This window comes from Mesorhizobium sp. M1403, assembly GCF_040317695.1.
In the GTDB taxonomy this organism is placed as follows: Bacteria; Pseudomonadota; Alphaproteobacteria; order Rhizobiales; family Rhizobiaceae; genus Mesorhizobium.
Genome location: NZ_JAMYKY010000008.1, coordinates 171,545 through 226,101 on the forward strand (window position 1 = coordinate 171,545; position 54,557 = coordinate 226,101).

A 54,557-nucleotide genomic window follows, 5' to 3' on the forward strand; every position below is an offset into this window, starting at 1 on the left:
CCGGCCGGTCGTCCAGCTCTATGGTGCCGCCGCGCAGGAAGTCGCGCTTGTAGATGCCGGAAACGATCTTGAACGTCTCGGTGCGACCCGAGCCGATCAGCCCGAACACCCCGGTGATCTGGCCCTCGAAGATCGAGAAGGAATTGTTGCGCACGACATTGCTCATCGAGATGTCCTGCACCGACAGCACCTTCTTGCCGGCCTTGCGCAGCTTGGCCTCGTCGCGCTGGCTGTAGAGCTGCCCCGACAGCGTGCGCCCGACCATGGCGGCGACGATCCTGTCGCGATCGAAGGCGGCTGTGTCGTCGGTGATCACCAGTTCGCCGTCGCGCAGAATGGTGATGCGGTCGGCGACATCAAGCGCCTCTTCGAGCGCATGGCTGATGAAGACGATCGACACACCCCTTGCCTTGAGCCGGCGGATCAGCGCGAAGAAGTGCCGCTTCTCCTCCGGCGTCAGCGTCGCCGTCGGCTCGTCGAAGATGATGATCTCGGCATTGTGGTGGACGGCGCGCGCGATCTCGACCATCTGCCGTTTGGCCGCGCCCAGCGTCGCCACCATGGCGTTCGGGTCGACGGGAAAGTTCAACGACTGCAGGAATTGCTGCGCTGAAATGTAGGTGCCGCGCAGCCGGTTGAGAAAGCTTTCCGTGCCGAGATAAAGGTTCTGCGCCACCGTCATCGACGGCACCAGGCTGGTCTCCTGGAACACCATGGCGATACCGGCTTGAAGGGCCGCATGCGGCGAGGCGTAGGCGATCTCCTGCCCGTTGTGGAACATCTTTCCCGAGGTCGCGTCGACGACGCCGGCGATGATCTTGGTCAGCGTCGATTTTCCCGCGCCATTCTCGCCGAGCAGCGCGTGGATCTCGCCCTTGCGCAGCTCGAAGCTGACATTCTTCACCGCGGGCACGCCGCGATAGGTCTTGGTCACGTTCTCCAGGCGGACGATCGGTTCCATCAGCGATGTCCTCCTGGACCCAAGTCGATGGCCAGCAGGCAATCGCCGCCTTTCGAGGCAATGAACAGGCGACCGTCTTTCTCCGCCACGCTGCAGATGCCGTGGCGCGTGCCGTTGGCGCGGCTGTGCAGGCTGAATTGCGGCCGCATCTCCCGGTCGAGCCTGACCACCAGGCCGTAGGAGCGGCTCGGCGACCATGGCTTGTGAATGCCCATGGTGCGAATGCCGCCGCATTGCAGCGGCTCGAGGAAGCTGCGGTTGGAGGCAAGTGCCGGCGCGATCCAGTGTTGGGGTGACACTTGCGCCAGCATGTCGTTTCGATAGTGCGTTTCCTGCAGCACGAATTCGATCAGCCGGTTGCGGGGCGCAAACAGCGCCAGCCAGGCACCGCCACCGGCGGCAGGCGACAGGCGCGAGGGATAGCCAGGCAGATGCGCCAGCACCGTCGAGCGGCTGCCTGTCGCGCTATCGAAGCGGACGAGTTGGTGCCGCCAGCTCTCGCTGACCAACACATCCTTGCCGGTTGGATACAGCCCATAGGGAAAGGCGATGTCACCGGCGAGCTTGCGGAATTCGCTGCCTGCCGGATCGCGCTTCCACAGCGAACCGGAAGCGCCCTTCTTCATCAGATCCGCGGCCCATTGCGACGGCGCGTGGTGGGCCGAGCCATTGGCCAGCCAAAGCGTGCCATCTTCTGCGTAGGCGAGCGCTGTGATGCAGCGGATCTCGGCCGGCAGGGCGGCCTCCTTGCGTGCGATCAACAGCCTGCCGCTTTCGAGCCCGACCGTCAGTTCGCCGGCGGGCGAGCGCGCGAGCGCGATGACCGGGGACGGAAATGTCTCGACTATCGTCGGCGCGGCACCGGCGGTGACCGCGTAGACGGCATTGGCACTGGAAACCAGCAGCCGGCCGTCGGCGACCAGCAGATTATCGGGCTCGGGCAGTTCGGCGAAGGCCGCAACATCGTCCAGCAGCGTATTCGGCCTGAAGGCGCCATCGAGCGGCGGGATGGTCACCGCCTTGCCGCGAAAGATGTCGAGGATCGGGTCCAGCATCATGGCTTCGCTCCCCAATAGGAAGCGGGGCTGGTCCAGTTCGGATCGGCAGCGGCAATCCGGTAGCGGCCGATGCGGTTGTTGAGGATACCGCCGACGAACAGAAAACCCTTGTGCTCGCGCATCGAAGTGACCATCGGATGCACGGCGCCCGACAGGTCGCCCATCGCTTCGACGATGCCGCCCTTCTCGTTGAATTTCACCACACCGCCGGTGTTGATGTTGGGGAACAGCCATTCGTCCTGCGGCAGCCGGCGCGTCATGCGCTTGCGCATGTCGGGATGCCGCAGCGACAGGTCGAAGCTCGGCGTGCGCATGCCAAGCCAGGCCATCCAGTAGTTGCCGTCGGAGGCGCGGTTGATGTTGTCGGGGTAGCCCGGCATGTCGCGGATGACGCATTCTGCGGTGCCTGCTTTCGGCCCTTCCAGCCAGTAGCGGTGCACGCGGCAGGCCCAGCTTTCGGCAAAGAACAGCGACTTGCCGTCATGCGCCATGCACACGCCGTTGGTGTAGCGGTAGCCGTCCAGCAACGTCTTCGTCGAACCGTCCTTCGGGTCATAGACGAGCAGCCGCCCGGTGGCGCGGTTCTCGATCGAGTCCAGCGCCCAGTCGTGCGCGTCATAGCGCTTGGTGGAATCGGTGAAGTAGATGCGGCCGTCCGGCGCGATATCGCAGTCATTGGGGTCTCGCAGCCGCGCATCGTCGACGATCGAAGTCCAGGAGCGCGACGTTTCCGCCGATAGCCGCTTTACCTCGCGCTCCGGCGAGACCGAATAAAGGCCCATGGCGCCGACGCAGCTGATCAGATTGCCTGTTTTGTCGAAGGCCAGGCCGAGCGGAAAGCCGCCAATATGGGCAAAGACCTCCGAGTGTTTGTAGTCCGGCGCAAAGAAACGGACGATCTCGCCATGCCTGGTGCCGCAATAGAGATGGTCGTCGCGGTCGAGGATGACGTCTTCCGGCCCTTCCAGCTCGCCGAGCCCGATATGGTCAGCCTCCGACAGCCGGTTGTCGAGCTCGTAAGGGGTGCCGGAGCCCGGTGCCGCCGACTGCGTTGCCCCCATCTTCAAATAGACCGGTGCCACATAGACCTCGTCCAGCACCTTGTGGCGGTTCTTTAGCCAGCGAATGTCGATGGTGACGGCAACTGCCAGCATGATGCCCAGCACCATCTGGTTGGTGCCGGTGCCATAGCCCAGCCGGATCAGCCCGTTGGTCATCGTCAGCACGATGATCGCGCCCATCAGCCCCTTGATCACCGAGCCGCGGCCGCCGCCCAGGCTGACGCCGCCGACGACCGCTGCCGTCAAAGCCATGACCTCGAGATTGAGGCCTGTGCCCGGCCCTGCCCCGCTCAGCCGGCAGGCGATGAGAAAGCCGCCGAGCGAGGCGCAGAAGCCGGAGAACACATAAGTCATGAACACGGTGCGGCGCACGCGGATGCCGGCATTGTGGGCCGATCGCCGCGACCCGCCCACCGCCTGCACATGCCAGCCGGGCCGCGAGCGCGTCAGCGCGACATGGGTAATGATCGCCAGGATAATCGCTGCCCACACCGCAACCGAAAGGCCCCAGAAGGTGTCGTCGCCGATGAAGTCCAGCACATCCGATGTGGCATCGGAAAGCTGGACGTCGGCGGCATAGGTGGTGACCAGTATGTCGAACAGCGCCCGCCCGAAAATGAAGGTGACCAGTGTCGTCAGGAAAGCGCGCAGCCTGAAATAGCCGATCAGGTAGCCGTTGATCGCGCCGAACAGCAGGCCGGTGGCGATCGAGGCGGCCAGCGCCAGCCACACCGACTGTTCGAGGATGAAGAAGACGAACACGGCGGAAAAGCAGGACAGCGCGAAGATCGAGCCGACCGAAAGGTCGATGCCGCCGCCGAGCATGACCACCGTCATGCCGGTGACGACCAGCGAAAATTCGCCGAGCTGGCGGGTCGATTCCTGCAGCGACATCGGCTTGAAGAAGCCGGGAATGATCGAACCGAACACGCTGAGCGTCGCCACCAGCGCCAGGAACGGAATGGCGTTATCAGTCCAGCGTTTGCTTAGGATCTCGCCGACGAGGTGGTCGGGCACGAGATTGTAGCGCCAGGATTGAAGGCGTTCGCGAAAGGACATCGGTTGCTGCTGCCACTCAAGAGAGAAAGAGGCGGCCGAACCAGGTCCGGCCACCTCATCGATGCTTGCAACGGACCCGCGGTTTACTTGGCCGCAGCTTGGGCTTGCAGTGCTTTCAAGTCCCAGCAGCTGTCTGGCTTGAGGTCGGCCTTGGTTGTCGCTTTCTCCAGCGTATAGATGTAGGTGTGCGAGGTGCCGGCCGGCTGGCCACTCTGCAGCAGGAACTTGATGACGGCGTTCATGTCGCCCGACTGGCGGGCAAGGTCGGTCATCACCACCGCGCCATAGGTGCCGTCCTGCAGCTTGTCGCAATCGGCAGTCTTTTCGCCACCGCCAGTGGTGACCAGAAAGACTTTGCCCTCGAGCTTGGCATCGCGGATCGCAGCAGATGCGCCCGTCGCGTCGCCGTCCCAAAAATCGATGATGGCGCAGATGTCGGGGTTCTGCTGCAGCATCGTCGTCGTCACGTTGCGCGAGGTCGTCGCATCCCAGTTGGAGTCAGGCTTGGCCACCACCTTGAAGTCGGGGTTCTTGTCCAGCACCTTCATGATGCCGGCATACTGGTACAAGCTCGACGAGTTGGCCTGGTCGCCCTGCACCAGCCCGATCTTCTTGGAGGAGTTCGGCCCACAACCCTTGATCGCCGCTTCGGCTTCCAGCTGGCCGAGCCGATCCCAGTCGCTGCCGACAAAGGCATCGGCCGGGAAGTTCGCCGGATTGTCGACCAGCAGGACATAGGTGCCGGCGGCCTGCGCCTTCTTCATCAGCTTGGCATAGGAGTTGAGGTCGGGCGAGTGGATGATCAGCACGTCCGGCCTGGTGTCCGACGAGATCGCGTCGGTTATCGCCTGCGCGCCGGCATCGACCACCCAGTTCGGGTCACGCGTCTCGAACACGCCGCCCCAGGCCTCGACCTCCGTCTTCAGGTAATGCGCCCAGCCCTGTGCCAGGTCGAAGCCCATCGCCATCGGCACCAGCATCACGCGCTTGCCCTTGAGCGCTTGCGAATAGGCGCCCGGACCCGGATCTTCGGCGGCAAAGCTTGGCGCCAGGAATGCGGAGACGGCAAGCGCTGCCGCGGCGGCCATAAATGTCCTGATGATTTTCATGTCACATCCTCTGGTTTGGTCGTTGTCGTTCGCGGTCGGCCCCAACCGTACGCGTCAGTCTAGATGTCGCCTTGCTGCGCGGTCTGCTCGTCGCGCGGATTGATGAACCCATCGACGATGATCGCCGCCAGCAGGATCGCCGCCTTGATCAGGTTCTGATAGAGCAGCGGAATGTCGATGATGGTCATGGCGTTGAGCAGGATGCCGATCAGCGCGGCCCCCACTAGCACGTTGCGCACCCCGCCCCGCCCGCCCGATAGGCCGATGCCGCCGATCACCGCCACCAGCACGATGTCGTAGAGCAGCGTGGAATTGACGATGCGGGTGTTGATCGAATGCAGGCTGGCGGCGGTGAGCAAGCCGGCAATCAGCGAGACCAAGGCCGACAACACGTAGCGCAGCACCAGCATCGGGCGCACTGGAATGCCGATATTGCGCGCCGCAACCGGGTTGTCGCCGGCGAAATAGACGTAGCGGCCCCATTTGGTGTAGCGCAGGAACAGGAAAAAGGCGAAAGCCAGCCCGGCGAAGACAAAAACCTCGACCGGGATGTCGAGGAACCGAAGCCCGCCCAGAAGCTCGACCCAATGGCCGGGCGGCACCGGCACGGCGTCCTGTGTGATCAATTGTGAGCGCACATAGCCGAAGACCAAGGACGCGGTCGCCAGCGTCACGAAGATCGCCGGAACCTCGGCGTAGGCGACCAAAATGCCGTTCAAAAGCCCGATGGCGAGAACGCCGGCTAGCACATAGGCGAAGGCCAGCCCGTCGGACATCCCCGAATTCAGCAATTGCAGATACCAGGCGACCGACATCGCCATGATCGCCACCGCCGACAGGTCGATGCCCCTGCCGATAATGACGACCGCCATGCCGAGCGCCAATATGCCCAGCACCGAGACCGAGCGCACGATGGCAACGAGATTGTTCGAATTGATAAACCCGGGCAGTCCGATCGCGGCGGCAATGAACAGCACGACCGCGATGGCAAAGACAATGCCCTCCTGGTTCAGGCTTCTCCAGTTTAGCCAGCCGGTCGCGTTCATTGCCCGCTTTCACCCGCGATGGCTACGCCCTGCTCCCTCTGCGGCCATCGGAACGAAAGCTAATCGGCTCAAGACCAATTCGTCAAATGAATCCGCGCATTGCAGGCCGGCTTGCGAGGAAATTCCGCGGTTGGACGCACCGATTGCGAGGCTGGCGCAATGCCTGGAACTCAAGCACTTTTGCAATTGATCGCGCTGATCGAACCGCTGGCGAAGGTTCGCTCCAGGACGAGCGGAGCAGGCAGAATTTATGTCCGCGCTCGCCGCGCAGCTTGCGTCAAATCCGCAAAACATGGCCCGAGACCTCGGCGCCGGCGGCCTTCGGCAACGCCAGAAAGCGGAACGAGGCGACGAGCCCGATTGCGCCGATCGCCAGGAAGGCAAGTCGGAAGTCGACGAGATCGAGCGCCGCAGCGCCCCTGGCGATCTGCGACAGGTTGAGCAGCGCCGCCGCGACCGCCACGCCGAACAGCATCGCCACCTGCTGCAGCATGCTGGACAACGTCGCCGCCGAGCTACGCTGCGGTGAGGCCACATCGGCGAAGGCCAGTGTGTTGAGCGCGGTGAACTGCATCGAACGCGACAGTCCGGCGATCAGCATCAGCACCACCACCAACGCTTTCGGCGTCTGCGGCGTAAGCGCCGCGCAGGCCATGATCGACAAAGAGGCGATCACTCCGTTGACGATCAGCACCGAACGGAAGCCGAACCGCCTCAGCGTCGGCGTCGTCACCGCCTTCATACCGAGATTGCCGAGGAAATAGGCCAGGACCATCATGCCAGCATCGACCGGGCTCAGGCCGAAGCCAACCTGGAACAAAAGCGGCAGCAGGAACGGCGTGGCGTTGATGGCGATGCGGAAAATCGTGCCGGCCGACAGCGTCGATAGGGCAAAGGTCTGCACCTTGAACGCTGTGAGATCGAGCAGCGGATGGTTGGCGCGTCGCAGGTGCCGCACCGCCAGCCAGCTGACCAAAATGCCCGTGCCGAGCACTACCACGGTCGGCAAGGCACCCTCTTCCGGATGCGCGATGCGCTCGAGGCCATAGAGCATCGCGGCGAGCCCCACCGAGGTCAGCAGGAAGCCCGGCCAGTCGAGCGGCTTGGCCCCAGCTTCGCGGTCGCTGGGAATGAAGCGGGCAACCAGCGCCAAACCGGCAACCCCGAGCGGAATGTTGATGAAGAAATTCCAGTGCCAGGAGAGATAGGTGGTGATGAAGCCGCCAAGCACCGGCCCGACCACCGGCGCAAACAGCGCCGGCCAGGTGATCAGCGCCGTGGCGTTGAGAAGCTCGGATTTCGGCGCATTGCGCAGCACCAGGATGCGGCCGACCGGTGTCATCAGCGCACTACCCAGGCCCTGCACCGCGCGCGCGGCAACGAACTCGGCCAGGTTCTGCGAGACGCCGCAAATGATTGAGGCCAGCGTGAACAGGGCGATCGCCACGAGGAAGATGTTGCGCGCGCCGAAGCGGTCCGCGAGCCAGCCGGACAGTGGCACGAACACCGCCATGGTCAGCATATAGACGGTTATGCCGATGCTCATCGCCACCGCCGGCACGCCGAAGGATTCTCCCATCTGCGGCAGCGAGGTCGAGATGATGGTCGAATCCAGAAGCTGCATGAAGAAGGCGACGGCGACGATCAGCGCCACCCGCCGGGCTTGCCGCGCCGCCGGCGCGGTTTCGGGTAAGGCTTTGTCTTCGGGAATGGCGGTCATGCGTAGAACTGTCCGAAGGGGAATCTTCTCCCGCCCCATCGGCAGCCGCACAAATGTCCGGCAAACCGATGACGCACCGGTTTCAACAGCATTTGGCCGGTGCCGTCCAGACATGGACCAACAAACTTTCGTGTGGCATCGCAGCCCGGCTATGCGATGACCTGGCCCTGCCGCCGAACCGGCGTTTTTACGATCCGCGATGGCGCTTCGCGCCACTGCCGGCGTGTCTCATGCGGCTTCGATCTTCTCCAGGAACAGGCTGAGCTGGTCCGGGTCCATGTGCACGACGTGCCTGTCTTCGGGATACGCCAGGCTGTTCACATCGGCGACATATTCGGAAAAGGCAGCGATGCGTTCGGCCTGCAGCCGATCGTATTCGGCGGCGAAATTGCGATAGACCTTGGAATGGCGCGGCATGTGGCCACGGTTCTGGCCGAGGATATCGTCTGCGAACAGGTATTGCGCATCGCAGCCGGTGCCCGCCCCCATAGACAACATGATCAGCGATGTGCGTTCCGAAATCGCCTTGGCCACCTCGACTGGCACCACCTCGATCTCGGCGCCGATCGCGCCGGCGGCCTCCAGTTGCTTCACCGCCTCGAACACCTGCATGGCGGTATCGGCGGTCTTGCCGACGGCCTTGAAGCCGCCGGTCCAGGTGGCGCGTGACGGGATGAGGCCGACATGCCCGATCACCGGAATTGCATCGTCGGCCATCCGTTTGATGGTGGCGTAGCCGGCGCTGCAATAGACCGCATCGGCGCTGGCCTTGTAGAGCCGGAACGCCCAGCGGACAAAATCATCCGCGGTGCCGATCTCGAAGAAATTCTCGCCCGGCATGGTGAACAGGCTGGGTGCCGCATCGCGGTATTGCGGATTGAGCACCAGCTCCGGCGGCACCGAGACGATATCGACGCCGGCGCGTTCGGCGGCCTCGGCCTCGTCCATCGTCAGCACGCGCAGCATGGTCAGCTGCCGCTTGCCCTTCATGGCGCGCAGGTCGGCGACGGTCGGTCTTTTCCGGCTCATGGATTTTGGTCCCCTTTGCTACGTGACAGAAGGCCGGTCAGGCGATCTGGATCATCACCTTGCCAGCTTCGACCTTGACTGGATAGGTCGCGAGATTGACGCAAACGGGAGCGCCCTTCGCCTGGCCGGTCTTGTAATTGAAGCGGCCATTGTGCTTGGGGCATTCGATGATGTCGTCCATGACAAGCCCGTCGGCCAGATGCGCCTGTTCATGCGTACAAAACCCGTCGGTGGCGAAGAATTCATCGTCCGGCGAACGGTAGATCGCGAAGGTGCGGCCGGCATGGTCGAAGCGGATGACATCTTCCTCTTCGACATCGTCCACGGCGCACGCCTCGACCCAATCGGCCATTTCCATCTCTCCTGAAATTCCTGCGTTGCGCTGGTGCGGTGCCTACTCAGCCGCTGCCGACATGTTCACTTCGTGGAACTCGCCACGATAGGGCCGTGCCGTCGGCGGCAATTCGCGCTTGAGGAAATAGTCCTCGTATTTGAGCTGCCTGAGCAGGACCGGCCAGACCTCGCGATAGGCATGCCATATCGACGGGTTCGGCTCCGGCAGATCGTGTTTGATCAGTTCATGCAGCCTGGGCAGCGCGTGATAGGGTACCATCGGGAACATGTGATGCTCGACGTGGTAGTTCATGTTCCAGTAGATGAACCGGCTGATCGGATTCATGTACACGGTCCTGGTGTTGAGCCGGTGGTCGACGACGTTGTCGGCCAGACCGATATGCTGCAGCAGGCCGGTTAGCACCATGTGCCAGGTGCCGTAGAGGCGCGGCACGCCGATGAGCACCACCGGTATCCACGACCGCATGAACACGGCGAGCGCGATCGTCGCGATGTAGATCGCGATATGCCAGCGCGCCGCGATGACGGCCTTGTGCTGTTCCATCTCGGGAACGTAGCTTTTCTCGTCGGGCGTCAGCTTGCCGAACGCCTGGCGTACCAGCGCCGGAAGCGAATAGCGAAAATCGAGGATGCCGGTGAAAGCCAGCGCGGCACGCAGCAGGTCCGGCGGGCGCATCACGGCGATCTCGGCGTCGCGGCCGACGATGATCGTGTCTGTATGGTGCCGGGCATGGCTCCAGCGCCAGGTCACCGGATTGCGCATCAGCATGAAGCTGGCGATCTGGTAGACGACATCGTTCATCCAGCGCGTGCGGAAAGCCGTGCCGTGGCCGCATTCGTGCCAACGCGAGTCGCTGGAGGAGCCGTAGAGCACGCCGTAGACGAAGAAGAACGGCACGCACCACCAGGTGCCCCAGAAATAGATGGCGCCGGCGGCGGAGCCGAGGATGGCGATGATCCAGATGATCGTGTCGCGGATCGCCGGGCCGTCTGAGCGCTGCATCAACTCCTTGATCGCCTTGCGGGGGACATCGGTGTGGTACCACTCCGCCGAGGCCAGTCCCGTCTCGATCGCCCTGCGCGTGCTTTCGCCGACCAGGCTGTAATCGCGCTTTACCGTGCCAGCCATTGTGACCTCCAATTCCAGCTCGGCCGCGAACCCTCCCCGCTCCGGCCGGGACCAGCCTCCCAACTGGTGTCTCGTATCGTCCTAGCCATTATCACGACCTGCCTCCAAGAACAGGAAAACGGCCCGACGGCTGGGGATAATCCTGCTGCGGCTGCCTGGCGATTGCCGCGATCCGGCTCTCGGCGGCGGCGATCTCGCCGGCGCCGTCGAGAACCCGGAACACCGCATCGTACGAGCGGCTCTCGCCGTGCTCCAGCCAGATCATCTCGCCGCGTTCGCGCGCCGCCAGATTTCCCAGCACATGATGCGTCGACGGCTCGATGCCAAGCGCGTACTGTCCAGCCTGGAAATTCTGCCATTGGTAGGTGCAGGGCAATTGGTCCTTGCGCGTGACCACCTCGAACCCGAGGCCGAGCCTATCGTTGACCACCGCCACCGGGACTTCGCCGGTGCTGCCAGCGCCGAGCTCGTGCTGCCAGACCTGTTCGCTGAAACGCGGCTGCGGCGCCGGGACCGTGCGATAGCCGACCTTTTGCGCCTCATAACGCTCGCCGGCATGCCCGGCCCAAACGACATCCCTTATCGGCGCCAGATAGCGCGCGCCCTCGTCAAGCACCGGATGGCTGACATTGATGTGGTAGAAAAACATATGCGGTGTTCGGTTGAAACCGTGATTGACGACACGGTCCGAAAGCCGGATCTCGTTGCCGCCGACATCGGCCTCGATCCGCCGCAATAGATGCAGATCCTCGCCGAATACAGTCGATTGCTGGACGATGCCTTCGGCCCACAACACGCAGCGGTCGCCGTCCCAGGTCTCGCCGTAGCCACTCAGCCGCGCCGGGATGGTGCTGATGCGGCCATGCAGCGAATGGCGCACCGTCTTCTTCGGCGGATAGTTGTAGGTGTCGGCGGGTACCTCGTTCATGAACAATATATGGTCGAGGCCGCAGGTCAGTAGAAGGCCGGAAAACGACCGCGCCCAGGCCAGCCCGTCCTCGCCTTCATACTCGTGCAGGCCGGGATTGCGAAAGCCGCTCGGCGAATGCCAGCCGATCGCCTGGCCCTTGAAGTCGCAATCGGCGATATCGAGCGCCCGGTCGACCAGCGCGGTGAAGCGCAGGCCCGAGCCGGTGCGGAATTCGAGCATGCGGATGCCGCGCTCGACGCCGTCGCCAAGCGTCATCAGTCGCACGCCGGCGAACTGCGACAGCATGCCCGAGCGTTCCGAGACCTGCCGGCGCGACAGCGTCTTGCCGTAAAGCTCTACCATGTGACGGCCAGTTCCTTCACTTTGCTCCCGTCCTTCACTTGGCTCTCGTCTCCTTGAGCAGGGCCGACATGTCGGCGCCGGTGATGATACTTTCCACGGTCAGCAGGTCGGTGTCGGCGACCGTCTGCTCGGCGACGATCTCGCCGCGCCGCATGACGATGATGCGGTCGGCGACCTGGAAGACGTGATGGATGTTGTGGGTGATCAAAAGCACCGAGTGACCGGCGTCGCGCACTTCCTTGACGAAGCGCAGCACGCCGTGCGTTTCCTCGACGCCGAGATTGTTGGTCGGCTCGTCGAGGATGATGACCTTGGCGGCGAATTGCATGGCGCGCGAGATGGCGATCGACTGGCGTTCGCCGCCCGACAGCGTGCTGACCAGCGCATCGGCGTCGAGCTTCTTCGAGATGCCGACGCGCTTCAAAAGAGCCGAGGCGGCATCGCGCAATTGCGCGAGATCGAGCGGCGCGAACACACCCAGCCATTTGAGGTTGACCGGCTCGCGGCCGAGGAAAAGATTGCGCGCGATGCTGAGGTCCGGTGCCAGCGAGGTGTCCTGGTGGATGGTCTCGATGCCGAGATCCATCGCATCGCGCGTCGAGCGGATGGAGACCTTCTGGCCGCGCACATAGATGTCGCCGCGGTCGACCGGAAACACCCCGGAGATCGCCTTGATCAACGTCGATTTGCCGGCGCCGTTGTCGCCGAGCAAGGCCACCACTTCGCCCTCGTTGAGCGTGAAGGAGGCGCTCTTCAGGGCGCGGACGCTGCCGAAGGACTTTTGCAGGTTGTGCAGCCGAAGCACTTCCATGGTCAGCTCCTGGCGGCGTTCTTCTGCAGCAAAGCGTGCAGAATGAGCATGGCAAGGATGATGACGCCGACGAAGATGTTGTAGGCGAGCCCAGGCACGCCGATCAGCACGATGCCGTTGCGGATGCTGCGCAGCATCAGCGCGCCGACGATGGTACCTAAAATGGTGCCGCGCCCACCGGTCAGCGCCGTGCCGCCGACCACCACCATGGCGATCACTTCGAGTTCGTAGCCGGTGCCGGCCACCGGCGAGGCGGCAGAGATGCGGAAGGCGCTGATCATGCCGGCGAGACCGGCCAGCACCGAGGTCAGGATGAACAGCCAGATCTTGACCGCATCGGCCGGCACACCGCGCGCTACGGCAGCGTTACGGTTCGAGCCGATGGCGCTGATCCAGTTGCCGAGCTTGGCGTAGCGCAGCACATAGATTGCCAGCAGCGACAGGCCGATAAACCACCACAGCGAGGTATAGAAACGGAACGTTCCGATATTGAAGCTGCCGGCCAGCAGCGTCACGAAGAAGCCGGGCTGGTCCCAGGACTTCAGCGGAAAGCCTTGGGTGATGTAAAGCGCTGCCCCACGCACAACCAGCAGCATCGACAGCGTCACCAGGAAGGAGGAGATGCCGATCTTGGTGACGATCAGCCCGTTGATAGCACCGATCGCTATGCAGAGCAGCAGGCCGGCCAGCAGCGCCACGCCAATATCCACCCCGCCGTTCTGCACCAGAAGCATGACGACAACCGGCGCCAGTCCGAACACAGCACCAACCGAAAGGTCGAACTCGCCCGCCGTCAGAAGCAGCGTCATGCCGAGCGCTATGATGCCGAGCTCGGGCAGGAACGCCATCATGTTGGAGATGTTGAGCGGCGACAGGAAGTTCGCATCGGCGATCGCGAACACCGCCAGCAGGACGATCAGGATGACGAGCGACGAGAACTGCGGCGAGCGGATCAGGCTCGACCTGCGTTTGGCACGCGGCATTTCCTCTTCTGCGGCAATTGTCATGACAGCTCGAACCATACGCCAGGGTGAGGCCCGCCGCCTGCGCGGCGAGCGTCAGTTCCAATCACTTGTTGTAGAGTTTCAGGATCGGTTCGACGCTTGAGGCGTCGTAGAGGCTGAAAGTGTGGATGTCGTAGCCGATCGGTTCGCCGGCGGCGGCCAACCCGAGCAGCGCCACCGGCATGAAGCCCTGCGCCGACGGGAACTGCCAGGCAGCCGCGTTGACGAAACCGGCCTTGACGGACTCGGCCGTTTCCTTCGAATTGCCCCAGCCGACGACCGGAATCTTGCCGGCCGGCACGCCGGCGCCGTCGAACACCCGCTTGACGCTGGCCGCTACGGAATCGCCGAGCGCGATGATTGCCGGCGGGTTGTTGGCGACCATGTAGTCGGTCATCTTGGCGATGATGCCGGCCGGATCGGTGCCGCAATCGACCACGTCATATTTGATGCCGAGCGGATCGAAGACGCTGGCAATGCCTTCGGTCTCGAGCTGCTGGTAGCTGGCGCCCGGCACTTCGACCGGCAGGAACACCTTGTCGCCCTGATTCACCATTTTGTGGTCGACCAGATATTTCGCCCAGATGACACCGGCTTCCTTGAGATCGGCGCCGACATAGGCTTGCCGGCCGGTTGCCGGATCGTCGGTATTGAAGAACACGATCGGGATGCCGGCCGCCTTCGCTGCCTTGACCTCCTCGGTCCATAGGCCGGGCTGCGCCGAGGTGGTGGCGATGCCGTCCGGCTTAGCGGCAAGGGCCGAATTGAAGGCCTCCTTCTGCGCCGCCATGTCGCCGCCGCTGAACGAGATCTTGCAGGTCACCTTGAGCTGGTCGCAGGCCTTGGTCGCGCCGGCATTCCAGTCGATCCAGAAGGCGTCCGACGGGCCGCCATGCGACAACAGGTAAAACGTCTTCTGAGCGTCCTGCGCCAGCGCCGGCGTACCCAGCGCCACACCGGCAAGAACCGTCGCCGCAGCCGCGATTTTCAACGCGAGTTTCAACATTTCTCTTCCTCCCTTGTTTCTTAACCGAACCGCGCCATCACAGTCCGTTGGCGCGGAATTTCCCGTCGACGAATTTCTTAGCGCGCGGCACGTCGTCTTCCGAAAGATGCTCGATGATGACCGGGATGTTCGGGTGCTTTTCGGCCAGCCGCTTGAGATAGAGGTCGTAATTCAGCGAACCGAGGCCGGGCGCCGGCAGTTCGATCTCGCCGACGCCGCGGAAGGTGTGGCTCTCCAGCGCGTCCTCGTCGCCGATGTCAGCGTGCTTCTCCGATTTGTCGCCGCCGGAGCGTTTGACGTCCTTGGCGTGGGCGATCTTGATCTTGTCGGTCAGCGTGTCGAACACCTGGTTCAGGATCTGGTCCATCCGGTCGATGTTGTGGGTTTCGAAATAGTTGGTCGGGTCCATCAACAGGCCGAGGCCTGGGTGGTCGACCTGCGCGAACATCCTCACCGTCTCTTCGACCGAGCCGACGACATTGTTGACATAGGTTTCGAGCAGGAAGACCGCACCGTGGTCATAGGCGGTCTGGGCAAGGTCGGCGATGACCTTGCGGCATTCCTCAAAACCTTCCTCGGTCTTGTTCTTCGGGTGATGCACCCAGTCGGACTCGGTGTTGTAGGTACCGGTTTCCGAGATCACGTAAGGGGTGCCGAAATGGCGTGCGTTGCGGATGATCTCCTTCAAATAGCCGACGCGCTTCTCGCGCTCGCCCATATCCGGATGGATGATGTTGGTGTAGCCCGACACACAGCAGATCGGCAGATTGTGGTCGCGGAACGTATCGCGGACGGTCTTGGCCTTGTCCTTGGTGATCTGCCCGGACGACAGGTCGATATCCCTGAAATGCAGGTCGAGCTGCACGGTGTTGAAATCGAGCGCACGGATCTTCTGCGCGGTTTCCTTGAGGCCATACGGGAAATAACCCGTGAAAATACCTGCCTGCATCATGGTGTGAATTCCTCCCTGTAAGTGATTCAGTCAGTTGATATTTCGGAAAGCTTGACCGTCCGGCCTTTGTCGATCGAGCGGTAGCCGGCTTCGACCAGCGCCATGGTCTTGACATTGTCCGCGACGGACAGCGCTGGCGGCTCGCCCGTCTTAACCGCGTGCTGAAGCTGCTCCATGACGCCGATGAAAGCATGCGGGAACCACATCGTGTCCCAGCTGGGTGTCACCCATTGACCATCGGTGGTCTCGGTCGAGGCGTAGGTCAGCGTCGACGCAGCGCCCGTCGGCCAGCCGATGGTGCCTTTGGCGACACCCTTGGTGCCGTCGACGCGCCAGTTGATGTGCTGGTCGTCCTGGTAGCCCTCCTGGCGCGGACCGGACCAGACATCCTCCAGCGATACGGCGAGCACGCCGGACGGGAACCGCAGCGTCGACACGATGATGCCGTCCGAATGATCAAAGCGGGTGCGCGGATCCTTGCGGGTCAGGGTGGTGATCTCCAGGGGATCGCCGAACAGGAAGCGCAGTACGTCGAGATGGTGGACGCTCATATTGGCGAGCGTCAGCCGGTCATAGTCCTCGAGGAAGGTCTGCCAGTGCGGCATCGCATGCATGTCGATCTGGGCGAAGACGATGTCGCCGAGCGCGCCGCTGTCGATGATCTGCTTCAAGACGCGCATCGACTGGTCGTAACGCATGTTCTGGTTGACCGAGAGGATCTTGCCGGCCTTGGCCGCCTCGTCGCGCAGTTTGACGGCTTCATCGAGCGACAGCGCCAGTGGCTTCTGCGCCAGGATCGCCTTGATATGTGCTTGGTTCAGCGCATGGCGGATCAGCGCCGGCTGCTGGTCCGGCGGAAAGGCAAGATCGATGATCTCGACGTTCTTGTCCTCGATGAGTTGTTCCGGCGTGTTATGGACGGTCGGGATATCCCAGCGCTTGGCGACCTTCTCGGCGCTGGCCTTGGTGCGCGAGGCGATCGCCACCACCGGAAAACCGGCTTCCTTGTAGGCGGCAAGGTGACATTCGGCCATGATCATACCGGCGCCGACGCAGCCGATCCTGTATTCCCTGGTGCGGACTTTAACGTCCGGCTCGAAGCCGTTGCCCGCTATTTCTTCGCTTGCCATATGTTCCTCCCGAAGCTCGTTTCTTGCAGCCGCCGTCATCTTGCCAGCGCTTCCCCGCTTTGCCCGAAATAATGCACCCTGCCCGGCTCGCAGGATATCGCCACCATCGCGTCCGGCCTGATGTCCGGCTGGCCGCGCAACAGCGCCCGCAGGCGCGCCTGCCCGGCGGCGAGCGTCACCACGGTGTAGCCGCCGAGCGGCTCGACCTCGAACACTCGCGCCGGGCGGCCCGCGCCCCCGTCCGAGATTCCATCCGACCAGGCCTTGACCTTGATGTCTTCCGGCCTGAGCCCGATCTCGACGGCATCGGCCGGCGCCGCCTTGTCCGCGATGCGGATCGTGCCTTCGGCCGCCTCCACGCCTTCCGCGCCGTGCACCGACTTCAATATGTTCATCATCGGCGAGCCGAGCAGCCGCGCCACATAGGTGCTGGCCGGCCGGTCATAGATCTCGGCCGGCGCGCCGATCTGCCTGATCTTGCCGCTCTCCAGTATGGCCATGCGGTCGGCGACCGACATCGCCTCTTCCTGGTCGTGCGTGACATAGATCAGCGTCTTGCCGAGCTCGCGCTGGATGCGCTTGAGCTCGACGCGCGTCTCCTCGCGCAGCCGGGCGTCGAGCGCCGAGATCGGATCGTCCATCAAATAGGCAGCCGGATCACGCACCAGCGCGCGGGCGATCGCGACGCGCTGCCGCTCACCGCCGGAAAGCTGCGCCGGCGGTTTGTGCAGGATATGTCTGATATGCAGCTTGGCCGCGACATCGGCGACGCGTTTTTCGATCTCGGCCTCTGCCACCTTCCGCTCGACCAAAGGAAAACGGATGTTGTCGCGCGCGCTCATATGCGGGAACAGCGCCAGATTCTGGAACACCATGGCGACATTGCGCTCCGCCGGCGACACCGTGTTGACCGGCTTGCCGCCAATCAGGATCTCGCCCGTGTCCGGGGTTTCCAGCCCGAGCACCAGACGGAGTATCGTCGACTTGCCCGACAGCGGCGGCCCGAAGAAGCAGAAGAACTCGTTGTCGTTGACCGTGAACGAGGCATCGTCGACGGCCAGCGTGTTGCCGTAGCGCTTTGTTACATTGCGGAAAACGATATCGGCCATCTCAACCTGCTTTCAACGCAAGGCCGGTGGCGGCGTCGAAGACACGCACCGCCTCCGTCGCAGGCGCGACGATGGCTGTCTGCCCGATCGCCAGCCCGACATCATTGTCGAACACCGCCTTCACCGCAGTCTCGCCGTCGCCAAGGTGGATGATGGTGCGCGCGCCGATCCGCTCGACGAAACTCACCGGAATGGACAGGCCACGGCCGCCTTCAGCCAGCGTCACCAGCTCCGGTCGAAAGCCATAAAACACCTCGCCGCGCATCCGGCGTGCGGCATCGGCGATCTCGACCGGCAGCGGCGGTGTTACGCCGAGCGGCCCGAGGTCGACGACCAGGCCACGGTCACTTTCCGCCAACCAGCCCTTGAGCAGGTTCATGCCCGGCGCGCCGATGAAGCGGGCAACGAAGACATTGGCCGGATTGTTGTAGACCTCCAGCGGCGTACCGACCTGCTGCAGCACGCCATGGTCCATCACCGCGATGCGGTCGGCCATGGTCATCGCCTCGAGCTGGTCGTGGGTGACATAGACCATGGTTTGCCGGAACTGGCGCTGCAGTTGCTTCAGTTCGGTCCGCATCACCGCCCGGAAGGCGGCGTCGACATTAGACAGCGGCTCGTCGAGCAGGAAGATCGCCGGCTCCATGATCGCCGAACGGCCGATCGCGACCCTCTGCAATATGTTGACCGACAGCCTGTCCGCCTTGCGGTCGAGCAGCGGCGTCAGCTGCAGCATCTCGGCAATGGCGCCGACGCGGCGGTCGATCTCGGCCTTTGGTGCGCCGCGCATTTTCGGGCCGTAGGCGAGGTTCTGCCGCACGGTCATATGAGTGAAGATCGCATAGTTCTGGAAGACGAAGCCGACGCCGCGCCGCCCCATCGGCACGCCGGCCATGTCGCGTTCGCCGAACAGGATCTTGCCGCTGGTCGGCTCTTCCATGCCGGCGATCATGTTCATCGTCGTCGACTTGCCGCAGCCGGACGGCCCGAGCAGCGCCATGAACTCGCCGTCGGCAATGGCCAGATCCATCGTCTGCAGCGCAGTGAAGTCGCCAAATTTCTTGACAAGGTTTTGCAGATGGATCGTGCTCATGCCGCCACCTCGCGTACCCGGGCCATGCGTTTCATGGCAAACACAGCGGCGATGGACAGCACGATCAATATGGCCAGCGCGATTGCCGCCACATAGCCCCAGATCAGGTCCTGCGTGGTGAGCTTGTAGATGTAAACGGAGATGGTTTCGGTAGCGACCCCGGGACCGCCGCCGGTCATGATGTAGAGGGTGTCGAATATTTTGAAGTTCTCGATCACCCGGATCGCCAGCGCAATGATGATGATCGTCTTCATCTTCGGCAGCACGATGGTGACGAAGCGCTGCCAGGGGTTGGCGCCGAGCAGCGTCGCCGCCTTGATCTGGTCCTCCGGCACGCCGACCAGGCCGGCAAGCAGGATCAGGAACATCAGCGGCGTCCACTGCCAGATGTCGGCGACCATCACCGCGATCAGCGCCAGCGTCGGATCCGAGAGCCAGGCGATGGTGACGGGAAAGCCTGACATCGCCGACAGGATGTCGTTGACCGGGCCGCCCGACTGAAACAGCATGAAGAACATGTAGCCGGCCACCGCCGGCACCACCATCATCGGCATCAAGAGGATCGAATAGAAGATCCGCTTGCCGGGAAACTCGTCGGCAAACAGCGTCGCCAGCGCGAGGCCGAGCAGGAACTCCGCCGGCACGCAGACGATCATGACGATGGCCGTGCGCTTCAGCGCGCTCCAGAAGCGCGCGTCCGCGGCAAGGTCGGTGTAATTGGCGAAACTGTTCCACATCGACCAGGCATTCCACCAGCCGGTGCCCGACAGCGGCGACCAGTCGGTCAGGCTGATGTAGAGCTGCATCAGCAGCGGGAAGACGGCGATGAACAGCACCAGGATCTGCGCCGGCAGGGTCAGCCGGAATCCGAGCCGCGCGCCCTCGTCCGGCAACACCGACGCCGCCTTGGAGGCTTGCATGTCGCCCTCCGAAATCGTGGCTGTCACCGAGCTCATTGCTTGAGCGCCCCGAAGGTCAGCCCGCGCACCAGATGACGCTGGATGGCGATGCCCATGATCACCGGCGGCACCGCGGCGATCAGGCCGAGAGCTGCCTTGGCGCCGTAGAGCTGTCCGGTCATCGAGGAGGACAGCGAGGCCATGTAGACCGGGACCGTGACCCATTCGCGCGTCGTCAGAAGCAGCGCAATCAGATAGTCCGACCAGTTGAGGATGAAGACGAACAGCGCGGCACTGGCCAGCGGCGCCCGCATCATCGGCAGCGTGATGCGGGTGAAGACGCGCCACCGCGAACAGCCCTCGACCAGTGCCGCCTCCTCGATCTCGCGCGGCATGTCGTCGAAGAAGGTCTTCATCAGCCAGAAGGCGAAAGGCAGCGTGACGATGCCGTAGATCAGCGACAGCCCCCACCAGCTGTCGGTGAAGTTGAGGAAGGCCCACATGATCATCACCGGGGTCATGACCGCCATCGGCGGAAACAGGCGAAGCTGGATCAGCGCCAGCGGCAGGTTTTGGCCCGAGTTGAAGCGCGACAGCCCGTAGGCCGCCGCTGTGCCCGCCGACATGGCGATCGCCGTGCCGAACGTGGCCGACAGCAGCGACGACAGGATCGGCTTCAAAGCTGTGCGGTCGAGCGCGACGATAAGATTGTTGGTCGATTCACCGAAGACGAAGCGGAAATTGCTGAGTGTCGGGTTCTTCGGCCACCAGGTCAGGTCGACGCCGGTCGCCGACCATTCGGCGATCGGCTTGAACGCCATCGACATCATCCACAGGATCGGCACCAGCGTCACCGCCATTGCCGCAAAGATCGCGGCATAGCGGAATATCTCGAAAGGAACTGAACGCTTCATCTTGCGGCTTTGCTGGGTCCTTCGTTATCGAGGGGAAGAGCAATCACTCCTCCCCTCTTTGGTCCGGGAGGATCAGGCGATCGGATCGAGAACGGTGGGCCAGGCCTCCTTGTTGGTCTTGATGGCTTCGAGAAGCTTCTCCTCGCCGGTGCGGCGGGCAATCTTCTTCCACTCGGCCTCGGTGTCGGCCATCGCCTGCTCTGCTGTCTTGGCCTTGGTCAGCGCGGCGACGAGGTTCTCGTCCAGCGCATTGTGGAAGGCGGTGGCGCCGGGATAGTTGATGGTGGGCACGGTGCGGGCGACCGTCTCGCGCACCACGTCCATGTGGTAAGCATGATAGGTCTGGCGGACCAGCGGATCGGAGAAATCCGACAGCCGGAAGGGATCGAAGTAACCGCCCGGGTTGGCGGTCATCCACGCATAGATGCGACTAGATCCCAGCCATTGCAGGAACAGGTAGCAGGCCTCCGGGTTCTTGGCCTGCGAAGACACCGACGCCGACAGATTGAGCCACAGCACCGAACGGCTGACCAGCTTGCCGTCGATCTCGCGGCCGGGCGGCAGCATCGAGCCGATCTTGCCGGTGACAGCTGAATCCTTGTTGCCGGCATTATCGAGGAATTTCGGCAGATTGGAGAAGGCGCAGGTCATGGCCGCACCGCCCTTTGCGAAATTGCCGTACTGCTCCGGCCAGCCCCAGGAGATCGCATCCGGCGAATGGTGCGCAAGCGACGCGATGTACTCGCTGGTCGCCGCAATACCTTGCTCCGAATTGATCAGCGGCTTGCCGGTATCGTCGAACAAGAACTGATTGGGCGAAGCCATTGAGACATAACGCTGATACCAGTTGGTATAGCCCCAGCCCTGGTTGCGCAGATCGGTCGAGCCGAACAGGCCCTTGTCCGGGCGCTGGAAGAAGGCTGCGATCTCGTCATGCTGCTTCCAGGTCTTCGGCGCCGCCAGTTCATAGTCGTATTTGTCGGAGAAGGCCTTCTTCTCGGCTGCGTCGCCGAACAGATCGGTGCGGTAGACCCAGGTCTGGAAGTCGCCATCCAGCGACACGCCATAGGTCGAGCCGCGATACTGATTGAGCAGCGAGACGCCCTTGGCGCCATTGACATAGCCGCGCTCGGGATCGTCCCATTCCGGCTTGTACTGCGCGACGAAGTCGTCGAGCTTGAGGATGCCCCCGGTTTCGGCGAGGTCGCCAAGACGGTTCCATTCGACCGCGTAGATGTCATACGCCCCACCCTTGGTGGAGATGTCCTGCATCGTCTTGGTGAATTCCTGGCCATTCGGCACACCGACGATCTCGAGCGGAATACCGGTTTCCTTCTCCCAGAGATCCTTGATCGACGGCGCACCGGCCGGAAACGGCTGTGTCAATTGGCCGATCGAACCATCGGACAGGCCAAGCACGATCTTGGCCGGCGCCTTGCCGGCGCCCTTCATCGCCTTGGCCGCCTCAATGGCGCGGCCCTCGGGCGTGTCGGCGCCATATTGATAGCGCTCCGAGCCGTCGAAGCCCGTCGGGCCACCGATCATGCCGGGCGCCAGGGCATCGGCCGCATAGGCACGGCTTGGGCGAATGAATTTCGGTGCGATACCTGCGGCAGCAACAAGGACTGCCGCCTTTCCACCGGACGCCAGCAAACGGCGCCGCGACACGCGGATCAAATTCGACATTGGAACTCCTCCCTCAGGGCCTTGTTCCTCCACGGCCCTTATGATGGATATTGACGGCACTATACGAAGCCTGTCAACATCATAAATAATCAAGACACCTCATAACATCTCATGGGAGGGGGCGAATGGCGTGTATCAAGGCACTCACACTGAAGCCAGTGCTTGAATTTGAGGGAGCGAGGCTGCCCACCTCCCCGCTTTGGTCCGCTTCGGCATTTTGGTGTAGCGCGGCAGCTTGCGCATCGGCCAAGGCTGGTTACATCATTTCCCATCAGAATCGCGGCTGGCGATGAAGCCGCCGCTTCGACAGCGGACCCATGAAATGCGTAATCTCGATGCGCCCTTGGCGCATTTTGGAATGAGGTGATCGACAGTGCGGTCCACCCTGACAGACATAGCCCGGGAAGCCGGCGTTTCCGCCGCTACGGTCGACCGTGTGCTCAACAACCGCGCCGGGGTCAGGGCGCGCACCCGCGAGGTCGTGCTCGAAACGGCGCAACGGCTTGGCTATATCGCTGAAAATTCGAATAATCCGAACTCGCGCAACGCGATACCTGGTGAGGTTATACGGCTCGATTTCGCCCTGCCCGCCGGCACCAATTCCTTCATCAAGATGCTGCACCGCCAGATCGAGGCGCAGGCGCAGTCGCGGCCGGACCTCGACGTCCGCGTCGCCACTATCGAAGGCTTCAATCCGGACCGGCTTGCCCGTCTGCTGCAGGAACTGCACGGGCAGACGCAAGGCGTCGGTGTGATCGCGCTCGACCATCCGACGGTCCGCGAGGCGATCCGCTCGCTTTCGGCCAGCGGCGTCAAGGTCGTCACCATCGCTTCCGACATCCTGCATGTGCCGAGGGTTGCCTATATCGGCATCGACAACCGCGCCGCCGGCCGGCTCGCCGGCTACCTGCTCAACCGCTTCATGGGCGCCGGACGTCCGGGCAAGGTCGCGCTGTTCGCCGGTTCGCTCTCCTACCGCGGCCACGAAGAGCGCGAGATGGGCTTCCGCCACATACTGACGGAAGAATCGCCCAATCTGCAGATCGTCGAGATGCGCGAAATGCTCGATGATCGGGAAAAGGCCTATTCGGAGGCTTCCGCCCTGCTGGATCGGCACCCGGACCTGGCCGCCATCTACAATGTCGGCGCCGGCAACACCGGCATCGCCCGCGCGCTACGGGAACGCGGGCGGGCACTGTCGACGGTCTTTCTCGGCCATGAGGTAACGGAAGGCACCAAGGAGCTTTTGCTCGACGGCACGCTCGACGCGGTCATCGACCAGAACCCGCGCGTCGAGGCCCGTGAAGCGCTCAACACCTTGACCCATGCGGTCAGGGGATTGCCTTACGAGCTGCACCAGCCAAGACTGCAGGTGATCTTCAGGGAAAGCATCCCGGAGATCTGAACGGAAGCTTGGGGCAGATGGGGCGCGAGTACCCACTGAACATGACGTCATAAAGTTCATGACTTAGTCGGCGCCTGCTGTCTCCGAATACAGCGCCTGCGCCAGGTCGCGGACCGCATCGGCGGTGCGCGGGCCAAAGCCGACCATATAGGCGCCGTCCAATACGATCAGCGCCTTTGCCTTCGCCGCCGGCGTGGCGCTCAGCGCGCGCGTGGCGAACACCTGCTCGGCGGTGGGTCCGCCCTTGCCGTCGCTCATCATCAGGATGACGTCGGGCGCCATTTCGATCAGCTTCTCCTCCGACGCTGCCTTGTAACCCTGCATTACGGCCATCGATTGATGCCGCCGGCATAGCGGATGATCGCGTCGGCCGCAGTGCCCGCACCGGCAGCACTCAGCCGCACGAGGCCGTGGAAGAACACCACCTTCTTGCGGCGCTCGGCCGGCATTTTCGCGGCCAGGTCGGCAGCGGCCTGGAAGGCGTCGAGCACTTGCCTTGAAACCTTCCTGCCCTTGTCCTCGAGGTGGAGCGAGGCAGCGATCAACGTAATCTTGTGGTCGATGCCTTGAGGACTGTTGTCTTCCGGGACAAGAACAATCGGGATCGCCAGCGATTTGAGCACTTCGATCGCCTCCGGCGGCCCGCTGTCTTCGGCCGCCAGGATCAGGTCCGGGCGAAGCGCGACCAAGCCTTCGGCGGACAACTGGCGCCGGTAGCCGACATTGGGCTTTTGCGCGACGGAAGCGGGATATTTGCTGCCGCGATCGACGGCGATGATCCGCTCGCCGGCACCCAGCGCATCGACGATCTCGGTTACATCGGAACCGAGTGTCAGGATCCTGGTCCCTGGACCGGTCGCGACGGTGCGCCCCGATGCATCGACAATCGTCTCGGCGGCCAGCGCCTTGAAGCCGCAAGACGGCGCAAGAGCAGAAAGCGCCAGCATCAGCACCGTCACCATCCCGCCCAATTGAAACCAGCGCGTCTGCCTCCACCGTCTACCGCTGCAGACCCCGCCGTTTCGCTGCTCCATTTTAGATAATTCGGTCATGGTCGTGGTCGATGAAGGCTTCGACCTGGTCAACGTCTTTGCCAACTGGCGCATCAACGACCATGCCAAACTCGATTTCGGCGTCGATAACGTCTTAAACACCGCCTACACCGACCCGCAAAGCGCCTGGTCGACGACGGCGGCGACGGAACAGGGCAAGGGCCGCACCTTCAAGGTGGCGCTCACTGGCAGGATCGGAGGTTGAGAATGAGGGAAGCATCCGCGAGCGGACTGGCCTGCGAAGCGCGCTTGAAGCTGCGTAACCTGCCGCATTACATCGACCGCATCAGCGACAGGCTGCAAAGCTTCGATGCCGATGCCTCGCGCGAGGGGCAGCGGCTCGACTTCCGCTTCGCCTTCGGCGACGCGTCCCTTGACATGGAGCGGCTGGTGATGCGGGCCAACGCCGCCGACCGCGATGGGCTGGCCCGCATCAAGGACCTGCTGGCTACCGCTGTCGAAGTCTATGCCAAGGAAGAAAAACCCGAGATCGTCTGGACCGGCGATCTCGCCGAAGAAACCCGCCTTGCGCAGTTCCGTGAGATGGTCGTCACCCAGGTCGGCGACCTGACCCCGCACATGCGCCGCATCCGCTTCGCCGGCGACGATCTGGCGCGCTTTGCGAAATTCGGCGCCATGCATATCCGCGTGCTGTTTCCGACCCGCGACGTGCCCGATCCGCTCTGGCCCGTGCTCGGCAGCAATGGCCTCCCGGTCTGGCCCTCGGACGACAGGCGCCCAGTAGCGCGCGTCTATACCATCCGAGCCCTCGACGTCGAAAACGGCATCATGGACGTGGACTTCCTCATCCATCCCGGCGACAGCGTCGGCGCCCGCTGGGCCATGCAGGCGGCGCCTGGCATGAAGATCGGCATCATGGGGCCGGTCGGCCGTCCGGTACGACCGGCGTCATGGTATCTCATGGGCGCCGACGAAACCGGCCTGCCGGCGCTGGCCCGCATGCTGGAGACGCTGCCCGCCGAGACCAAAGGCGTGGCCTTCATAGAGATCGCCGACGACGGCGAACGGCAGGCCATCGACAACGAGACCGGTATCGAGCTGCATTGGCTGCCGAGAAATAGCGTGCCGGCCGGGCTCGACGACAGGCTGGCGCGCGCCATCCGGTCGGTCGCATGGCCGACCGGTTCGGCATTCGGCTGGTTCGCGGCCGAAGCAGCCGCCGCCAGGACGGTGCGCGAACACTGGCGCGGCACGCTGACGCTCGACCGCAACGAAACACTGGCGGCGGCCTATTGGCGGCGGGGCGCGGCGGGACTAATGGCCGGCTAGATCTTGCTCACCATTGCTTGGGCATCTTCGCCCAGATCGATTGCGATCCGGTCGCCGGAGACAATGCCTGATATCTCGCAGACGACCAGCGGCATGCTGATTTCATAGAGGAATTCGGCAACGATGGCGCCGACGGCAAGGATCGGATCCGGCCGTTCCAGGATAATGCCGGCCGGCGCCGTGCCCCTGCGGATCGCTTCGGCCAGAACCGAAGACGAGGACGACGACCCCCGCCCGCTCGGCATCACCAGGATCTTGCCGGCGATGTTGCCGCCGAGGTTCGGGTGCGAATGGTCGATGATGTCGCCCGTTTCGACGTCGATCCCGCCCCAGAAGCTGAGCGCCTGCGAAAGCACCAGCGCCGGGCCTTGCGCCGAGCCGGCAAGGTGGAATGTACCTGTTCTGTCCGGCCCCCTCATGGCGCGCCTCGCACGACGCGGCCGGCAGCAGCCGAGCGGATGCAGTCCTCCATGTCACCGAAGGCCACCGAGACACCGATATTGCCAGGTGCGTAATGCGCCCATTTGCCCGAATTGGTCATCACCACACCGTCGAGCCGCTCGATGATCGTGGTGACGTAAGTGCAGGTGTCGGCGACCGGAACGAGGCCGAATGCTTCCATGCCGGCCAGTGCGCCTTCGTCCTGCAGCCGCGCCAGGGTGGCACGCCCTGTGTTGACATAGATCGGAACGCCTCTGCCCGGCGCGACCTCGCGCAGCAACGGCAACAGGCGCATCCATTCCTCATGGGAGAAATGCGGCGTGCCTAACGAAACGGCGGCAAGCAGCACACCGTCGGGGACGCTCGACAGCTTGGCCAGAGCATGGTCGATGTCGGCGCGGCTGATGCGGATTTTTTCCTCCGGCACCAGGCCGTGCAACGCCTCATCGAGGGTCTTCGCCTCCGGTGTGATGCCGACGGCATGAAATAGCGCCACCGCGCCCATCGTTGCCGCCGCCGCCCCCAGTGCCTTCAGTTGGTCCTCGTCGCGCGGCGGCGGCAGGCCCGATATCACCGGAATGCGGTCGCCACTCCTTTGCCCGACGATCAGCCCGACGCCGACAAACAGGGCGTCGGTAGGCTCGAGACCGCCAGTCAGCTCGAACAGAACCTGGCCACGCCGGTTTTCGATCAGGTGCAACCCCCAGGCTGGCGCGCGCCCGGTGATTGCGCAGCACAAATCGATAAAATCGCCATAGCGGTTGGTCCGTGCCCCGATCACCGAATTGGCGAAGACGATGGCGTTGGATTCACCCCAGGCGATCTGCTCGCCAAACCCTGGCCGAAACCGCGTCTGATAGGGCGCGCAGGTGAAGGTCGCCTGGCAGCCGAGTTCCAGATGCGCCTTCATCAGACGGCGCGCCGGCACTTCTTCCGCGGCTGTCATCTTCACCAGTCCGGGATGGATCAGATCGAACGAGCCGACATTCAGCGTCGTTGGCACCCGAACGCGGCCGCCACCCTCGATCAGCCTTTCGACGAAATCGAGGCTGGCCTGGCCGTGATAGAGGCAGCCGTCGATATGGGCACCGGCAATGTCCAGCAATTTGCGCGCGTCGACCGCCTTCGCGAAGGCGACCAGGATCTCCATGGCGGCAGCCGCTGCCGAGCCTTGCTCGCCATGCAGCATCGACTGGTCGCCCGCATTCAATTCAAGCGACATCGAGTATTCCGCTTCACACTTTGCCCGACCATGCTTTCCCCGATTGCGGACCGCCTGGCAAGACTGAAGGATTGGATCTGCTAGCTCGCGTCGATCAGCACCGTACTCTCCGACGACCAGCGCAGCACCACCTGTTGTCCTTCCGCCAGCTTTTCGATGCCGGTGTTCTGCACGATGACCTTGATTGTCTGGCCATCGCGATCGACAAAATACGTGCTGTTGTTGCCGGCGAAGATGCGCTTGGAAACCCGCCCCGTGAGCATGTTGGCATGGGCTCGGTCCGGAACGCCGGCATTGGTGGCGATGCGGATTCGTTCGGGCCGCACGGCGCAGCTCGCCTTCATGCCGGCGACAAGCGTAACCCCCGCGCCTGCGGCAATCCCCGTTCCGTCAGGCAGCCGGATGCCCGTACCAGTGGCGTTGCCGCGAAGGATGTTGGCGTCGCCCAGGAAGGTGGCGGCAAACTCACTCTTCGGCCGATCGTAGATCTCCTCGGGCGGGCCTTCCTGCACCAGCTTGCCATCGCGCAGAATGCCGATGCGGTCGCTCATCGTCAGCGCTTCTTCCTGGTCGTGGGTGACGAAGATCGTGGTGATGCCGATCTCGCGCTGAATACGCTTCAATTCGATTTGCATGTCCACGCGCAGCGCCTTGTCGAGCGCGCCGAGCGGCTCGTCGAGGAGAAGCACGCGCGGCGTGGTGACGATCGCGCGAGCGAGCGCCACCCGTTGGCGCTGGCCGCCGGAGAGCTGGTGCGGCCGGCGACCACCGAGCGTGCCGAGTTGCACGAGGTCGAGTGCGCGCTGCACCTCGCTGGCAATCACCGCCTTGGGCTCGCCGCGCACCGACAGTCCGAAGGCGACATTGTCGGAGACGCTCATATTGGGAAAGAGCGCGTAGTTCTGGAACACCATGCCGATGCGCCGCTTCTCCACCGGCACCCGCTCAACACTTTCGCCGCCTATGGAGATGCGACCAGAGTCGGGAAAGTCGAAGCCTGCGATCTGGCGCAGCAGCGTGGTCTTGCCGCTGCCGGAGGGACCGAGCAGGGCGTAGAAGCCGCCGTCGGCGAAATCGATCGAGACATCGTCCAGCGCCTTGTGCGCGCCAAAACTGCGCGACACATTCGATACCTGCACGCCCGCCATTATTTCTCTCCGCCGAATTTGAAGAAGCGCGCCGTCAGCAGCATCAGCGCCATCGACACAACAATGATGATCGTCGAGACAGCATTGATCTCGGGCGTGAAACCCTTGCGGATCGCCGCGTAGATTTCGACCGGCAGCGTCGTTTGGCCGGGCGTCGACAGAAAGTAGGAGACGACGAACTGGTCGAAGGACACGGCGAAGGCGAACAGCCCGCCGGCAATGACGCCCGGCATGATCCAGGGCAGCGTGACGCGGTTCGTCACCTGCCATTGATTGGCGCCGAGCGAGCGCGCCGCCTCTTCGAGCTCCGGCGCAAATGTCTGCAGCCGGGCCGAGACGACGACGATGACATAGGGCAGCGCCAACGCCACGTGGCCGAGCAGGATGGCATGCAGCCCGCGGCCGATGCCAACGCCGAAAAAGAAAATCAGCATCGCCGTGCCAGTGATCAGCCACGGTATGGCGATCGGCGGAAACAGCAGCGCCTGCAGGAATTTCTTACCGCGGAAGTCGTAGCGATAGAGCCCTAGCGACGCCGCGGTGCCGAGCGCGGTGCAGATGATGGTAGTGATGACGGCGATCTCGACGCTGTTTCGCGTGGCCGCGATCAGCTGATTGTTCTGCCAGAGCGAGGCATACCATTCCGTCGTCCACTCGAACGGCAGTTGGTAAAAGGGCGAGACGTTGAATGACATCAGCGCCATGATGATGATGGGCAGGTACAGGAAGGCGAGCAGCATCAGAATGTAGACCCGGCCGAGCCATTCCAGGATTCGGGTCGTCGCCACTAAGCGGCCCTCCGCAGCACCGGCGAAGTAACCGCCAGGATGACCAGCACCACAGCCAGCAGGATGAAGGACAGTGCGGCACCCAGCGGCCAGTTGAACACGGCGACGAACTGGTCCTCGATGACAGTGCCATAAAAGGTGCCGGTACGGCCGCCAAGGATGCGCGGCTCCATGAACGAGCCAACGACCGGGACGAAGATGAGGGCTGCGCCCGCCACCAGCCCCGGCATCGACAGCGGAATGATGACCCGCTTCAGCACCTGCAGCCGCGAGGCGCCGAGCGAGCGCCCAGCCTCGATCAGCGAGTCATCGATGGCCTGCAGGGTCAGATAGCAGGTCAGCACCATGTAAGGCACGTAGGAGTGCACCAGCCCGATGATGACGGCCGGATAGGAATACATGAGATCAATGTTGATCTTGAACGGCAGCACGGCGTTGAGCGCTGTGTCGAGAATGCCCCCTTCACGCAGCACCATCGCCCACGAGAAGATGCGCACCAGCCCGTTCGACCAGAACGGCAGGATGACGAGCAGGAAAATCGCCTCGCGGCTGCGGCCTTTCAGCACCTTGGCCAGCACGTAAGCGGCGGGATAACCGATGACGATGCACCACAGCGTCACCTCGAGGCCGAGGCGCAGCGAGGCCACCAGCAATGTCAGGTAAAGGCTTTGTGAAAAGAAGGCGGCATAGTGTTCGAGCGTGAATGCCCACGGCTTTCCCGATAGCGGCAGATCGATCATGAAGGAGAAGAAGACCATGGCCGAGAGCGGCAGGAAAATTGCAACCGTCAGCCAGAGATAGGCAGGCGCCAGTAGCGGCAAGGCCGATCTCAGCCCGCTGCGCGACGCGGCTGCGATCTGTACTGCCATGACATCTCCTCCCAGGATAGGAAGGATCAGCCGACGTTGATGGTCGGCTGATCGCGGCTTCTGCTGTTACTTCACGTCGACCTTGAGCTGCTGCCAGAGCGCCAGATAGGTCTCGCGCTGCGCGTCAGTAATCGGCGCCTGGAACTGGATGCGCTTGGCGACAGCCGGGTCGCCCATCACCTTGCGGTTGAAGGAACTCTCTGGCAGCGCTTCGACCGCCTTGGTGTTGGCCGACACCGGCGCGCCGACCTTGGTGACCCATTCGACATAGAACTTCGGGTCGATCATGTAGTTGATGAAGGCTTGCGCCCCGGCGACGTTCTTGGAACCGACCGGAATGGAAAAGGCGTCAAGCCAGGCGACGGCACCCTCCTGGGGAATGACCAGCGAGACCGGCAGCTTGAAATGCGTCTTGGCGCGGTCGGCCGAGCCGCTCCAATAGGTGCCGATGTCGATCTGGTTGGAGGCAACCATCTGGTTCCAGTCGTTCTCCGAGCTCCAGAACGTCTTGATCTGCGGCATCAGCGAGGTCAGCTTCGCCTTGACCGCCTCCATGTCCTTGACGTCGTTGATGTTCTGGCCGGTAGCGATGGCGCCGAACTGCACGGCCTCGACGGCATCGTCACGGATGGTAACGCGGCCCTTGTGGGCGGGATCCCACATTTCGGCGATGCTGGTCGGCGGCTTGTCGAATGACTTGTCGTTGATGGCGAGCGCCGTCAGCCCCCAAACCCACGGCACCCCATAGACCTTGCCGTCATGGACAAGCATCGATGATCCGGCCTTGTCCTTGCTGATGTCGGCATAGTTCGCCAGCTTGGACGTGTCGATCGGCTGAATGAGCTTTTCCGCCATCGCCTGATCGTTGAAGGCGGCATTGATCATGACGACATCGTAAAGGCCGGGATTGGTCCTGAGCTTGGTCAGCATTTCCTGTTCGGAATTGAAGAAGTCGTTGACGACCTTGTTGCCGGTTGCCTTTTCGAAGGCGGCTATGGCCCAGGGCTCGTCGGCGCCATAGCCCTTCCAGTTGAGTACGTGCACCTCGTCGGCCCTGGCGGCCAGCGTAAGCGCCGAAGCGAAGACAGCGGTTGCCGTCAGAAAAGCAGTCAGTTTGGGCATGCGCATGTTCGTTCCTCTCATTATTGCCCGGTTGGCGGGCTTGTTATCCCATAGGCTGTCAGAAATGGGCCTCTTGCTTCCGGCCATGCACGGTCGTCGGTCGATCGTCATGGCTGAGGAATCGCTGGATCTCCTGGTCGTTCGGCGCCGTCGACCCGCCATGGCGGGTGACCGAGAGCGCCGCCGCCGCATTGGCGTAACGCGCCGCTTCGAACGGCGACACGCCGTGCGAGAGCGCGCTGACGAAGGCGCCGATATGAGTGTCGCCGGCGCCGTTGGTGTCTACCGCCGCGACCTTGAACCCGGGCACATCTTGGGCGGTGCCGTCGGCCAGCCGCACGAAGCAGCCTTTTGCGCCAGCGCGGACGACCACGCCTGCCGCGTTGGGGCAGTGGCCGGCCAGCAGCCGGGCAGCAATAGCCTCGACATCGCCGGTGCCGGCGATCTCAGCCGCTTCGGCGGCGTTGGAGCTCAGCCAGCTCGTGCGCGCCAGCACCCGGTCGAGAATGGTGCGCGGAATGTCTGAGATGATCGGCGTCGGATCGAAGACCAAAGGAATTTCCGCCGGCAGCACCTCGATCCAGTCGACAAGCGCCTCTCGGCTTCCCGGATAGCTAAGCGTATAGCCGGAGGTGAACACCCAGTCGCCCGGCGCGACCGAAATGAGCGCCATCATGTCAAGGCTGAGCAAACTCTCTGCACCAGGCCACGAGACGAAGGTGCGCTCGGCATCGCTCGAGATCATGGCGACGCAATTGCCACTGTCCAGAACCGGCGACGCCGGCGTCAGTGTCTCGATCCCCTCCGTGGCTAAGGCCGCGCGCAGGAAGTCGCCATTGGGTCCGCTGCCGAGCTGGCCGCCGAACACCACCTTCATGCCGGTGCGGCTGGCCGCGACCATCATGTTGAAGCCGCCGCCGGCGACTTGTGCAAAGCTCGATGCGGTCTTCTCCGTGCCCGGTGCCGGCAAGGCATCGATGCGGTAGACATAGTCGACTACCGCGCTGCCGATGTGGACGAGACGCCCGCTCATGCTGCCGCATCCTTGCCGGACCTGCTCTTCGCCGTCCGCAGGGCGACCAAGTCGGCGGCGAGCGCGCGCACCCGCCCAATGTCTAGGCCTTTGATCCGGGCGATGTGTTTTTGTGGCAATCGGGAAAAGCCGGTGCAGGCACCGGCCATGCCGGCCGCGATGGCGCCGATCGTGTCGGTGTCGCCACCGAGATTGGCGCTGATGACTGCCGCTTGCCAGGGATCGCCGCCGGCGACTTCCAGCACCGCGAATGCAGCCGGAACGGACTCCTGACTGGCGACGCCGGTGCCGACCAAATCGGTGATCAGCCGGATCGCGTCGCTCGTCTCCTTGCCGCGTACGAGCTTCTGCGCCCACCCAATGCGCGCGGCGATGTCACCGCCGGTCACCCAATAGCCGAGCGTTGCCCCGTGCCTCGCCCCGGCGATGGCTCTGTCGGAAGCTGCGCGCCAGTCACCGCCAGCGATGCCGCGACTGATGGCGGCAGCGACCGCTGCGGCCGAAGCGATTGCGATTGACGTGTTGTGCGTCGCCCTGCAAGTTTCGGCCACTTTGCCGACCAGTGCGTCAAGCGGCTCTGGCGGCATCATGATGCCGACTGGCGCGATGCGCATGGCTGCACCATTTGTGTCGCCGCTGCGTCCCGCTTCCTCGGCTGGCATACCGTTATTGATGGCGTCGATGGCGCGTTTGGTTGATGGTCCCAGCAGATCGTAGCTGCCGCGCGCCTTGACATCGCGTTCCCAGTCGAGCAGCGCGTTGACCCACCGCGCATGGTCGAACCGGTTACCGGATTCGACCAGGATACGGCCAAGCAGAAGCGCCTGTTCTGTGTCGTCGGTGATCGTCCCGGCCGGGAGTCCCTTCGACACCGGATGGTCGGCGAAAGGAGCAATGAAGTCCTCGACATGACCGTAGAGTTCGGCAATCCGCGCCGGCGACAAAAGCTGCGTCGGCATTCCCAGCGCATCTCCCAGTGCCCCGCCCACAAGCGCTCCCATGGCCCGATCGGTTATGTTCCCGGTGTCGTCCGGCATCACTCAGAACCTCATATGCAGCGCAAAATGCGCCGGGTTGAGCAGGCTGGTCACATATTCGATCGGCCGGTCATCGGCGGCGCGGGTCAAGCGGCAACCGCGCAGGAACGGCGTGCCTTGCGGGCAGCCGAGGATTGCGGCGTCCTCTGGGTTGAGCATTTCGATGCCGACCCATTCCTCGCCATGGTCTGGAATGAGACCGGCGCCGCGGAGCGTCTGGTGGAGCGAGCCTTCGCGCAGACCGCGTAACGGCACGTCCTCCAGTTCGGGTGACAATGGCAGGCGGCTGCGCTCAATGGAGATAGCGTGGCCGTCGCTGGCATTGGTGCGCACCCGATCGACAGCGATGAAAAACGGGTTTTCTATACCAAGCAGTGCGGCAAGATCAGGGTCCTCGATCACCTCGAGCCGCAGCGTCCGCGTCTCGGCATTTGCGCCGGCGTTGGCGAGCGCCCGCGACCAACCGATTGAGTCATCAACGGGCTTGCCATCGAAGGTGACGAAAGAGCCGATGCCGACCTTGGTGGTGATCAGCCCGCGGCTGGACAGTTCCTCGAGGCCCTTGCGAACGGTGTTGCGGCTGACGGAGAAACGCTGGACGAGCTCGTTCTCGCTTTGCAACCGGTCGCCGAAGCCCAGAACACCGGAGCGGATTTCATGTTCGAGAACCGTGGCGATCTGTTCGGGCTTGCCCGTACCGGGAGACGATGGGACCACGCGGCGGACCATAGGCATACCTGTTCATTGCACCTGTATAGTCCTGTGCAATGTATCTGCAACGCCAGCTCTGTCAACCGACGGCGGAGGGGCCACACAGATAAACCAAGCTGCTTGATGATACCCAGCGGCCGTGAAGGCCATGCGAGGTGCGGCGGGCGAACGGGGTCGCTGGAGATTCACTGTTCGCTGCTGGAAGACCCCTCGGCTGCCCCGTCACCATCGGCAGAATGCGGCAGAATGCCGAAGTCGCGCGACTTGGTCCCATGCGCCGCCGTCAGGAAGCCATCGGCTGTGAGGCCTCGCCTCAAAAGTTCGCGTACCGCAGCCGACCGGCTCGGCATGCGCTTGTCGAAGCGCCAGTTCTCCAATGCCGCCAGTTCATCGACGGTCAGCATGATCTGCAATCGTTCCGGGCGTTCCAGTTCGGACATCTCGGCCTCCAGCCATACCAGGCTAAAATTGGCTGAGTTAGTATGTTCCTAATTCTTTGTAGAGTTAGGTATATTGGCAGAGTACGTCAAGACCTCCAGATGCATGATCCGTGCAGAAGTCCGATGAAGCGGATCAAGCATCAAATGGGCAATCAACAAAATACGCTAACTATTTGGCACAACACGATTTTTGATGATTTTCGCTTGCCAATCGCGGACCTTGGGCGCATGGTAGAACACGAGGGACAAACCGCTCCCGAAAGGAAGGTTTTCCATGCGCTACGGATTTTCGGTTCGCCTGCACGAAGACGTCAGTTCCCGAGTCCGAGCTACATTGCGGTCCGGGATTGCCATCAATCTGACTGCTGTCGCCGAAGCCGCGCGACTGCAGAACCTTGCCGAGAATGTTGCGCGCGAAGACATCGAATGGCTCGTCATGCAAGCAGCCCAGCTCCAAGGCGCAGCTATCGAGTTCGACGGCTTCGCGGAAACCGATCTGGCGGAGTTCGCGTGCCCCGAACCGATGCAAAGCAGTCCCGCGCTGGGTCGGGACGCCTTGGAGGGCGGGGTGACCGTTTCGCCGGATTTTGGCCGTCAAACGCATTGAGGCGCGTGCTCTTGTGAGCCCTCGTCATGCTGCCGCCACGTGCTCGGCAAAAAGCCCGCCATAATGGCGGGCTTTGGACTGATGGAGGTTTGGTGGACGAAGGCCTCTCGGCCGGTCCGACATTTCATTCCGATGTATTCGCCCTAGCGGCGCGCGATCAGCAGGCACAACTGGCGCAAATCGCTGTCATAAGTGCCTTCGCTGCTGAGCACGTCGACGCAGCGCCTCTTCATCCTGGCCAACTTGTCGCTCGACATGTCGGCGACGACCTGGGGTAAGTTGGGATTGCTGGGATTGTTGGGATTGTTGGGATTGGACGGGCTGCCCGGGTTGGACGGATTGCTCGAATTGGTACCACCGCCGATCCCGACACCGGCGCCGACATTGATGCCGCTGCCGATCCCGACCCCCGCGCCGGCCCTGACGCCGCTGCCGACACCTACCCCCGCGCCGGCGGCAATGCCACCGGAACCGCCGATCGTGGCGCCGGCACCGGCGTTGATGCCGCTTCCGCCCCCGACCGACGCGCCGGCGCCCGCGGCAATGCCGCTGGAACCGCCAACCGTTGCGCCGGCGCCGGCGTTGATGCCGCGACTGCCGCCCAGCGACGCACCGAGGCCGGCCTTGATGCCGCCGCTGCCCCCAACCGTTGCGCCGGCACCAGCGTTGATGCCCTGGCGGCCACCAACCGTCGCGCCGAGGCCGGCTTTGATGCCGCCGTTGCCGCCAATGGAAGTGCCAACACCAACGGCAATTCCGTCCGCGGCATTCACGGGCATCGAGAGCATGAAAACAACTGCGCTGCCCGCCACCGCATTGGTGATTGTTTTGATTATGATGGTCATAACACTCTCCTTGCTGTAGTTGCGCTGAACAGCCCGCGACATCGCCGGTTGCATACCTACTAATTTGCAAGAAGATTATCGGTTTCTTTGCCGATCAACTTACTGGCCTCATGGTATCTGTTCACACAACAGCCGAGTGAAGTTTGTAGTGAAATTTTCCGAAAGTTTTACTTCGAGAAGGTCCTCTGCCGGGTGAAGCAATGCGAGCGTCAACTGATGGGCGCCGCGATAGACGAACGTCGCCGCAACGGTCGGCGATCGAAATAAGGCGAATTCTTAAATCTGAAAACGACTACATCAATCCGACACGAGGCAATAGAAAACGGGCCGAGAAGGTCCGCCATGCGCGTGTTTGCTTCGCCGTGCTGCGCCATTTTTGCCAGAACATTTCCGTCGCCCGCATTGTTTTCTCTGTAGTCGCCATGCGACGACAACCGAATGATGGAGATCAACATGCTTACGAAAATCCTGACAGCCTCCATACTTGCAGCCGGTCTGGCGACCGCGGCGATGGCCCAGAATGCCGGCTCGGACAACAATGCGCCTGGCAGTGAGAAGAGCGTCGTCGTCCAGCCCAAGCCGAATGGCATCGACCCTGGCACGACCAGCAGCACGATGGGCACGACGGGTGCCATGAACTCCAATGCGGATCAAAACTGCCCTGCAACCCCGCAAGGTGCCCAACCCGATGCGTCCAACAAGCCTGCCGGGACGGTTTCCCCGACTGTCAACGACAACAATTGCGGTAAGTAGTAAGCCACGACAATCCGGCTTACCATCGCGGGTGGGCGGCAGCGGGACTGGTTAGGACTGGTCCCGCCTTACGATGGGCCAACCGAACCACGAGATCCAGCGATGCAATCAAATCCGCTCGAGTTCACGCTTTGCGCGGTCGCGCCTTGGGTTTGGTTCCCTCTTTGGCGGCCGGCGTCGGCTTAGGCTGGCGTGCTTTCGGCTTCGGCCGGCTGGCGGTCTCCTGCGCGGCGGTTTCTGCGTCGATCTCGGCGGTAGCCTGATCCCAATGCTGCTGATGCGACCCGTCGGGCCTGCCTGCCTGTTCCCAGATCGCGTGTGCCCGCTGGCGAATCCGTTCCTGCCTGTCCGTCACTGTTGCCTCCGTCGGCTCGGTTCATGCGTAAGCAACTTTGTTCTAGCTGAAATTTCGACCCGCGTCTTGAGCGGCAGGCACCGTTATTGAGCCTCTCTGTCACACAGGACAGCAACGCCGAGGAGCGCCGCCTTCTTGATGATCAGCCCTTCAAGATCGGCGTCCGAGCGCTCCGTTCCGGTGCGTTCGCGCAACAGCGCGATCGCTGCCTTCATCGACAGCAGGCCATCGCCTCGTTCAGCAAGCAGTTTGTCGACGGCTGCGGCCACGTTGGTCGGCTCGACATGCGGCAGCATGGGAATGGCTCCTTTCCTTATTCCGAGACGACAGCGGCAGCTCCATCCCGATCGCTCGGGATGGAGCTCGATTTCATAAGACCGTGACCTTTCCAAATCCGGTTCGCGGTTTGGGAACGCCGATCATTCGATGACCTGCACGATCTTGCGGGTGCCTGGGTCGACGAGCACGGTGCGATTGCCGACGACGACGTATCTGTACTGCACGTCGGGAACATCGATCGGTTGCAGCTCGACCGTATCGGGCAACGTGGAACCGATATTGAGCTCCACCCCCAGAAGATTGATCGACGCCAACGGGTGCTTGTGGACGTATTCGCGGATGACCGTCTGCTGTTCGGGCGTGACAATCACCTGGTCTGCGGTGGCCACGCCGACGCCGGCGAGCAACACCAATCCCGCCGCAGCAGGAACAAGGTGGATTTTCATCGTCTACTCCTGTTGTTACGGGCCTCGCCTTTACGGTTGCGACGCGGTATTCCGGTCGAAGCGGCGAACCCTCTAGGGAAACGCCCACGCCACCTTGTTGTTCCGTAAGTGGCGGCTAATCCAATAGCGGTGAAGTGCCCGTGCGGTGCGGCTAATGGACTGCGGATGAGCTGCGGTGGCCCGCGTCGCAAGACGCGGGCCAATCGGTTTCCCGATCAGCAGCGATACCGGAGGGGGTGATATCGGCTGCGTCTAAAACAACATTTAGGACAAGCTAATGTTCCTAGGCGACTGCAACAAACCTGCCGGCTCGAACGGCGCGGCGTTACCCCCCGTCGCAGCCCCGTGGGCAGCCCCTGTAGCAGCAAATGAAGCGGCTACTGCTTGGGCGGCTGTGGCGGCACCTCGCCGGGCTTGATCACCGGGGTCCTGCCCTCATCCGGCGGTGGCGCCGCCATGCCCTGATCGCCCGTTGGCGGCGGCTTCAGCACCCCACCGCATGGCTCGAGCGTATCGGACAAATTGTTGCCGGCCGGCTGCTGCTGCTGGCTGTTCTTGTCCGGCGGCTCGACCTTGCAGCGGTCGAATTGCGACTGTTCGCCCGGCTGCGCGGACGCCGGCACCGCCAGCACCAGCGCGCCTAGCATGTACGGCAAGAAAATGAGCGGTCTCATGTCGAGCTCCTTTCGCGCCAGGATCGTCTGACTTGTGAAGCCAGGCAGGCGCGATTGGTTCCGTCGTGCGGCAATGCGCCCGGACCGCAGTGGCCCGGGAACCGGCCGCCAGACTTATGAGTTCAACCACTGAGCCAGTTCAGGGCCGCCGACATTATGGAGAACCAGCGATGGAACCGCGCAGGAAAGAACGAACCGACGACGAGACGGAGAGCCCGACCATCCAGCAGCAGGACTGGGATGCCATCCGGAGCGGGAGAATCCTCCCAGACGGCGTGCCGCAAAACGGCGACATCCGTTACGACGTCGAGAAAGACGGCGAACTGCCGGAGGAGGACGACGATAACGCTTACCAGGAAAGCGACGAGGCCTTGCCGGACGATACCGATGAACGCGTTATTTCACGCGATCTCGCACGTGAAGGTGGTCCTTTCGACGAAGAATGAGCCACCGCCTTTCGCACTGCCCTCGCTGTCCCGCGTCGGCGGCCCGATGAAAAAGCCCCTGCTTTCAATTCGGGAGGTCGAAGACCGGCTCCTGGCAGCGATAGACCAGACATTGACCGTCACGCGTCTTGATATAAGCGGCGCCCGGCACCTGCGGCCAGTCGCATTCATTGCCGAATCGGCGGACGTATCGGTCGTAGGTGTTCCGTCCGGTGGTGAGCACCACCGAGCGATGCCTCTGGATCAGTAGCTGTGTCTGTTCGCACGTCATCGCGCGGCTGTCCGGCCGGGCGTAGGCCGTCGCGGCAAACAGAAGCGCCCCGGCTGTCAGGACTGCCGCTTGTGTCAGGACTCTGGCAAGCATGACACCATCTCCCGTGAAGCCTAACGCGCATCTTGGTCTGGCAGGCGTCGGATCGAGCCGCCCTGTCGCGAAGGAAAGATCGTACAGAATGCCAGGGAAAATGCAAAAAGCCCGCCGCACCTTTCGGCGCGGCGGGCTCAAATAAACATCACTCTTTTGTCAGCTTGGGCGGCTTACTCCTCCTTCACCGGCCCGAACCGGCGCACGATCACCTCGAAGACGATATCCGAGATCCACATCGCCGATACGCCAATTAGAAAAGCCGCGGCCAGCGTCGTGGTGTCGTCGTCCGGGGAGGGGATGGGCAGGCCGGCGGCGCGGAAATAATGCACGACCGGCAGCGTCAGATAGGCGGCCGCCAGCGCGCCGCAGATCGGCGAGGCCACCATCTCGCGGACCTTGTAGCGGTGCCGCGACAAGGCCCGCAAAATGCCGCCGGAAAGGCCGGCGACCAACACCGGTGCCTTGATGCCCAGAACGTCGAGCAGCTCGTGCATCATGGCGTCCACCCGCACCATCTGGCGCCCTGGCCGTTGAAGGCGTTCATCTCGTCGAGCTCGGGCCGGGTCATGGCGGCGACGACGGCCGCCGATGGCCGGCGCGGCTGGTTGTGGTCGCACCAGACCTGGCGCGGATTGCCGGCCGGCGTGGTTGTCGTGCAGCCGGCGAGCACCAGGCAGAGGATCAGCGCCTTGCCCATTTCCCAGCCTCCGCTCTTGCTGCCGCATCGGTCATGCCGGCCGCCTTGCGCCCTTCGGCGGCGGCCTCACGGTTCATTTCGAGGCGGTCTTCGGCGGCCGCGATTTTTGCCTCGGCCTGTTTGGCCGCTTCTTTCTTCGCCCGGTTGATGCCGCCGGCAACGTAAAGGCCGATGCCGCCTGCCACAGCGGCGAATACCGTCATGACGACCTTGTTGCCGATGATGGCGCTGAGAATGGCGAGGAGTGCGGCCATCATAAATCCTCCGCGCGGCGGCGGCGCAGGAACTCGGTCAAAACGCCGTTAATCACAAGAAACCAGGGGAACCGTTCCCCCGGGATAATCGGCGAAAGAACCTGCGGGTCGACATAGGTGACGATCATCGCGATGACGCCGATGGCCGCCTGAAGCCGCGCCCAGAATATTGTCTCGCTGTCGCAGAAAAAGCTCTTGATCCGGGTCCACATGTCATTTCCTTCCAAACAGTTTGAGGATGGCTGATAGTTTGAGGATGGCTGCGGTCAGCGCTGCCCAGGAGCCGGGCTTGGCGACGGCCACAGGACGCGCAGAGGGCGCGGGCAAGGCGGTCGGTTGTGGAACGGCAACCGGCTTCGCTGGCTCTGGCGGAGCTGCAGGCTGAGGGACAACCGCGGATGACACCGGACCGGCAGACGGCCACGGCGTATCCTTGATGCGCGACCATTTGCGATAGGCCTCGGCAAGCCTCGTATCGTAGGCGTTCTTGCGATAGCCGGCGCCGTTGTAGCCCTTGGCGAATCCCGCCCAGTCATGATTGCGCAGATTGTCGTCGAGCCGCTTCTCGACAATGAAATCGATCGCCGCGCCGAGCTGCAGCGCCTCGTCCGCCATTATCGCCTCGACCATCGCCTGCACGGTAGGAAAGCCGGCCGCCTTGAAATTCTCGCCGAGAACCTGGCCCAAGCCCCACGAGGCGGATTTGAGCGCCGCGGTTTCGTCGATCGCACAAGCTGCCCTGAGCCGTGGGTAGCTATCCCTGGGATAGGGCTTCTCGCCCCACTTAGGATAGGCGAGGCCGGCGGCTACCGCTTGTGCCTGCTTGGCACCCGACAGGTTACGGTAGAAGACGTGCGGTTCGAACAGGATAACCGGCCGGCCAACGGCGTCGAAGCCGTGCCCGCTGGTTTCAACATCGAGGAACGCGTGGATCTCGTCCTCGCCGACGCCGATCCGGGCGCCGAGTTTCGGCAAGTCTATGTCATCGAGGCGCCTCGCGGCGCCCTTGAATGAAAGGTCCATGGGCAGTCCTTTCCGCCCTTGTGGGCAGGTTTTGAGGTTGAAAAACGGATGCGTGGCGGCAAAGCAGAATTGGGCGGCAGCGCGTGCCGATGTTGCCGTGGCAAGGAAGGTTGATGTTTTCGACCCGCCGTGTGAAATGGGCGCGGGATGGTGCACATGCCTGATGATGAACAAACCGCTGCGGCGCGCTGGTCGGTGAGGTCCGAGCTCCGTGCCGTCGGTCGCGACAAGCCGCTGCTCGCGGTGCTGGCGGCGATCCTCTGCCTTTATTGTGCGTTTATCGCCGGACCGATCGTCTATGCGGTGCTGGCCATCAACGGCATTGCGGATTTCTTCAAATAGAGCCGGTTTCGGCGATCTCGCGCCGGTCCGACCCGCTGTACCGGCCCCGAAATGGCTCTGGCCTGCATGAAATTGCTTAGCCGGATGAAACTGTTCGCGTATATCGTTCGTACCTGTAGGGGGTGCGGGAGGACACGTGACGATAAGAATCAGGCTTCCAGGCGGGACTTTGAAGATCAAGAAAAGCGACGAGCTGCGGCGCCGCGAGCAGAAGCGCGAGGTGCCGGTTTGGCAGGTCGGCAATTACTTCGTCATCTGGTGGCCGAGCAGCGTGTCCGATCGCCCATCCTCGCCCAAGAAACCCCCGCCCAGGAAATAGCCCGCGCACCAGACGATCCCCGACTGGGCGCTGGCGCCTTTGTGCAGGATCAGGAACCGCCCTGCGCGCGCCAAACCTCCAGGACCGCTCGCCAAATCCCAAAAATAGTCAGCGGGCAGGCGTTGACTCTTCCGCGACGGAAGGTCTCTGGTGCTGTATTGCACAATGGGGTGGCGGAATCGATGGCGGTGCGTATCAGGATGCCTGGCGGCACGCTGAAGGTGAAGGTGTATCGCGAATTGCGCGATCGCGAACGCGCCCGCCGCATACCCGTCGTCAGGCTCGGCCGGGTTTATTTCACATGGTGGTCGAACCGCCAGCGCCTGATTGACGATCAGTCGCCAGGATGAAGCTCCTTTCGTCCGGGCATGCGCCTGCCCGCCCGGCGCCGCGAAGCCTCCGCGAGCCAGCTCGCAAAATAAGTTGATGATGCTGCTGTTGACTCTTCCGTAACGGAAGGTCTCTACTTACCGCATTGCACACAATTGCTGCGTTGCACAACGGGAGTTGGACCGATGGCAGTGCGTATCAGGCTGCCGGGCGGCACTCTGAAGATGAAGACCTATCGTGAGTTGCGCGCCCGGGAACGCGACCGCCGCGTTCCCGTGATGAAGATGGGCTCGCTGTATTTTGTCTGGTGGTCGAAAGGCCAGGAATCTCACGAGAAGCCGCAGGACAGCAGGCGCTAGCCGCTGGCGGCGGCGGACGCAGTGTTCGCGGTTTTGCTCGGCTTTTTTCTGCTGTCGTGACTCTAAATGTCTAGGCAGATTGTTTGGCTAGCGAGGGACCCGATCCTCCCGCGAGATTAAATGCTACTGCGACGAGCAGAGCGCTCCAGTCAGCTCCGCCCTCGCGGGTAGGTTGTTAGGTTCCTATTTTCACAGGGATTGGCTACTCGGATGGCCTTTTGATTCGGCACGAATTTCGTCGTCGCCGATGCCGATCAATGCCCCGACGCCCGGGATATGCGATCGGTGATGCGCGCTTCGCAGGTCCTCCTGGGACGCAGTGCCCGTGGTCACCCTCCAATGTTGTGGAAGGCTATATTGAATTACTGCCCTTGGGCATCTAAAGCTTTCGGCGATCATGAGAGGTTCCAGAGGGCTCAAGGACTGGTCGGCCCGAGCAGTTAGGGCTCTAGCCGGTAGGGGGCCTGCTTGAGCCACCCTGATGTTTCGGGATTTCACGTAGGGGCTAAGGATGCGAAAGACTTCCATCCTTGTTGCCGGGTTCCTCGCCGGCTCGGCGTTCGGTCATTGGGGCTACATGCCGCTAAAGGCTTCCATCTGGCCTGAAGCGGTAAGCGTTCCGGCAACCACGTATCAGGCGGCCCGCAACAGCATCTTTGCGGCCCGCCGGAGTTCTGGTGACGCTGTGATGATCGGCGACTCGATCACGGAAATGGGCGATTGGGACGCGATCTTTCCTGATTACCGGATCATCAACCGCGGCGTCTACAGCCGGCCTTCTGGCTCGAACCGATGAACTTTCCCGCGTCGATGCCGATATTGCCTTCGTGATGATCGGCACGAATGACTTCACGATCAGGCTAGACGCGAATGGGACCTTCGGGCGCTACAACAGGATCATCAAAGCGCTGGCTCCAAAGCGGTAGTGGTTCAATCTACACTGTTCCGAAGCGACCGATATCCCAAAATAAATGAAGCCACCGCTGAGCTGAACCGCAAGCTGCAAGCCCAATGTTCCGGCTCGGTCTGCGACTATCTGGACCTCAATGCGACCCTTGCGCCGAATGGCGTCTTGCTGCTGAAATATTCAGTCGATGGCACGCATATTACGGGAGCCGCATATACTTTATGGGCGGAACAGATTAGGGCGTTTCTCCCTGCGAAGCCGCGCCAGAATAGCAATTGACGTTGCGCATTCAATTGCCGGATGGCACACCTTGCGGCTTAGCGACGAACTCACAGCGGGGAAGAATGCGCAACCAGACACTAGATGCCCTTCGAGGCATCACGGCTCTCATGGTGTGTCTTCCATGTCGTCGGTACTGCCGGGATTGGAAACGGCGTCGATGACGTGTGGAGCTATGGCCGCATGGGCGTGCCGCTGTCCTTCGTGATTTCAGGCTTTATCGTTCCGCTGTCGATGGACCTCGCTGGGCACAAGATCAGCGGCTATTTCCGCTTCATTGCCCGGCGCATGGTCCGCCTCGAACCGCCCTACTTCGTGACGATCGCCTTCATCCTGATCAGCGGCGTGGCGCTGGCTCACATCCCGCAACTCAACACCTCGCATCCTCCCTACACCGTCACCAACGTGCTTTTGCATATCGGCTATGTGAACGCCTTCGTGGGTCAGCCTTGGCTTAGCGGACCGTTCTGGACGCTGGCTATCGAGTTTCAATATTACGTGGTGATAGGACTGCTCTTTCCGATCCTGGTCAGCAGCAGGACTGCAGGCTTGGCAATGCTTGGCGGGTTTGCCGCGCTCTCTATCGTGAGCACCGGATATGTCGAATTCCTGCCGCCCCATTTGAGCGTGTTCGGCACCGGCATTCTGACCTTCATGTTCTAGACGAAGCGGGTTGACCTCAACACGTTCTGCGTCGGGATCGCTGCCCTTTGCGCCGTGGTATGGTGGACGCTTGGACCGGAGCGGGCAATCACCTGTCTTCTAGCCTCGACTGCGATTGCAATCTCTTGGGTGCCGGCGTCGTCCCTGTTCAGCAGGGTCGGGATGATCTCGTATTCGCTTTACCTCGTGCACGTCCCTATCGGCATGAGGTTCGTAAAACTATCCGAGCGGGTGTTCCCCGGCTCCCCATGGCTGGCATCGGCTATTGCGCTTGCCGCGTGTTTCGGCGCGGCTTTGTTGCTCTGGTATTTTGTCGAAGAGTGGGCCAAGAAGCAGTCGAAGAAGATCGACTATGGCAGCAAAGCGCGCCGCGCTGCGCCAGATATCGTAAAAGCGCCCATCTCAGATGCGGAACCACAGGGGCCCTTGCTGCCATCAGAAGGCTAAGGACCGACCTTTATCCCAACAGGTTCGCCAGAGGAACTGAGCAAGGGTCGCCGTAGGACTATGGTTGCGTCGCGAAAGCTTTATAGGTGGAACCGGCTTGAAGCGACAAACCGCAGAATCCCACCCTCAACAAGCGCAACTGCTGAATCTGCGCCATCTGCGGCAAGGCATTGCACGACAGCAGCTCACCCAATTTAGCGCCAATGTTCCGATCGCAAGGCGTTCCTGAGCCGACAGCTTTGCAGGTTAGTGAAACGCTCTGGTAGTCTCGGCGCCTCGGCCATCAACCTCAGCCGGAGCGCCTTTTCCGGTCAAATGCCTTTGCAGATGCGACTCGCGCCGCTCTCGAGCGCAGTTCTTCTTTTCGGCGGTTCGAACGAAGCGTCTGGCAGGCGGTCGCGGTCGTTGCGCAAGGTTGCAAACCGTCGCTGTTTGTTGCAAATAATTTGCTGCGGGCGGGCGATCGAGGAGTCATCTAGCGATGAATGTCCAGTCGCGCGTGCATGCCTTTCTTCGCGCAACCCCGCTCCGCTATTGTTTTCACCTCGCAAAAGCTCACCTTGGTGGGTCTCCACAATCCGACGAGAGCGTGATCCTGTCGCGGATCGTTGGTCAAAGCCCGAAAACATTCTTGGAGTTTGGTTTTCATCCCACGGAATACAACTGCATTGGGCTTAGCGACTTCAGGGGTCTGCTCGTCGACGGCGACGCAACGACCGTGCGGTTGGCCCGCTCGCTGCTTCCAAAGCGGATCGAAGTGCGCCAGAGCTTCATCGATCTTGACAACATCAAAAACCTCGCCACGCATTTTCCACAGCTTGGAGTGCTTTCCGTCGACGTCGACGGCAACGACTACTGGTTTCTGCAAGCCCTGCTGCCAGTGCGTCCGGCTGTCATTGTCGCGGAGTACAATGCCAGTTTCGGTCTCAACCCAATCACCGTGCCCTATGATCTCGCGTTCGACCGCACGGCCAAGCATGACAGCGGCTGGTATCACGGTGCATCGATCACCGCCCTGACCAAGCTATGCAAGACGCACGACTACAAGCTCGTTGCCGTCTCGGCCGCCGGCGCGAACGCGTTCTTCTTACCTGACGCTTCGGACATACCGGAATTAGAGCCTGCCCAGGCCTATCGAGAGAACGTCCTGCGTAACCGCTGGTCTAGAACTACGGCTAAAGACCAATGGGAGCGCATCAAGCATATGCCTTTTATCGAAGCGCCCTGAGATCGAGACGAGAAATGTAGACTGGACGACCGGCTCGACATGCAGTGCGATACGACGGCACGACCCCCGTTGATGAGCGGCAGCGACAGGCATCACTTCACTAGGTCTGCTGGCCGCACCAATGCATCGGCCGGAACGTCGTATCGAACAATTGACCCGGCCGAGATAATAGCCCGATCGCCGATGGTGACACCCTTCATGATCATGGCGCTATTGCCGATCCAGACGTCATCTCCAATCACAATTGGCGACGATCGGATGCCGGGGTCGACGCGCGGGTGACCTTCCTTGAAGATGGCCTGCATTTGCGCAAACCGCTTCCGAGGGTCCATGGGATGCGAGTTGGTATCGTGGATCGCGACCCCCCATGAAACGTGCACCCGCTTGCCGATCTTGATCCCCACCGGATCAGACGACCAAACCGTTGAGCCGGGTCCAAGGTAGAACCAATCGCCGATCTCGATGCGGCCTGCATGGGCGAAGATTTGCAAATGTCCATCCAAATGGCTGTCGGCACCGATCGAAACCCTCGCTCGGTCGCCGTGGATGTTGAAGATTTCCGCCCCTGCACCGAACCGCGTCCGGGGTCCGACGATCGCATTCTCCCTGGCAGCGCCGGTGGCGATCCATGACCAGAAGAGACGGCGAAAAGCGAGGACGGTCGAGAAGATACGCATCCACCGGTATCTGCCACAAGCGAGCGAAATTTCCAACTAGATCAAGTGCCAAAGAATCCAACCCGCGATAGCGCGCGCAGCTTATCGGCAACGAAGCTGGCGTATCTCTCCCCGCCGACGCTGTTGAGGTGCAATTCGTCCGACATGTAGAGTGTCGAGGTCAGGTACCCGATACCACTGCCGCCGCCGACGTCGATGAAGCCCATCCCCATCATTTCACAGACCTCGCGTTCCCTCCGCATGAACTGGTCGAGAGTGTTCCCCTGACTGTTTGTCCTGAAAAGCCTATGAGTAGCGTGGCCAGGACCACCGCTGTAAGTACCGAGGCATATGATCTTGGCAATAGGGGCTCGGAGGCGCATGGCCTTGAAGGCATCAATCATGGCCCCGGTGAAGCCGGAAGCAAGGGTTTGATCCCCCAGGTCGCCTAGAACTACGTCGGCCGCTCCGAAATTATTCGGACCCGGCTCTAAAGTGATGATCTCGGCATCTACCGGAATAAGGGCAATCTGGTCGTAGATCTTTTGCGACCCATAGTGCCCATTGGTGGCAATTCCCAGGGACCCACCGCTATAGGCAAGATTTGTCGGAACCATGCCGGTCTTCACGGCCAGCGGTCCCCTATAGAACGCCTGGGCTGTGATGCTCGAACCGAGCAGCGTCCATTTCTTGCCGACAAGCGCTGCCCGACCGTCGTCGGCATCCGCGTCAATCGCGCTCGGATCGAGCGCGCCGACATAGCGGATGGTGTTGGCGGCAACCGGCGGCATTCCAGCAGCCTTGATCCAGGCTGCGGACGAAAAATCGCGCGGCGAATTGAGGATGTTCGCGCCCCCGTTGATGCTCAGGCTAGAGCTTTGGAGACCGAGGCCCGACACGCCGTCGCCGACGTAAGGATGGCCACCGGCGGCCGGGAACACGCGATGCTGGACATTGGCGATGCCGGTGCCGTTCGCAGTGCCGGTCACCCGGCAACGATACCAGTTGGCGCCGATCGCCTGCGTCGAAACGGTGCCGAATGCCGCGCCGCTGCCGGAAGCGGTGCCACCTGCAAGATCGAAGGTGCAGTCGAAGGCGCAGGCCCCGTTGGAAAACAGGTTAAGGCGTGTCCTCTCGGCCTTTTGGGCATACACATCCCAAACGAAGGTCTGACCGATCACCCATGCGATGGCCTGATATACAGACGGGCTGCCCGAACCGGATTGCTCGATGATCTTGTCGGCCGTTAGCCGGCCATTGACCAGCACATCGATGACGTCGACCAGCGCCTGCAACTGCGGCACCACCCTGACTTCCGGGACGGTCGCGGCTGCGGCTGTGCAGTTGGTCTTGGTGAAGACGGCGTTCGTCGGGTCGCTGCTCGGAAACAGATTGGTGGTCGTTGACGGAAGCCGCAGGACGATGTTCCGCACGTAAACGCCGGAGGCGCCATCGCCGGTGAAGGGGACACGCCGGCCGGCGAAAACCGCGTCTGGACGTTGGCAGCGCCGTTCGCAGTCGGCGTGACTACCACTCTGCATTCGTACTCGCCACCGCCCAGCGCGATCATAGAGAAGCTGGTGAGTGCCGGGCCGGTACCGGTGCAGGTACCGTCCGACAGATCGAAATTGGCGGTATAGACAGCTGGCCCGTTGGAAAGCAGCTGCAGCAGCCGGCGCTCGGATGCCCTGGCGGTCACGACATGCTCGACTACGACGCCAGTCGAGAATGTATAGGTTCGGAAACAGGTCGGCGCGACGGAACCAGTGCCCTCGGTCAGCTTGATCGTAGTGACCGCAAGCCCTTCTATGCGCGACAGCGCATCGACGTTCGTCACAATGCTGGCCGTCGATGAACGAACTCCTATGTCGGTTGCAACCGGCCCGGCGTCAACTCGGAATAGGCCAAGCAAGCCGGCGCTGACCTCCGTCCAGAAATACTCGCCGACATCGACATTCCTGCCCATTACCGCCACCGCCGCGGCGCCGGCCAGCCCCGCCGACGCCCCGAAGCTGAACGTCGGCGCCACCGTGTAGGAGCCCGGCGCCGTGATCAGTATCTGCGTCAGCGCCCCGCCCGCCACCACGAAGCGGCCGGCCGCGCCCGAACCTGTGCCGCCGGCAAACGCCAGGTCGAACGTGCCATTGGCGCCGCCCGAGCCCGCCGTGATTGCGCCATTGCCGACGACGCCGAAGCCGATTGCCGCCGCAGTCGTCGGGAAAATGCCCTTGCCGTAGAGCGAAGCGTCGCGTGCGGCCTGGGCGCTGATGACTGCGGCCGCCGCGGCGACTGCATCGGAATTGGTGGCAGCCCGGTCGGCCGTGGTTTGGCTGGCATTCGCGGCGGAAGCGGCTGCGCTGGCCGATGCCTGGCCGGCGCTGGTTTCCGCAGCATCCTTCAAGGCCTGGGTTTCATCGCGCAGCGCTTCGACCTCTTCGACCACGTCGGCGATGTCGGGCGGAACGGATGCGGCGATGGTGATGGCATCGGCGCCGACGGCCGGCTCGTCGGCCGTGAATTCGAACACGCGGTCGGCATTGACCGATCCGATCTGGATGTGAACCGTCGTGCCCTTCTGCAGGGTGCGCGTGGTGCGGGCGTCGGCGGCACGGAACCATTCGCCTGCGCTCGCCGTGTAGATGCCGTTTTGCGTCGGGTCGGCCTGGTCCTTGACCAGCACGCGGTCGCCGATTTCGGCCGGCACGCCATCGATGGCCTGCAGGCCGTGCAGGAGGATGTCGGCCGTGGTTGCGAGGCGCACGGGTTCGCGTTCGCCGGTCAGGAGACGAACGGCGGCAGTTGCAGGTCGGGACATGAGGGGTTGCTCCATAAAAAAAGCCCCGCATAAGCGAGGCTGGAAGGGGTTCGGTGCTGGCGGTGGGAAATCTAAGCTAGGCGGCCGGACACCGCGTTATCCGGCGCGGCAGGTGTATTCACGGACGATTTTGCGGACAGCGAGCAACGCGGCCTATAGCAATCCGCCAACAAGCCTTCTTGTGCCGCTCATGGCCGCCAGCCCGCAGGCCATGCCGGCGCAGTCGGCGACCCAGTCGAGGATATCCATATCGCGCGCGATCAGCTGCACGCCCTGAAGCAGCTCGATCGCCGCGCCGGTAATGGCGAGGAGCACGACCAGCCTCGTCTTGTGTTCCGGCCAGCCGAGGCTTCCGAGCGCCGCCAGCGCTGCGAACGCCGCGGCGTGGTTGAGCTTGTCATGGTGGAAGGCGAAGCCCATGTCCAACTCCTGCAGGAACCGCACCGGCGAAAGCGCGAGCAGGAGAACACCGGCCAAGGTAAGCAGAAAAGCGATCCTTGCCATCGTCGAAAAAGAGTCTGTGCGCAACTGTCAATCCTTCATCTGAAACAGGGGGCGATCCAGAAGGCACCGCCAACTGACCGCTCTGCGGTTAGCGGGCCATAAGCCAGCATCGTGAAAGCACTAAAAGATTAGTATAGCTGGTTGAACCAAGCTGCTTTGCCGCGGCTCTTTGCGATCAAAGTCTGGGCAATGCGCCTGCTTGCTGCTCGAGTTCGGGGCTTGCCGATGATCACCGCACGGTAGAACCTTTAGCTAGCTGACGGCGCTTGCAGAGAAGCGCCGATACATCACTTCGGAAGTAACGGAAGCACATTCTCATCAAGGAACTTGAGACGGCTACCCACATTTCGGCGTTGGCTGGGCTAGCCGGCACATCGACCGGGATTAGATCCGCCACCGGGTCCCCCCGTCGCGCAGCTTCGACCCACTCTTCCATGGCGCCGATATATCCATCCAGCGCCTCGTATGGAGTCTTGGCGTCCTCACAAGTCAGGTATGTCGGAGGCACATCGCCTACGATCACCCATACCCACGGATCCAATTCCGGCCTGCCAGGTACAATCTCGAAAAGGAAAATATATATTATGCCGTCGGCCCATACCCAAGATATTCTCCCTTGATGTCTGAAACCAGTCATAAAACTCAAGATATTTTCGGGCTTCCAGACGTGCAGCATCAAGCTCTTCATCGCCTGTGCTTTTGTCAGCCGACGGCAAGCGGGTGACGCTAGTCAAGTCGGGTTTGACGTCGCTATAATTTCGCTCGACCACTTGTGTTCCCTTTCATTTCTTGCTTGAGCCATCTTCTTCTTGCCCAGCGAGCATAGTCTCCTGCATCGCTATGGTGTTTAATATGATCTGCTCTCGCACGATGCGTGCCCCCGGTCGGCCAGCGCTTTCTCGTGAGACACATCCATATTCAGCGCTGCACAGGCTTGTCGCGAGTGCGCTGCACGGCTCTACCGGAATGGGCTCGCAAAGCTCAACGCTGCTCATGCCAAATGTCGAACGGCTTGATGGTAGCTGAAGGGAGACCTCGTTCATCAAACACATCGAAGACTCGCTCTGATAAGACGAGGTCAAGGTTCTTGGCGATGCCGAAGTCATCGTGACCCGCCTTCCCGCTCACCTTCAGCCACACGAAAGATGGAAGCTCTACCTCGGGCTGCTGTTCGCGAAAATCTTCGGACGTTATGACTTCAACAGGGGCGAATGCCGCTCCGGTGAAGCCGATTTCTGACAATGCGTGCGCGGCCTCTTCCGTCACGAGGAAACATGGAAAGCTTGTTATAAGAACATCACCGATCCATCCCTCCATCTGGTACACAAGCTTGCTCACGATAGGAGGGTGGACACTGGTATCCATGACAGTGCCGTCGCCCAATCCGCCGGCCACATCGGGCAGAATGTCAAAGTATCTCATCAGTCACCTATTGGTAGATAGAACAAATGTCCATACTTCTTGTCGATTCCAGTAACATAGTCAAGGACCTTCTGGCGAGTAGCATGAGGGTTTTTCTTATAGAAATATTCCCACTCGTTCCGAATGACCTTCTGGTGCAAATTTATGTCGAACTCGTTCCGGATTCCACGAAGATTCTCGATTGAATGCAGCTCTTGCTCTGCAAAAAGCCCGGGATACCTTTTAAAAACTCCCTGCTCGACGCCATGATGCACTATATAGTCGCTTTTGTTGAGACTAGGATTCGCGTCGAAAAAGGTTTTTCGATAGTCCTTGGATGGAGCCCACCCAACCTTCGCCCCGGCATGTTTAACTTTGGACGTATCCCTAGCAAGCATCGCACCTAGTAACGCGGTATCAAAGGCACTATCGGACATTTCACCGGCTCGCGTCTTCCGGCGTGGGATTGGTGGCGAGACCGAGCGCGCAAGCGCTTGCTGGTGCCTAAGGGTTTCGGCATCGACCCCACGAACAAGTGCCTCGCCGCCTTCGACTAGGTCAGTCGACCGCCTCGAAAATATTGAGAGTTTCTCTACCCAGGGCTTGGCAATCTTCGCCGCGGCGCGTTCCAGGGCCACCACCGCCAACCTATCGCCAGGAATTGCGCCCGCGGCATTGAGCAGTGTTTGGTCGTAGTTGCCTTCCAGCGCTGCATTTCCAGCCTTCTCCAGTGCAAATGACGCTCCAGTGCAAATGACGTCCCCAACGGCGTGAAGTCGGCCACCGAGATGCTGTCTTCGCCAAGCCCATCGGAGCCCACGAGTTTTTGCGCGAGAAGACGCCATAGGCTCCCCCGCTCACTGTCGCCGGCTATCAATCTCCCGAGCCACTCTTGATTCGTCGGTAAGTAGTTGGTGAGTTCCGCGTTTGATACCGATCGTCCTGGCTCGACAGTGTTGGCTAAATCGAGCAGCATCATCGGGTCGACTACAGCTGCCCGGACCGACCTGTCCGCGATGCTGTTGTCCGTTTGGGACGCGCTGGTCTGAAACAGGTGGCTCAGCACCGCTTCGCGCGCGGCTTGATTCGGTAGCGCGGCGAACACATTGCGCAGCTCTGCGGTCTGGTGTTGCGGCTGGGCCTTGAGTCTGCCGACAATGTCCTCAGCGACAGAGTTGGGTAGCGGCTGGGCGATCTCAAAACCCAACTGTTGCTGGGCGGCGATGGAGCCAATGATCGCCGCCCGATAGTCTCCCGGCTTCGACAGGTTGCTCCAGGCCGCATCAAGGTTCGCGAATGCCTCGCGGACATAGCCGCCCGGATCGGCCTGCCTGGCCTTGAACGTCAGGTCCGCGGCGGCGGCGATAGCGTCATGGCGTGCCTTGTCCACTTCCGGCGTTGAACTATCTGCGGTGGGGTCGGCGTCCTTGACCATGGCCCGCACGGCGTTATTCGACAGGTCGCGCATGCCGTGGAATTGGCGATTAACCTCAACGGTCCTGTTGAACGCCTCGAAGCGCCCGGCGCCTTCGGTAGCGCCATAGAGAGCGACGAATTGTTCCGGCGTTGGGATCGGGCCGGAATAGGTTCCACTGTCCCTGATGTCGGCCGGCGCATTCTGCTCGGCCAGGATAATGTTTGTGCGTTTTTCGACTTGCCGCATCGCGTCGGCGGCTCGGGCCTGCTGGACCAACCCTGGCCGCTCTTCGGGGGCAATGTCGTCCCCAAAGGCCTGCGCCGACCTTTCGTCCGGCGTAAGCTTGCCTACCCGGTCACGGAGCGAAGCCGGTGCGGCAGTTCCATCCGCCGGAGGCCCACTCACAGCCTCGACGGTATCGTCCTTGGTCTTGCCGTCCGTTGCGGCCAACACCGCCCCCAGCACCTCCGCAGCGCGCTTCGGGTCCCGCGCGATCATCGCCTGGGCAAGCGCCTTTGCGGTGTTGCCGCGCCAGGCAGCCTCGGCCGCCTGCCGGGCCGCCGGGTTGCCCATCTTGCCGATCAGTTCGAGCCCGCTCTGCCTGATCGCCTCGAACGTGTCGCTATCGTCCGGGTCGCCCTGCGCGATGGCGCTTGTGTAGCCGTCCTCGACCTTGGTCCATTCGGCCTGCTCGTAGTTCTGGCGCCGCGCGTGCTGCTGCGCGGCCATGCGCGCCGAGCCGGCGAGCCGCAACGCCTGCTTTTGCGCGAGGAAATTGGCGCGTTCACCCTCCGGCACTTTGGCCGCGGTGTCGTCGAAGATCTGGTCGAACAGGCCGGGCTTGACGACGCCGTCGCTGCGCGGATCGAGCTGGCCATACATGAAGTCGTGCAGGCCGCCGCCGTCGGCCGGCGCGGTCTGCACCGCCACGGCCTCGGCGTGCGCGATGCGTGCGTTCAGCTCGCGGCCGATAATGTCGGCGTCGAACGCATCCTGCTGCTGCTTCTGCTGCCGAAAGCGCTCGGCCACCGCCGAGAGCTCGTCGCCAAAGCCTTGCATGGCCGCGCCCACCGGCGAGCCGTTCGGATAGGAGGCCACAGTGCCGGTATCGAGCCGGCGCTGGGCAAGCTGGAGCGGGATGGTGGCCATCAGTAGAGGCCTCCGCCCGGCGCCGGCGGGAAGG

General features: G+C 62.4%; 65 protein-coding genes (2 of these 65 running past the window's edge). 14 read left to right on the forward strand and 51 right to left on the reverse strand.

Features of this window, described 5'->3' with window-relative positions; all coding sequences use genetic code 11:
- The 20 genes from NKH01_RS16220 to NKH01_RS16315 all read right to left on the reverse strand — a co-directional run.
- Positions 1–961: the 5' portion of a sugar ABC transporter ATP-binding protein gene (locus NKH01_RS16220; RefSeq protein WP_023721268.1), read on the reverse strand. 536 nt of this gene lie to the left of the window's left edge; 961 of the gene's 1,497 nt are visible here — the first part of the coding sequence; its start codon is at positions 959–961; its stop codon lies off the left edge, out of view.
- Positions 961–2,019 carry an SMP-30/gluconolactonase/LRE family protein gene (locus NKH01_RS16225; RefSeq protein ID WP_353021104.1) on the reverse strand — a complete coding sequence of 353 codons (1,059 nt, stop codon included), beginning with the start codon at positions 2,017–2,019 and terminating at the stop codon, positions 961–963. The genes NKH01_RS16220 and NKH01_RS16225 overlap by 1 nt, the downstream gene beginning before the upstream one ends.
- Positions 2,016–4,139, reverse strand: coding sequence for an ABC transporter permease (locus NKH01_RS16230; protein ID WP_353021107.1), 2,124 nt, complete (start codon positions 4,137–4,139; stop codon positions 2,016–2,018). The genes NKH01_RS16225 and NKH01_RS16230 overlap by 4 nt, the downstream gene beginning before the upstream one ends.
- 83 nt (positions 4,140–4,222) lie before the next feature.
- Positions 4,223–5,248, reverse strand: coding sequence for a sugar ABC transporter substrate-binding protein (locus NKH01_RS16235; protein ID WP_353021110.1), 1,026 nt, complete (start codon positions 5,246–5,248; stop codon positions 4,223–4,225).
- Positions 5,249–5,307: 59 nt separating this feature from the next.
- A complete protein-coding gene (locus NKH01_RS16240; RefSeq protein WP_352589799.1) occupies positions 5,308–6,294 on the reverse strand; it encodes an ABC transporter permease in 987 nt (328 codons plus the stop codon).
- Positions 6,295–6,571: 277 nt separating this feature from the next.
- Positions 6,572–8,014: a DHA2 family efflux MFS transporter permease subunit gene (locus NKH01_RS16245; RefSeq protein ID WP_353021113.1), complete on the reverse strand. Its 1,443-nt coding sequence runs from the start codon at positions 8,012–8,014 to the stop codon at positions 6,572–6,574.
- 228 nt (positions 8,015–8,242) lie between these two features.
- Positions 8,243–9,043: a 3-methyl-2-oxobutanoate hydroxymethyltransferase gene (locus tag NKH01_RS16250; RefSeq protein ID WP_023675787.1), complete on the reverse strand. Its 801-nt coding sequence runs from the start codon at positions 9,041–9,043 to the stop codon at positions 8,243–8,245.
- Between the two features lie 37 nt (positions 9,044–9,080).
- The gene (locus tag NKH01_RS16255; protein WP_353021115.1) at positions 9,081–9,395 is read right to left on the reverse strand and encodes a MocE family 2Fe-2S type ferredoxin; all 315 of its coding nucleotides are present in this window, start codon (positions 9,393–9,395) and stop codon (positions 9,081–9,083) included.
- Positions 9,396–9,437: 42 nt separating this feature from the next.
- Positions 9,438–10,526, reverse strand: coding sequence for a fatty acid desaturase family protein (locus NKH01_RS16260; RefSeq protein ID WP_353021118.1), 1,089 nt, complete (start codon positions 10,524–10,526; stop codon positions 9,438–9,440).
- A gap of 91 nt (positions 10,527–10,617) precedes the next feature.
- Complete coding sequence (locus NKH01_RS16265) at positions 10,618–11,799, reverse strand: aldose 1-epimerase family protein (RefSeq protein ID WP_023721276.1); 1,182 nt, start codon at positions 11,797–11,799, stop codon at positions 10,618–10,620.
- A gap of 34 nt (positions 11,800–11,833) precedes the next feature.
- Positions 11,834–12,616, reverse strand: coding sequence for an ATP-binding cassette domain-containing protein (locus tag NKH01_RS16270; RefSeq protein WP_352481708.1), 783 nt, complete (start codon positions 12,614–12,616; stop codon positions 11,834–11,836).
- Positions 12,613–13,617: an ABC transporter permease gene (locus NKH01_RS16275; protein WP_352908821.1), complete on the reverse strand. Its 1,005-nt coding sequence runs from the start codon at positions 13,615–13,617 to the stop codon at positions 12,613–12,615. Before NKH01_RS16275 ends, NKH01_RS16270 begins: the two co-directional genes overlap by 4 nt.
- A gap of 61 nt (positions 13,618–13,678) precedes the next feature.
- Positions 13,679–14,620 (reverse strand): sugar ABC transporter substrate-binding protein, encoded by a 942-nt coding sequence (locus tag NKH01_RS16280; RefSeq protein ID WP_353021120.1) that lies wholly within the window; start codon positions 14,618–14,620, stop codon positions 13,679–13,681.
- A 37-nt stretch (positions 14,621–14,657) separates the two neighbouring features.
- Positions 14,658–15,572 carry a sugar phosphate isomerase/epimerase family protein gene (locus NKH01_RS16285; RefSeq protein WP_353021122.1) on the reverse strand — a complete coding sequence of 305 codons (915 nt, stop codon included), beginning with the start codon at positions 15,570–15,572 and terminating at the stop codon, positions 14,658–14,660.
- Between the two features lie 26 nt (positions 15,573–15,598).
- Positions 15,599–16,702: a Gfo/Idh/MocA family protein gene (locus NKH01_RS16290; protein ID WP_353021124.1), complete on the reverse strand. Its 1,104-nt coding sequence runs from the start codon at positions 16,700–16,702 to the stop codon at positions 15,599–15,601.
- 35 nt (positions 16,703–16,737) lie between these two features.
- Positions 16,738–17,811, reverse strand: coding sequence for an ABC transporter ATP-binding protein (locus NKH01_RS16295; RefSeq protein WP_353021127.1), 1,074 nt, complete (start codon positions 17,809–17,811; stop codon positions 16,738–16,740).
- Position 17,812: 1 nt separating this feature from the next.
- Positions 17,813–18,904 (reverse strand): ABC transporter ATP-binding protein, encoded by a 1,092-nt coding sequence (locus NKH01_RS16300; RefSeq protein WP_353021130.1) that lies wholly within the window; start codon positions 18,902–18,904, stop codon positions 17,813–17,815.
- Complete coding sequence (locus NKH01_RS16305; protein WP_023721284.1) at positions 18,901–19,860, reverse strand: carbohydrate ABC transporter permease; 960 nt, start codon at positions 19,858–19,860, stop codon at positions 18,901–18,903. Before NKH01_RS16305 ends, NKH01_RS16300 begins: the two co-directional genes overlap by 4 nt.
- Entirely contained in the window at positions 19,857–20,717 is an 861-nt protein-coding gene (locus NKH01_RS16310; protein WP_353021134.1) for a carbohydrate ABC transporter permease, read from the reverse strand. Before NKH01_RS16310 ends, NKH01_RS16305 begins: the two co-directional genes overlap by 4 nt.
- A gap of 72 nt (positions 20,718–20,789) precedes the next feature.
- Positions 20,790–22,403, reverse strand: a complete 1,614-nt coding sequence (locus tag NKH01_RS16315) for an extracellular solute-binding protein (RefSeq protein WP_352481602.1) — start codon at positions 22,401–22,403, stop codon at positions 20,790–20,792.
- Between the two features lie 373 nt (positions 22,404–22,776).
- Here NKH01_RS16315 and NKH01_RS16320 point away from each other — a divergent pair, with 373 nt between their 5' ends.
- A complete protein-coding gene (locus NKH01_RS16320; RefSeq protein ID WP_023721287.1) occupies positions 22,777–23,808 on the forward strand; it encodes a LacI family DNA-binding transcriptional regulator in 1,032 nt (343 codons plus the stop codon).
- Positions 23,809–23,871: 63 nt separating this feature from the next.
- Here the strand turns inward: NKH01_RS16320 and NKH01_RS16325 are convergent, their stop codons facing one another.
- Together NKH01_RS16325 and NKH01_RS16330 are read right to left on the reverse strand one after the other, a co-directional pair.
- Entirely contained in the window at positions 23,872–24,141 is a 270-nt protein-coding gene (locus NKH01_RS16325; RefSeq protein WP_245278680.1) for a hypothetical protein, read from the reverse strand.
- Positions 24,132–24,767: a heme/hemin ABC transporter substrate-binding protein gene (locus NKH01_RS16330; RefSeq protein ID WP_353021138.1), complete on the reverse strand. Its 636-nt coding sequence runs from the start codon at positions 24,765–24,767 to the stop codon at positions 24,132–24,134. The genes NKH01_RS16325 and NKH01_RS16330 overlap by 10 nt, the downstream gene beginning before the upstream one ends.
- Positions 24,768–24,858: 91 nt before the next feature.
- Between NKH01_RS16330 and NKH01_RS16335 the strand changes: the two genes are divergently transcribed.
- Both NKH01_RS16335 and NKH01_RS16340 read left to right on the forward strand, forming a co-directional pair.
- Positions 24,859–25,065: a hypothetical protein gene (locus NKH01_RS16335; RefSeq protein ID WP_353021140.1), complete on the forward strand. Its 207-nt coding sequence runs from the start codon at positions 24,859–24,861 to the stop codon at positions 25,063–25,065.
- 2 nt (positions 25,066–25,067) lie between these two features.
- Positions 25,068–26,150 (forward strand): SIP domain-containing protein, encoded by a 1,083-nt coding sequence (locus tag NKH01_RS16340; RefSeq protein ID WP_353021142.1) that lies wholly within the window; start codon positions 25,068–25,070, stop codon positions 26,148–26,150.
- Here the strand turns inward: NKH01_RS16340 and NKH01_RS16345 are convergent.
- The 10 genes from NKH01_RS16345 to NKH01_RS16390 all read right to left on the reverse strand — a co-directional run bounded on the left by NKH01_RS16345 (position 26,147) and on the right by NKH01_RS16390 (position 34,961).
- Positions 26,147–26,569 (reverse strand): aconitase X swivel domain-containing protein, encoded by a 423-nt coding sequence (locus tag NKH01_RS16345; RefSeq protein WP_023721289.1) that lies wholly within the window; start codon positions 26,567–26,569, stop codon positions 26,147–26,149. The genes NKH01_RS16340 and NKH01_RS16345 overlap by 4 nt on opposite strands.
- Positions 26,566–27,813 (reverse strand): aconitase X, encoded by a 1,248-nt coding sequence (locus tag NKH01_RS16350; RefSeq protein WP_353021145.1) that lies wholly within the window; start codon positions 27,811–27,813, stop codon positions 26,566–26,568. The genes NKH01_RS16345 and NKH01_RS16350 overlap by 4 nt, the downstream gene beginning before the upstream one ends.
- A gap of 80 nt (positions 27,814–27,893) precedes the next feature.
- A complete protein-coding gene (locus NKH01_RS16355; protein ID WP_352788654.1) occupies positions 27,894–28,961 on the reverse strand; it encodes an ABC transporter ATP-binding protein in 1,068 nt (355 codons plus the stop codon).
- On the reverse strand, positions 28,961–29,749 hold the full coding sequence (locus NKH01_RS16360) for an ABC transporter permease (RefSeq protein ID WP_031194613.1): 789 nt from the start codon (positions 29,747–29,749) through the stop codon (positions 28,961–28,963). Before NKH01_RS16360 ends, NKH01_RS16355 begins: the two co-directional genes overlap by 1 nt.
- Positions 29,749–30,618 (reverse strand): ABC transporter permease, encoded by an 870-nt coding sequence (locus NKH01_RS16365; protein WP_353021148.1) that lies wholly within the window; start codon positions 30,616–30,618, stop codon positions 29,749–29,751. Before NKH01_RS16365 ends, NKH01_RS16360 begins: the two co-directional genes overlap by 1 nt.
- Before the next feature lie 66 nt (positions 30,619–30,684).
- Complete coding sequence (locus NKH01_RS16370; RefSeq protein WP_353021150.1) at positions 30,685–31,746, reverse strand: ABC transporter substrate-binding protein; 1,062 nt, start codon at positions 31,744–31,746, stop codon at positions 30,685–30,687.
- A 52-nt stretch (positions 31,747–31,798) separates the two neighbouring features.
- Complete coding sequence (locus NKH01_RS16375) at positions 31,799–32,773, reverse strand: PfkB family carbohydrate kinase (protein WP_353021153.1); 975 nt, start codon at positions 32,771–32,773, stop codon at positions 31,799–31,801.
- Positions 32,770–33,810, reverse strand: a complete 1,041-nt coding sequence (locus NKH01_RS16380; RefSeq protein ID WP_023721296.1) for an ADP-ribosylglycohydrolase family protein — start codon at positions 33,808–33,810, stop codon at positions 32,770–32,772. The genes NKH01_RS16375 and NKH01_RS16380 overlap by 4 nt, the downstream gene beginning before the upstream one ends.
- Positions 33,811–33,813: 3 nt before the next feature.
- The gene (locus NKH01_RS16385) at positions 33,814–34,539 is read right to left on the reverse strand and encodes a GntR family transcriptional regulator (protein WP_023721297.1); all 726 of its coding nucleotides are present in this window, start codon (positions 34,537–34,539) and stop codon (positions 33,814–33,816) included.
- Between the two features lie 167 nt (positions 34,540–34,706).
- A complete protein-coding gene (locus tag NKH01_RS16390; RefSeq protein WP_023721298.1) occupies positions 34,707–34,961 on the reverse strand; it encodes a hypothetical protein in 255 nt (84 codons plus the stop codon).
- Positions 34,962–35,235: 274 nt separating this feature from the next.
- Here NKH01_RS16390 and NKH01_RS16395 point away from each other — a divergent pair, with 274 nt between their 5' ends.
- Positions 35,236–35,568, forward strand: a complete 333-nt coding sequence (locus NKH01_RS16395; RefSeq protein WP_023721299.1) for a hypothetical protein — start codon at positions 35,236–35,238, stop codon at positions 35,566–35,568.
- A gap of 143 nt (positions 35,569–35,711) precedes the next feature.
- Here the strand turns inward: NKH01_RS16395 and NKH01_RS16400 are convergent, their stop codons facing one another.
- Positions 35,712–36,413, reverse strand: coding sequence for a hypothetical protein (locus NKH01_RS16400; protein WP_353021157.1), 702 nt, complete (start codon positions 36,411–36,413; stop codon positions 35,712–35,714).
- A gap of 209 nt (positions 36,414–36,622) precedes the next feature.
- Complete coding sequence (locus NKH01_RS16405) at positions 36,623–36,868, reverse strand: hypothetical protein (RefSeq protein ID WP_353021160.1); 246 nt, start codon at positions 36,866–36,868, stop codon at positions 36,623–36,625.
- Between NKH01_RS16405 and NKH01_RS16410 the strand changes: the two genes are divergently transcribed.
- Positions 36,867–37,166: a hypothetical protein gene (locus tag NKH01_RS16410; protein WP_353021163.1), complete on the forward strand. Its 300-nt coding sequence runs from the start codon at positions 36,867–36,869 to the stop codon at positions 37,164–37,166. The two genes, NKH01_RS16405 and NKH01_RS16410, sit on opposite strands and share 2 nt — an antisense overlap.
- A gap of 124 nt (positions 37,167–37,290) precedes the next feature.
- On the opposite strand, the gene NKH01_RS16415 is transcribed toward NKH01_RS16410, so the two are convergent.
- From NKH01_RS16415 to NKH01_RS16430, 4 genes are all read right to left on the reverse strand, one after another.
- A complete protein-coding gene (locus NKH01_RS16415; protein ID WP_352546988.1) occupies positions 37,291–37,521 on the reverse strand; it encodes a DUF2934 domain-containing protein in 231 nt (76 codons plus the stop codon).
- Positions 37,522–37,604: 83 nt separating this feature from the next.
- Positions 37,605–37,817, reverse strand: coding sequence for a hypothetical protein (locus NKH01_RS16420; protein ID WP_352524156.1), 213 nt, complete (start codon positions 37,815–37,817; stop codon positions 37,605–37,607).
- A gap of 123 nt (positions 37,818–37,940) precedes the next feature.
- Positions 37,941–38,246 (reverse strand): DUF1236 domain-containing protein, encoded by a 306-nt coding sequence (locus NKH01_RS16425; RefSeq protein ID WP_352465303.1) that lies wholly within the window; start codon positions 38,244–38,246, stop codon positions 37,941–37,943.
- A gap of 377 nt (positions 38,247–38,623) precedes the next feature.
- Positions 38,624–38,920: a hypothetical protein gene (locus NKH01_RS16430; RefSeq protein ID WP_353021166.1), complete on the reverse strand. Its 297-nt coding sequence runs from the start codon at positions 38,918–38,920 to the stop codon at positions 38,624–38,626.
- 170 nt (positions 38,921–39,090) lie between these two features.
- Between NKH01_RS16430 and NKH01_RS16435 the strand changes: the two genes are divergently transcribed.
- The gene (locus NKH01_RS16435; protein WP_023723033.1) at positions 39,091–39,366 is read left to right on the forward strand and encodes a hypothetical protein; all 276 of its coding nucleotides are present in this window, start codon (positions 39,091–39,093) and stop codon (positions 39,364–39,366) included.
- 64 nt (positions 39,367–39,430) lie between these two features.
- Here NKH01_RS16435 and NKH01_RS16440 read toward each other — a convergent pair whose 3' ends face one another.
- The 6 genes from NKH01_RS16440 to NKH01_RS16465 form a co-directional block, all read right to left on the reverse strand.
- The gene (locus tag NKH01_RS16440; RefSeq protein WP_352481618.1) at positions 39,431–39,730 is read right to left on the reverse strand and encodes a hypothetical protein; all 300 of its coding nucleotides are present in this window, start codon (positions 39,728–39,730) and stop codon (positions 39,431–39,433) included.
- Between the two features lie 173 nt (positions 39,731–39,903).
- Positions 39,904–40,227, reverse strand: coding sequence for a hypothetical protein (locus NKH01_RS16445; RefSeq protein WP_036245970.1), 324 nt, complete (start codon positions 40,225–40,227; stop codon positions 39,904–39,906).
- Complete coding sequence (locus NKH01_RS16450) at positions 40,227–40,430, reverse strand: hypothetical protein (RefSeq protein ID WP_352858050.1); 204 nt, start codon at positions 40,428–40,430, stop codon at positions 40,227–40,229. Before NKH01_RS16450 ends, NKH01_RS16445 begins: the two co-directional genes overlap by 1 nt.
- Positions 40,415–40,684: a hypothetical protein gene (locus tag NKH01_RS16455; protein WP_353021169.1), complete on the reverse strand. Its 270-nt coding sequence runs from the start codon at positions 40,682–40,684 to the stop codon at positions 40,415–40,417. The genes NKH01_RS16450 and NKH01_RS16455 overlap by 16 nt, the downstream gene beginning before the upstream one ends.
- Positions 40,684–40,896, reverse strand: coding sequence for a hypothetical protein (locus NKH01_RS16460; protein WP_353021171.1), 213 nt, complete (start codon positions 40,894–40,896; stop codon positions 40,684–40,686). Before NKH01_RS16460 ends, NKH01_RS16455 begins: the two co-directional genes overlap by 1 nt.
- A gap of 1 nt (position 40,897) precedes the next feature.
- Entirely contained in the window at positions 40,898–41,707 is an 810-nt protein-coding gene (locus NKH01_RS16465) for an N-acetylmuramidase family protein (protein ID WP_353021174.1), read from the reverse strand.
- Positions 41,708–41,863: 156 nt separating this feature from the next.
- On the opposite strand from NKH01_RS16465, the gene NKH01_RS16470 reads away from it, so the two are divergent.
- From NKH01_RS16470 to NKH01_RS16505, 8 genes are all read left to right on the forward strand, one after another.
- Positions 41,864–42,049, forward strand: coding sequence for a hypothetical protein (locus NKH01_RS16470; RefSeq protein WP_023723040.1), 186 nt, complete (start codon positions 41,864–41,866; stop codon positions 42,047–42,049).
- A 169-nt stretch (positions 42,050–42,218) separates the two neighbouring features.
- A complete protein-coding gene (locus NKH01_RS16475) occupies positions 42,219–42,368 on the forward strand; it encodes a hypothetical protein (protein WP_352917611.1) in 150 nt (49 codons plus the stop codon).
- 182 nt (positions 42,369–42,550) lie between these two features.
- Positions 42,551–42,718, forward strand: a complete 168-nt coding sequence (locus NKH01_RS16480; protein WP_352589751.1) for a hypothetical protein — start codon at positions 42,551–42,553, stop codon at positions 42,716–42,718.
- 165 nt (positions 42,719–42,883) lie between these two features.
- Positions 42,884–43,057, forward strand: a complete 174-nt coding sequence (locus NKH01_RS16485; protein ID WP_352788670.1) for a hypothetical protein — start codon at positions 42,884–42,886, stop codon at positions 43,055–43,057.
- A gap of 511 nt (positions 43,058–43,568) precedes the next feature.
- The gene (locus NKH01_RS16490; RefSeq protein ID WP_353021177.1) at positions 43,569–43,853 is read left to right on the forward strand and encodes a hypothetical protein; all 285 of its coding nucleotides are present in this window, start codon (positions 43,569–43,571) and stop codon (positions 43,851–43,853) included.
- Between the two features lie 474 nt (positions 43,854–44,327).
- On the forward strand, positions 44,328–44,906 hold the full coding sequence (locus NKH01_RS16495; RefSeq protein ID WP_353021180.1) for an acyltransferase family protein: 579 nt from the start codon (positions 44,328–44,330) through the stop codon (positions 44,904–44,906).
- Positions 44,907–45,068: 162 nt separating this feature from the next.
- Positions 45,069–45,353: an acyltransferase family protein gene (locus NKH01_RS16500; RefSeq protein ID WP_353021182.1), complete on the forward strand. Its 285-nt coding sequence runs from the start codon at positions 45,069–45,071 to the stop codon at positions 45,351–45,353.
- 481 nt (positions 45,354–45,834) lie between these two features.
- The gene (locus NKH01_RS16505; protein ID WP_352496029.1) at positions 45,835–46,581 is read left to right on the forward strand and encodes a hypothetical protein; all 747 of its coding nucleotides are present in this window, start codon (positions 45,835–45,837) and stop codon (positions 46,579–46,581) included.
- 92 nt (positions 46,582–46,673) lie between these two features.
- On the opposite strand, the gene NKH01_RS16510 is transcribed toward NKH01_RS16505, so the two are convergent.
- The 7 genes from NKH01_RS16510 to NKH01_RS16545 all read right to left on the reverse strand — a co-directional run.
- The gene (locus NKH01_RS16510) at positions 46,674–47,258 is read right to left on the reverse strand and encodes an acyltransferase (RefSeq protein WP_352589740.1); all 585 of its coding nucleotides are present in this window, start codon (positions 47,256–47,258) and stop codon (positions 46,674–46,676) included.
- Positions 47,259–47,299: 41 nt separating this feature from the next.
- Entirely contained in the window at positions 47,300–48,778 is a 1,479-nt protein-coding gene (locus NKH01_RS16515; RefSeq protein ID WP_502912637.1) for a phage head spike fiber domain-containing protein, read from the reverse strand.
- Positions 48,779–50,205: 1,427 nt separating this feature from the next.
- Positions 50,206–50,580 carry a hypothetical protein gene (locus tag NKH01_RS16525; RefSeq protein WP_353021187.1) on the reverse strand — a complete coding sequence of 125 codons (375 nt, stop codon included), beginning with the start codon at positions 50,578–50,580 and terminating at the stop codon, positions 50,206–50,208.
- A gap of 957 nt (positions 50,581–51,537) precedes the next feature.
- Complete coding sequence (locus tag NKH01_RS16530; protein ID WP_023723056.1) at positions 51,538–51,978, reverse strand: hypothetical protein; 441 nt, start codon at positions 51,976–51,978, stop codon at positions 51,538–51,540.
- Entirely contained in the window at positions 51,978–52,595 is a 618-nt protein-coding gene (locus tag NKH01_RS16535; protein WP_353021189.1) for a hypothetical protein, read from the reverse strand. The genes NKH01_RS16530 and NKH01_RS16535 overlap by 1 nt, the downstream gene beginning before the upstream one ends.
- Positions 52,550–54,523 (reverse strand): hypothetical protein, encoded by a 1,974-nt coding sequence (locus NKH01_RS16540; protein ID WP_353021192.1) that lies wholly within the window; start codon positions 54,521–54,523, stop codon positions 52,550–52,552. The genes NKH01_RS16535 and NKH01_RS16540 overlap by 46 nt, the downstream gene beginning before the upstream one ends.
- A protein-coding gene (locus NKH01_RS16545; RefSeq protein ID WP_352589734.1) for a hypothetical protein crosses the window boundary here: on the reverse strand, positions 54,523–54,557 show its final stretch. The gene runs 457 nt beyond the window's last position; 35 of the gene's 492 nt are visible here — the last part of the coding sequence; the start codon falls outside the window, past its right edge — the gene reads right to left on this strand; the stop codon is at positions 54,523–54,525. The genes NKH01_RS16540 and NKH01_RS16545 overlap by 1 nt, the downstream gene beginning before the upstream one ends.

Coding starts and splice junctions, on each gene's coding strand:
- NKH01_RS16300 (WP_353021130.1), bottom strand. CDS start 18,904: ATGAGCACGATCCATCTGCAAAACCTTGTCAAGAAATTTGGCGACTTC.
- NKH01_RS16430 (WP_353021166.1), bottom strand. CDS start 38,920: ATGAGACCGCTCATTTTCTTGCCGTACATGCTAGGCGCGCTGGTGCTG.
- NKH01_RS16305 (WP_023721284.1), bottom strand. CDS start 19,860: ATGAGCTCGGTGACAGCCACGATTTCGGAGGGCGACATGCAAGCCTCC.
- NKH01_RS16395 (WP_023721299.1), top strand. CDS start 35,236: ATGCGCTACGGATTTTCGGTTCGCCTGCACGAAGACGTCAGTTCCCGA.
- NKH01_RS16540 (WP_353021192.1), bottom strand. CDS start 54,523: ATGGCCACCATCCCGCTCCAGCTTGCCCAGCGCCGGCTCGATACCGGC.
- NKH01_RS16480 (WP_352589751.1), top strand. CDS start 42,551: ATGGCGGTGCGTATCAGGATGCCTGGCGGCACGCTGAAGGTGAAGGTG.
- NKH01_RS16435 (WP_023723033.1), top strand. CDS start 39,091: ATGGAACCGCGCAGGAAAGAACGAACCGACGACGAGACGGAGAGCCCG.
- NKH01_RS16515 (WP_502912637.1), bottom strand. CDS start 48,778: ATGCAGAGTGGTAGTCACGCCGACTGCGAACGGCGCTGCCAACGTCCA.
- NKH01_RS16500 (WP_353021182.1), top strand. CDS start 45,069: ATGATCTCGTATTCGCTTTACCTCGTGCACGTCCCTATCGGCATGAGG.
- NKH01_RS16400 (WP_353021157.1), bottom strand. CDS start 36,413: ATGACCATCATAATCAAAACAATCACCAATGCGGTGGCGGGCAGCGCA.
- NKH01_RS16335 (WP_353021140.1), top strand. CDS start 24,859: ATGGTCGTGGTCGATGAAGGCTTCGACCTGGTCAACGTCTTTGCCAAC.
- NKH01_RS16235 (WP_353021110.1), bottom strand. CDS start 5,248: ATGAAAATCATCAGGACATTTATGGCCGCCGCGGCAGCGCTTGCCGTC.
- NKH01_RS16260 (WP_353021118.1), bottom strand. CDS start 10,526: ATGGCTGGCACGGTAAAGCGCGATTACAGCCTGGTCGGCGAAAGCACG.
- NKH01_RS16450 (WP_352858050.1), bottom strand. CDS start 40,430: ATGGGCAAGGCGCTGATCCTCTGCCTGGTGCTCGCCGGCTGCACGACA.
- NKH01_RS16325 (WP_245278680.1), bottom strand. CDS start 24,141: ATGGCCGTAATGCAGGGTTACAAGGCAGCGTCGGAGGAGAAGCTGATC.
- NKH01_RS16370 (WP_353021150.1), bottom strand. CDS start 31,746: ATGCGCATGCCCAAACTGACTGCTTTTCTGACGGCAACCGCTGTCTTC.
- NKH01_RS16530 (WP_023723056.1), bottom strand. CDS start 51,978: ATGAGATACTTTGACATTCTGCCCGATGTGGCCGGCGGATTGGGCGAC.
- NKH01_RS16375 (WP_353021153.1), bottom strand. CDS start 32,773: ATGAGCGGGCGTCTCGTCCACATCGGCAGCGCGGTAGTCGACTATGTC.
- NKH01_RS16255 (WP_353021115.1), bottom strand. CDS start 9,395: ATGGCCGATTGGGTCGAGGCGTGCGCCGTGGACGATGTCGAAGAGGAA.
- NKH01_RS16355 (WP_352788654.1), bottom strand. CDS start 28,961: ATGGCGGGCGTGCAGGTATCGAATGTGTCGCGCAGTTTTGGCGCGCAC.
- NKH01_RS16240 (WP_352589799.1), bottom strand. CDS start 6,294: ATGAACGCGACCGGCTGGCTAAACTGGAGAAGCCTGAACCAGGAGGGC.
- NKH01_RS16440 (WP_352481618.1), bottom strand. CDS start 39,730: ATGCTTGCCAGAGTCCTGACACAAGCGGCAGTCCTGACAGCCGGGGCG.
- NKH01_RS16505 (WP_352496029.1), top strand. CDS start 45,835: ATGAATGTCCAGTCGCGCGTGCATGCCTTTCTTCGCGCAACCCCGCTC.
- NKH01_RS16420 (WP_352524156.1), bottom strand. CDS start 37,817: ATGCTGCCGCATGTCGAGCCGACCAACGTGGCCGCAGCCGTCGACAAA.
- NKH01_RS16290 (WP_353021124.1), bottom strand. CDS start 16,702: ATGGCAAGCGAAGAAATAGCGGGCAACGGCTTCGAGCCGGACGTTAAA.
- NKH01_RS16425 (WP_352465303.1), bottom strand. CDS start 38,246: ATGAAAATCCACCTTGTTCCTGCTGCGGCGGGATTGGTGTTGCTCGCC.
- NKH01_RS16380 (WP_023721296.1), bottom strand. CDS start 33,810: ATGCCGGACGACACCGGGAACATAACCGATCGGGCCATGGGAGCGCTT.
- NKH01_RS16445 (WP_036245970.1), bottom strand. CDS start 40,227: ATGCACGAGCTGCTCGACGTTCTGGGCATCAAGGCACCGGTGTTGGTC.
- NKH01_RS16385 (WP_023721297.1), bottom strand. CDS start 34,539: ATGGTCCGCCGCGTGGTCCCATCGTCTCCCGGTACGGGCAAGCCCGAA.
- NKH01_RS16455 (WP_353021169.1), bottom strand. CDS start 40,684: ATGGCCGCACTCCTCGCCATTCTCAGCGCCATCATCGGCAACAAGGTC.
- NKH01_RS16345 (WP_023721289.1), bottom strand. CDS start 26,569: ATGAGGGGGCCGGACAGAACAGGTACATTCCACCTTGCCGGCTCGGCG.
- NKH01_RS16315 (WP_352481602.1), bottom strand. CDS start 22,403: ATGTCGAATTTGATCCGCGTGTCGCGGCGCCGTTTGCTGGCGTCCGGT.
- NKH01_RS16410 (WP_353021163.1), top strand. CDS start 36,867: ATGCTTACGAAAATCCTGACAGCCTCCATACTTGCAGCCGGTCTGGCG.
- NKH01_RS16265 (WP_023721276.1), bottom strand. CDS start 11,799: ATGGTAGAGCTTTACGGCAAGACGCTGTCGCGCCGGCAGGTCTCGGAA.
- NKH01_RS16225 (WP_353021104.1), bottom strand. CDS start 2,019: ATGATGCTGGACCCGATCCTCGACATCTTTCGCGGCAAGGCGGTGACC.
- NKH01_RS16310 (WP_353021134.1), bottom strand. CDS start 20,717: ATGAAGCGTTCAGTTCCTTTCGAGATATTCCGCTATGCCGCGATCTTT.
- NKH01_RS16280 (WP_353021120.1), bottom strand. CDS start 14,620: ATGTTGAAACTCGCGTTGAAAATCGCGGCTGCGGCGACGGTTCTTGCC.
- NKH01_RS16230 (WP_353021107.1), bottom strand. CDS start 4,139: ATGTCCTTTCGCGAACGCCTTCAATCCTGGCGCTACAATCTCGTGCCC.
- NKH01_RS16510 (WP_352589740.1), bottom strand. CDS start 47,258: ATGCGTATCTTCTCGACCGTCCTCGCTTTTCGCCGTCTCTTCTGGTCA.
- NKH01_RS16350 (WP_353021145.1), bottom strand. CDS start 27,813: ATGTCGCTTGAATTGAATGCGGGCGACCAGTCGATGCTGCATGGCGAG.
- NKH01_RS16285 (WP_353021122.1), bottom strand. CDS start 15,572: ATGATGCAGGCAGGTATTTTCACGGGTTATTTCCCGTATGGCCTCAAG.
- NKH01_RS16365 (WP_353021148.1), bottom strand. CDS start 30,618: ATGGCAGTACAGATCGCAGCCGCGTCGCGCAGCGGGCTGAGATCGGCC.
- NKH01_RS16295 (WP_353021127.1), bottom strand. CDS start 17,811: ATGGCCGATATCGTTTTCCGCAATGTAACAAAGCGCTACGGCAACACG.
- NKH01_RS16485 (WP_352788670.1), top strand. CDS start 42,884: ATGGCAGTGCGTATCAGGCTGCCGGGCGGCACTCTGAAGATGAAGACC.
- NKH01_RS16340 (WP_353021142.1), top strand. CDS start 25,068: ATGAGGGAAGCATCCGCGAGCGGACTGGCCTGCGAAGCGCGCTTGAAG.
- NKH01_RS16405 (WP_353021160.1), bottom strand. CDS start 36,868: ATGTTGATCTCCATCATTCGGTTGTCGTCGCATGGCGACTACAGAGAA.
- NKH01_RS16250 (WP_023675787.1), bottom strand. CDS start 9,043: ATGAGCCGGAAAAGACCGACCGTCGCCGACCTGCGCGCCATGAAGGGC.
- NKH01_RS16275 (WP_352908821.1), bottom strand. CDS start 13,617: ATGACAATTGCCGCAGAAGAGGAAATGCCGCGTGCCAAACGCAGGTCG.
- NKH01_RS16470 (WP_023723040.1), top strand. CDS start 41,864: ATGCCTGATGATGAACAAACCGCTGCGGCGCGCTGGTCGGTGAGGTCC.
- NKH01_RS16465 (WP_353021174.1), bottom strand. CDS start 41,707: ATGGACCTTTCATTCAAGGGCGCCGCGAGGCGCCTCGATGACATAGAC.
- NKH01_RS16490 (WP_353021177.1), top strand. CDS start 43,569: ATGCGAAAGACTTCCATCCTTGTTGCCGGGTTCCTCGCCGGCTCGGCG.
- NKH01_RS16390 (WP_023721298.1), bottom strand. CDS start 34,961: ATGTCCGAACTGGAACGCCCGGAACGATTGCAGATCATGCTGACCGTC.
- NKH01_RS16495 (WP_353021180.1), top strand. CDS start 44,328: ATGCCCTTCGAGGCATCACGGCTCTCATGGTGTGTCTTCCATGTCGTC.
- NKH01_RS16460 (WP_353021171.1), bottom strand. CDS start 40,896: ATGTGGACCCGGATCAAGAGCTTTTTCTGCGACAGCGAGACAATATTC.
- NKH01_RS16245 (WP_353021113.1), bottom strand. CDS start 8,014: ATGACCGCCATTCCCGAAGACAAAGCCTTACCCGAAACCGCGCCGGCG.